This window comes from Brevundimonas sp. DS20, from assembly GCF_001310255.1.
Taxonomy (GTDB): domain Bacteria; phylum Pseudomonadota; class Alphaproteobacteria; order Caulobacterales; family Caulobacteraceae; genus Brevundimonas; species Brevundimonas aurantiaca.
In genome coordinates, this window is sequence record NZ_CP012897.1 from 3,223,394 (window position 1) to 3,278,871 (window position 55,478).

Here is a 55,478-nt window from a genome sequence, read left to right on the forward strand (position 1 = left end):
GGCGGTGGCGACCAGGGCCTCGACCTCTGCGGGCATGTAGCTGCGTTTGACCGGCTTCCAGGCGCTTGCGCGCACCACCGCGCCGTCGGCGTCGAACTCGGTGTCAAAGGCGAAGGGGGTGCTCATGTCAGTAGATCAACTCGTCGTCGGAGCCTTGGCCGGCCAGCATGATCTCGCCGCGCGCGGCCAGATCCTTGGCGACCTGGACCATGGCCATCTGGGCCCCATCCACGTCCTTCAGCCGCACCGGCCCCATGGACTCCATGTCTTCGCGCAGGATCTTGGCGGCGCGTTCGGACATGTTGGAGAAGAACATCTCCCGCAGCCCTTCGGAGGCCCCCTTCATCGCCAGGCCCAGCGAGTCCTTGTCCACGGCCCGCAGAAGGGTCTGAACCCCGCCCGGATCCAGCTTGGACAGGTCTTCGAAGACGAACATCAGGGCGCGGATGCGTTCGGCGGATTCGCGGTTGCGCTCTTCCAGGGCGCCGATGAAGCGCGCCTCGGTCTGTCGGTCGAAACTGTTGAAGATGTCGGCCATCATTTCGTGGCTGTCGCGCTTGGAGGTGCGCGCCAGGTTCGACATGAATTCGGTGCGAAGGGTCGCCTCGATCTTGTCCAGGATTTCGCGCTGGACAGGCTCCATCCGCAGCATCCGCTGGACGCATTCCAGGGCAAAATCCTCCGGCAGGGCCGTCAGCACCCGGGCGGCGTGGTCGGACTTCACCTTGGACAGGATGACGGCGACGGTCTGGGGATATTCGTTCTTCAGATAGTTGGCGAGAACCGCCTCGTTCACATTGCCCAGCTTGTCCCACATGGTCCGGCCGGCCGGACCGCGGATTTCCTCCATCAAGCCGTCGACGCGATCCTTGGGCAGGAAGGCGCTGAGCAGCTTCTGGGTCTGTTCGAAACTGCCCATGACGGCGCCCGTGCCCGACAGGCCGGACACGAACTCCAGCATCAGGGCCTCGACCGCCTCGGCCGTCACATTGCCCAGGGTCGCCATGGCCTGGGAGATCTCCTTGACCTCCTCGTCGTCCAGCCTCTCCCACAGGGCGGTGTGGTCTTCGCCCAGGGCCAGCAGGATGACGGCCGCCTTCTCGGGGCCGGTAAGCCGATTGGGGTCCTCGATGACCGGCTTTTTCGAAACCAGCTTGGCCATCAGCCTTCCGCCACCCAGTTGCGCAGGATGTTGGCGGCCTCGTCAGGATGGGCCTGGACGAAGTCGGCGACCTTCTTGACCGAAGACGCCTTCACCTGCCCTTCGATACGGGCAATGTCGATCTTCTGGTCCATTTCGTTCGGCGCAGGCAGTTGCACCAGCTGGGGCTGGCCGTCCGGGCCGATGACGGTCGTGGTCAAGGTGGCGACCGGCGTGCCGTCCGGGGCCGTCAGAGCCGGCGCTCCAGGACCGGCCGCCCCGCCCGAGCCGGCCGTCTTCAGCAAGGGCCGCAGGACGAAGAAGATCAGCAGCAGCGCCACTGCCGCCAGGATGCCCAGCTCGATCAGCCGCATGACGTCGGTCTTGGAGAAGTCCAGCAGCGAAGGCTTGTCGTCCAGCCCGCCGGGCAGGCCGGTGTCGCGGTTGAAGCGGACGTTGATGACCTCGATCTTGTCGCCGCGGGCCTCGTCTATGCCGGCCGCCGCCGCGACCAGGGACTTGATCTGAGCGATCTCCTCGGCCGAGCGCGGCGCATAGGTCGGCTCTCCCTTGCCGTCGGCGGCCGGGGTCCATTTGCCGTCCACGGCGACGGCGACGGCCAGCTTCTTGACCTCGCCCGGCTCCTTGGTGGTCGTGGTGGTGGTGTTGGAGATTTCGTAGTTTGTCGTCTCGGCGTTCTCGGCGGTGGTCGAGCCGGCCGGGGTGGTCGCGGGCGGGGCGCCGCCGGGGATGTTGTTCGCCGCCGTCACGCCGCCGTCGTTCTGGCCCGTAGTGTCGGACGACTGCGAGCCGTTGGCCGTGGTCGAGCGCACGACCTGGCCGTCGGGATCGAACTTCTGTTCCTGGGTGGTGGAGCGGCTTTGGTCGATGTCGGCCGTCACCTGGACCCGCGCCGAGCCGACGCCGACGACGCCCTCGACGATGTCCTTGATGCGCGCCTGAAGCTGGGCCTCGGTATTGCCCTTGGTTTCGGCCGCAGAGGCCGAGGTGAAGCCGCCGTCGTCGCCGGCCGCCAGCGTGCGGTTGTTCTGATCGGCCACCGTGACCCGGTCCGGCTTCAGATTGGGCACGGACGAGGCCACCAGATTGCGGATGGCCCGCACCTGATCCGCCGTCAGATCCCGCCCGCCCAGGCCGACCAGCACGGCGGCGGTGGGTTCGCCCGCAGCAGCGGTGAACATCTCGCGACGCGGCATGGTGATGTGGACGCGGGCGGCGGTGATGCCGCGCATCGACATGATGGTGCGGGCCAGTTCGCCTTGCAGGGCGCGCTGTTCGTTCAGCTGCTGCTGGAACTCGGTCTGCCCCAGGACCGACTGATTGTCGAAGATTTCGTAGCCGACCGAGCCGGAGGTCACGAGCCCCTTTTCGGCGATCAGCATCCGCGCCGTGCCCACGTCGTCGCGATTGACCATGACGGTCGAGCCGTCGCCCTTGGAGGCGTATTTGATGCCGGCCTGTTGCAGGGCGGCGGTGATTTCGCCGGCCTCGCGCAGATCGAGATTGGAATAGAGCAAGGCGTCCGGCGCCTGGCCCACGCGCAGCATGACGGCGACCAGGACGGCGGTCACGCCCGCGGCGACGCCGAGGACGGCGGCCAGACGACCGATCCCGAACTTCTGCAACGCCGCCGTAAAGCCGCCCACGCGCCCACGCCCCAAACTCACGGGAGACACCGACGCCCCGCTAGGCAGAAAATGCCGTGTCGATGGTAAATGGGCCGTTAAGAGACCTTTACGGGCGAACCGCCGCTTCCAGCTCAGGCAGGACCGGGGGCGCGCCGGACGGCAGGGCCGCCCTGGGATCCTTCAGCCAGGCGGCGATGTCGCGATAGACGATCTCGGCGTCCAGATCGCGGTCCAGCAGGTGCCAGCTGTCGGGATACCAGGCCGTCTTCAGGGCGCCGCCCTCGGCCACGGCCCTTTGCAGGGCCTTCTTCATCTGATCTCTTTTGACGATCTCATCGTGCGCCCCGTACATCAGAAGGGCGTCGCCGCGGATGCGGCCCAGGCTGCGCGACGCCGTCTCCATCAGATCGACCAGGCCGTAGATGGTGTCGAACCGGGTGGCCAGGATGCTTTGCGGGTCGCGGCCGTTGCGGACCAGCTCCAGCGTGTTGCTGGAGGCGTGGATGTCGCGCGTGATGAAACTGGGCGGCTCCAGGGCCACGCCGCCCGCCAGACGCGCGGCGATGTTCAGGACGGCGCTGTTCAACGGCCCCTGGGTCGACCAGCCCCAGACGCCGGGCGCCAGCAGCACCACCCGGTCGGCGTCGGGCGGATCGCCCGATCCGAAGGCGGCGGCGGCCACCGATCCCCCCATGCTCTCGCCGACCACGGCGATGACGGCATGGGGATGGCGCGCGCGGGCCAGGGCCGTCGCCTCGCGCAGGTCCTGGGTCATCTTGGCGGTCCCCGCCCAGACGCCCCGCCCCGGCGCCGCGCCGAAGCCGCGCTGGTCATAGGCCCAGGTCTCGATTCCCTGTTCGGCCCACCAGGGTCCGGCCAGTCGGAAGCTGGCGGCGTGGTCGTTCATGCCGTGCAGGGCGACGATGACCGCCCAGGGCTCGCGGTCGGTCGGGCCCCAGCGCATCAGAGGCAGACGCGCCCCGTCCGACATGACCAGGGCGCGATCCTCCACGTGCGGCCCGGCGAAGCCCGGCGGAGGCGTCATCGGCGGCTGGATATGGGGCGCGGCGCAACCGGTCAGGCCCAAGACCAATCCTACGGCCGCGATCAGTCCTCTGGAGGTCATGCGCGCATCCTCATCGGCTTTAAGATCGAGGCGACGCGCATCCGCAGATAGGGGATCACCTCGTCCTCGAACCACGGATTCCGCCTCAGCCAGGCCGTATTGCGCCAGGACGGGTGCGGAAGCACCAGATGGCTGGGGGCGTAGTTCCGCCAGGCCCGCACCGTCTCGGTCATATTACGTTGGGTTCGTGCGCCCAGGGCCCAGGCCTGGGCATAGCCGCCGACCAGCAGGGTCAATTCCATCTGCGGCAGGGCCTGCATCAGCGGCGGCCGCCACAGCTCGGCGCATCGGGCGGGCGGCGGATAGTCGCCCCCTTTCGGCGCCGTGCCGGGATAGCAGAAGGCCTGGGCCGCCACCCCGATGCGGCGGTCGGCGTAGAAGGTCTCATAGTCCACCCCCATCCAGTCGCGCAGCCGGTCGCCGGACGGATCGGTGAAGGGCAGGCCGCTTTCATGCACCCGCCGCCCCGGCGCCTGGCCGCAGATCAAGAGCCGTGTCTCGGGAAAGACCCGAACCACCGGGCGCGGCGTATGCGGCAGCACGCCCGCGCAGGCGCGACAGGCGCGGATGTCGCTCAGAAGGGCGTCGAGACTTCCCACGCCCCGCTCATCCCCGCGAAGGCGGGGACCCAGATCATTGGGGGCTTCCCTCTCGCCGATTTTCAGCGATGCCGATCCCAAAAGCCTTGCCTCAAGAAAAGGACTGGGTCCCCGCCTTCGCGGGGATGAGCGGAGTGGTCAATCTTCGACGTCGTCCTCGGCGACCGCCGGGCGGCGGCTGAGCGCCAGGGCCGTTTCCTCCTCGGTCGGCAGGCGCAGGCGCGTCACGCCGCGGAAATTGTCCGGATCGACCGGCTTGCCCTTTTTGGTGATGGTCAGCCTGCCCTGCCGCATCAGCCCCAGGGCCGTCGCCCGCACCTTGGGCAGCATGCGCTGCCACTGCTCCGGCTGCAGCGCCTTGGCCACCTCGGCCGGCTCGATGCTCTTGCCCGGCTCAAGCCCGGCGAGTTTATTCAAGATTGCGGTTTCGATCGGATCGCTCATTGCGCCTATATGCTGCACCGCGAGACCAGAAGTAAGGCCGAGTCGTCATGCCGAAGAAAATCACCGTCACCGAGGGCGAGTTCGCCGGTTGGCAGACCTATGACCTGCACGACACCTTCGACGTCGTGGTCGGCCCCTTCTACGGCAAGCTCGATCCCAACGGCCATATGCGGTGCGCCTTCCGCGCCGAACAGAAACACATGAACGCCGGCGGTCGGATGCACGGCGGCTGCCTGATGACCTTCGCCGACATCGCCATGTTCCAGATCGCCTATCAGGAGATGGAGGGCGCCTCGGGCGTGACGGTCCAGCTCGATTCCACCTTCATCGACGGCGCCTATGTCGGCGAACTGATCGAGGCGACCGGACAGGTGACCAAGGCGGGCAAGAGCCTGATCTTCGTGCGCGGCCAGATCAACACCGGCGAACGGCTGCTGATGACCTTCTCGGGCGTGATCCGCAAGTTCACGCCGCGCGGCTGAACCGCACGACCAGGGCCATAAGGACGGCGAAACCGGCGGCGGGCCACAGGGCCGCCAGCCCCAGACGGCCGAAGACCAGCGCGCCCAGAACCGCCCCCAGGATCAGGCCGGCCCAGAGCGTCAGATAACCCTTGTAGGCGGAACGGTCCCCGCCCCTGACCGCGCTCGCCAGGGCCTGGCCCAGTTTGACGAGCGTGCCGGTCATATAGGTCAGGCTGACCCCGACCTCGCCGTTCCTCAGAAAGACCGAATTCTCGGCGCCCATCGCCATGACCATCAGGCCGACGGCCGCAGGCGTCAGCCCCGCGCCCGCCAGGGCCGCCGCCGACGCCAGCAACAGGGCCTCGAACATCAGAACCCGGCTGCGCGATCGCGCATCCTCGCCGCCCGCGACCAGGGCGCCGAAAAAGGAGCCCAGAACGAACAGGGCCAGGATCCCCGCCAGCTGTCCGGCCGCCGGCCAACGCCCTTCGGCGAGGTTGGCGGCCAACCGCGTGGAGTTGCCGCTCATGAAGGAGACGAACACCCCGCCCAGGTGCAAAAAGCCCAGGCTATCGACATAACCCGCCAGTCCTGCGAGCAGCAGGGCCAGCCGACGGTCCGACGGCGCCAGCAGGCGCAAGGCGGCTCAGACCCCCGCCTTGGCGGCCGGGCGCTCGCGGCAGGCGTCGAACCAGCGGTGCAGGTTCTCGAACTCGGCGGGCGGGCGGTAGCGGACCAGCCGGGCGAAGTCCAAACCGACCACGGCGACGATGTCGGCGATGGTGAACCGTTCCAGGGCGATGAATTCCCGCTCCGCCAGATGCCGGTCCAGGGTCTTCATGAACCGCTCGGCCGAAACCCGATTGTACTCAGCCACCTGTGGGATCTGCACCGCCTCCAGCGCGGCCAGGGCCGGGTGGGAATGGCGCACGTTCAGCATCAGCGGATTGGACAGATAGAACTCGCACCGGCGCGTCCACATCTCGACCACCGCCTGTTCGCGGGCGTCGCGGCCGAACAGGTTCGGCTCTGGATACAGGGCCTCCAGATAGCGGCCGATAGCCACGGATTCGGAAATGGTCGTGCCGTCGTCCAGCTCCAGCGCCGGCAGATGCGGCACCCCGACCTTGTCGCGATAGTCCGGCTTGCGGTGCTCGCCGGTCATGATGTCGATTTCGACCAGTTCGACGTCCTCGACCCCCTTCTCCGCCAGGACCCATCGGACCCGGCGGGGATTGGGCGCGCGGTGTGAGGTGTAGAGCTTCATCGGAACGCCTCCGTTGTTTTGAGAAACGCTACTGCCCGAACACCGCCGCTGGCAAGGCGCCGACGATGGCGGCGCTCATCAGCGTGGCCATGAAGCCGGCGAACAGGGCCTTCCAGATCAGCCCCAGAACCTCATGACGACGCTCGGGCATCAGGACCGACAGGCCGGTCACCGTAATGCCCACCGAACCGATGTTGGCGAAGCCGCACAGCGCATAGGTCATCAGCATCCGCGTCCGCTCGCTCATCGCCTCGGCCGGTATCTTGCCCAGGTCGATGAAGGCGACGAATTCGGTCAGGGCCAGTTTGACGCCCAGCAGCCAGCCGCCCAGGCCCGCCTCGCGCGCATCCACCCCGATCAGCCAGGCCAGGGGGGTGAACAGGACGCCCAGAATCCGCTCGACCGTCAGCGGCTCGCCGAAGACGATCAAACCGCCCAGCATGATGTTGACCAGGGCGACCAGGGCGACGAACACAATCAGCACGGCCGAAATGTTCAGCACCACCATCAGCCCGTCCGAGGTGCCCTTGGAAATGGCGTCGATGGCGCTGTCGTACTTCAGGGCCGAGTCATAGCTGATGGCCTGAGCCGCCTGTTTGTCGGGCTCGGGCACGATGATCCGCGCCAGCAGCACCCCGGCCGGGGCCGAGACGATGGAGGCGACCAGCACGTGGCCGGCCGCGTTCGGCAGGGTCTGGGACAGGATGCTGGCGTAGGCCACCATGGTCGATCCCGCCACCGTCGCCAGACCGACGGTCATCATCAGGAAGATTTCGGACCGGCTCAGCTTGTCCAGATAGGCCTTGATGACGATCGGGCTTTCGATCGTGCCCAGGAAGATGTTGGCCGCCACCGCCAGGGCCGAGGCGCCGCCCAGCCCCATGGTGCGCTGAAACAGAAAGCCGAAGCCCCGGATCAGCCACTTCAGGATCTTCCAGTGCCACAACAGGGCCGACAGGGCGGAAATCACCATGATCAGCGGCAGGACGTTGAAGGCGAAGGTGAACAGGGCGCCTTCGTTCTGAACCGCATAGGGCTGATCGCCCCCGCCCAGATAGCCGAAGACGAATCGCGTGCCCTGCGCCGTCGCCACGGCCAGGCCGTCGATCGCCCCCGTGACGGCGGCCAGCACCGTTCGCGACCCCGGAATGGCGAACAGGGCCAGCACCAGCGCCGCCTGAACGGCGACGGCGCCGATCGCCAGCTTCCAGGGGAAGACCCGCTGGTTCTCCGAGATCGCCCAGCAGACGGCGATGATGACGACCAGGCCGAACAGGCTCTGGAGGTTCAGAAGGCTGAACATGAAACGGCGATCCCTGCCCGGCCCGCGCCGGCTTCATCCGCTTCAAGGACAAAGTGACGCGGCTGACAAGAGGCGTGCGCGTATCAGTCGATCTTCAGCACACGGTCCAGACTGACGGCGCCCGGTCCGCGCGCGATCAGATAGGCCAGCGGCCCGGCCCAAAGCAGATGGACGGGCCAACCACCCGGCTCGACGAAGACCTGGATCACCAGGGTCATGAACAGCAGGCCCGCCGCCGCCGACCGCGTGGCCAGACCCAGCACCAGCAGGATCGGCAGCAGATGTTCCGAATAGGTCGCCAGATTCGCCGCCAGGTCAGCGGGCAGCAGGGGCACGCGGTATTCCTCGGCGAACAGATAGCGCGTCGAGGGGGTGATCGTCAGCAGCCCCTCGACCTTGGTCCGTCCCGACAGGAAGAAGGGCGTGGCGATCCCGACGCGCAGCAGCAGGGCCAGGGCGGCCTCGGGCGCGGCGGCGGTGATGCGTCGATGAATGTCCGCGATACGGTTCATGGTTGGTCCTTCGGGATCGAGGGTGAGAGGAAGACGCCGAGCGAGATCAGGCCGGCGAACAGGGCGGACAGATCCAAGTGGGGCGCAGCGGCCTGGGCCGCCGCCGCAGCGACGCCGAACGGTCGATGAAGGCGACAGGCGTCCAGGAAGACCCATTCCGCGCGGCTCAACCGCCGCGCCTGCACCTCGGCGCCCGGCCGGTGCACCAGCAAGCCTTCCGCCTCGGCCCGCCACTCGAGAGACGCGTCCGGGGACGGATAACGATGCGCCAGCCAGAGCGAGGGCGCCGTCCACTCGAACCAGAACAACTGAACCGACGGGTGCAGATTGGCCGTTACGCCCGCCAAGGCGGGGCCGAGCGCGGCGGCCTCGCGCGGCTCGAACGGCGCTGCGTCCTTGGCCAGATGAGCTTGGGTCCAGGCCCGATCCAGCCGGGCGCAGGGCGCCAGATAGGCCATGTCCGTCGCCGGCTGGAAACGCGCCAGCCAATCGGGGAAGCCTTCGCCGTAATCGACCAGCACCGGGGTGTCGCCCGGCTGGTCGGCGACAAAGGCGGCGGCGGCCGCGCGAAACCAATCTTCGCCAACCATCTGCAACACGGTGGGATAGTTGGCTTCCAGGGCGTCGATACGGCCCTTGATCGTCGTGTTGCGATAGACGGCCAGCGCACCCAGCGTCCGGTCGCCCGGCTCCAGGTGAGGCCGCAGAGACTCCAGATCGCCGGTCAGCGCCCTGTCGAAAGCCGCGTGAAACCCGGTCACGCCACCGCCTCCGCAGCGGTCAGCGCCGCAGCGGCGCGCGCCTGCTCATCCAGCAGGACCGAAAATTCCGGAACATCGCCGTCGCGTTCGACCAGGGTCGGCCGGGAACCGATGCGCGCGATCAGACGGTCGTAGAGCGCCCAGACGGTCTCGGAAACCGGCGTGTCGTGGCTGTCGATCAGCAGGGCCTCGCCCCAGACGGGATCGGGGCTATGGCCCGCCAGATGCACCTCGCCCACCAGCCCGCCGGGCAGGGCGTCCAGCCAGGCCTGGGCCGAAAACCCCATGTTGGAGGCGCTGACATGGACGTTGTTGACGTCGATCAGCAGGCCGCAGCCGGTCCGCCGGGCCATCTCGACCAGGAAATCCACCTCGTCCCAGTCATGTCCGGCCAGGGCCAGATAGGCGGACGGATTTTCGATCAGCAGCCGCCGTCCCAGGGCCTGCTGCGCCTCGTCGACATGGTCGCACACCAGGTTCAGGATCTCGCGGCTGCGCGGGACAGGCAACAGATCGGGGTGATAGACCCCGCCGCGTCGCGACCAGGCCAGATGTTCGGACACCAAAAAGGGTTCGAACCGATCGATCAGGGCGCGAAAACGGGCCAGATGTTCGCGGTCCGGCCGCTCGTCACCGGCCAGGGACAGGCCGACCCCGTGCAGCGACAACGGTCGGGCGGCGCGGATCGTCTCCAGCCAGGACAGGCGCGGCCCGCCCGCGACCATATAGTTCTCGGGATGAACCTCGAACCACAGGCCGCGCTGGGCTCCGGCCGCCGGACAGGCCGCAGCCTCCGAATAGTGCTGGGGCTTCAGGCCCAGTCCAGCGGTCGGAACGGGGGACATCAGCGGTTCGGGATCGGGCTCAGCGAACCCTTGCCCCTGGGCGTCTCGATAGAGGTGCAGGTGCCCTTGGCGACCAGTTTCCAGGCATTGCCCTGATAGTCGCGCACCGAGGTGCCGGCGCAGGTGGTGCCGGGGCCGGCGGCGCAGTCGTTCTTGCCCGCCTTGGCCACGCCGTAGCACTTCTCCATGGCGGCTTCCTGCTGGGCGGTCGGGCGGTTCTGTGCAGCGGCGGCGTTGGCGCCCAGGGCCAGCAGGGCGCCGGCGCCGACCAGGATCTTGGCGGAGATAGTCATGGGATCATTTCCTGTGTGACAGCGGCCCGGAGCGGACCCGCTTGACAGGAAGGGTTTCGACGCCCGCACGGCGAAGGTTACCGGCGCCATCAGAAAAAGAATTCTCGCCGATTGTCGTCCGCCGTGTAACCTCCGCCCTGTCCGACGCGAATGGGTTGGGGCGTGGTCGACAAGGAAGCCGAGCTCAAACGTCTGATGTTGCGGGGTCTCGACGGCGACCCCGTGGCCTGGCGCGCCCTGCTGTCCGAAATGCGCGGCGCCCTGCCCCCCTTTTTCAAACGTCGCCTGACCGGCTGCGAGGCCGACGCGGAGGATCTCGTGCAGGACTGTCTGATCGCCATCCACGCCAAGCGGGCGACCTACGACCGGTCGCTGCCCTTCACGGCCTGGGCCTACGCGATCGCGCGCTACAAGCTGATCGACCATTTCCGCCGCCTGGGACGACGCGCCGACGTGCCGCTGGAGGAGGCGTCGGTCCTTTTGGCCGAACACACGGTCGAGGACGGCGTCGTGCGCCGCGATCTGAAGAAGGTCCTGTCCATTCTGCCGCCGCGTCAGCGCCGCCTCATCGAGGACGTTCGGATCGGCGGCTTCTCCTTGGCCGAAGCGGCCAAGCGCAACGGCTTTACCGAGGGCGCGGCCAAGGTCAGCGTCCACCGCAGCATGAAGACGCTGGTCGCCAGCGTATCGCCCGATGAAGACTGACGACCTGATCGACGCCCTCGCCGCCGGGCTGGAGCCGGCCAAGCCCGCCATGCCCAGCCCTGTCCTGCTGGCCGCCGCCGCCGTGGCGGCCGTGGCGGCGGTCGGCCTGTTCTTGGGCTTCCGGCCTGATCTGGGCCAGGCGCTTCAGGGGCCGATCCCCTGGCTGAAAGGGATTTACACCGCCGCCCTTGCGGGGACCGGGATCTGGCTGGCGATACGGCTGGGGCGCCCCGGCGTCGATCCGCGCCCGGCGGTCTTCGCCCTGCTCGCCGTTGTGGCGGCGGCGGGACTGTGGGGCCTGATTGAGATGAGCCTGACTTCGCCTGAGCAGCGCATGGACGACTGGCTGGGCGGAACCTGGACCATCTGCGGCCGTAACATCGTGCTGGTCTCGGCCTTCGCCGCGCCGTTTGTCTTTCTCTCGGCGCGGAAACTGGCCCCGACGCGGCCGGCGACGGCGGGTCTGGCGCTGGGCCTGGCGACCGGCGGCCTCGCCGCCACCGCCTACGGCCTGCTTCACTGCGGCGAGGCGACCGCCGCCTTCGTCGCCACCTGGTACACGCTGGGGATCGCGGCCGCCGGCCTGATCGGCGCCGCCGTCGGCCGCTTCGCCCTGCGTTGGTGAGCCGCCCTCAGAGCTGGCGGCGCACCAGCTTGCCGTAGGTCTCCATCAGGTCCAGCGACAGGGCGCCGGGGGTGAAGCGGTAGTCGCCCACCTCGGCCACCGGGGTCACCTCGACGGCGGTGCCGGTCAGGAAGCATTCGGAGAAGTCCGACAGCTCTTCGGGGCGGATGTCGCGCACCACGACCTCGATCCCCTTGGCCTTGGCGATCTCGATCACCGTCTGACGGGTAATGCCGTCCAGAATGTGCTCGACGCTGGGGGTGTGCAGCACGCCGTCCTTGACGAAGAAGACGTTGGCGCCGGTGGCCTCGGCCACATAGCCGCGCCAGTCCAGCATCAGGGCGTCGGCGAAACCGTTCCGCTCAGCCGTGTTCTTGGACATGGTGCAGATCATGTAGAGGCCGGCGGCCTTGGCCGTGGTCGGGGCCGTCGCCGGGTCGGGGCGGCGCCACTTGGCCCATTCCAGCTTCAGACCGCGCGCCTTGACCTCGGGATCGAAATAGCTGGGCCAATCCCAGACGGCGACCGCCAGATGGACCTTGTTGTTCAGGGCCGAGACGCTGGTCTGTTCCGGCCCCAGATAGGCGACCGGACGCACGTAACAGTCGGTCAGACCGTTCTTGGCGCAGGTTTCGTTACAGATGGCGTCGATTTCAGCGACGCTGTAGGGTATCTCGAAATCGAGCAGGTTCGCGGACCGCTTCAGGCGCTCCGAATGCGGCGTCAGCTTGAAGATTTCGCCGCCGTACATACGCTCACCCTCGAATACCGACGAGCCATAGTGGAGGGCATGGGTCAAAATATGCGTTTTCGTTTCCCGCCAGGGCACGAATTCGCCGTCAAACCAGATCCATCCATCACGATCGTCGAAAGGAACGAAGGCCATTGAAACACGTCTCCTACAGAAGTCTGCCTGTTAGAGCTCCCCGAATCGCTCAGGTCAACGGCTGGGATCGGGAGAATCGCGCATGAGCCTGGCCGAAACCCGCTCTTACGGCCGCTCGGGGCCGATCGCGGGACCGGGGGTGGGCCGCCATCTGCTGATCGTCGATGACGACGACCGCATCCGCGAACTGCTGAAGGAGTATCTGTCGCGCGAGGGCTACCGCGTCACCGGGGCGGCCCACGCGGCGGCGGCCAAGCGGATGATGGAGCTGATCGAGTTCGACCTGGTCGTGCTGGACGTGATGATGCCGGGCGAAAGCGGCCTGGACCTGACCTCCTGGGTTCGCGCCAAGGCCGAGACCTCGAAGACGCCGGTCCTGCTGCTGACGGCGCGGGGCGACCCTGAGGACCGGATCGAGGGTCTGTCGCGCGGCGCCGACGACTATATGTCCAAGCCGTTCGAACCGCGCGAACTGGTGCTGCGGATCGAGGCCATCCTGCGGCGCACGGGCGGCAAGCCCATCGGTCCCCGCGAGATCAAGCTGGGGACGGCGATCTTCGACATGGAGCGGCTGGAGCTGATCCGCGACGGCGCGCCCCAGCGCCTGACTGAGGCCGAGGCCCAACTTCTGAAGACCTTGGCCCTTCACGCCCATGCGCCGGTCGAGCGGATGAGCCTGTCGCCCGACACCGCCGACATCACCGGCCGCGCCGTCGATGTTCAGGTCACCCGCCTGCGCCGCAAGCTGGAGGCGGACCCCAAGAACCCCCGCTATCTTCAGACGGTGCGCGGCGTGGGCTATATGCTCGCCCCCGACTGAGGCCGAGACCCGCCCATGCGGCTGCTGCCCGCCCCTTTGTGGCCGCGCTTTCTGAAGCGGCGCCTGCCGACCTCCCTCTGGGGGCGGTCCCTGCTGATCATCGTCCTGCCCGTGCTGGTGATGCAGGTGGTGGTGACCTGGATCTTCTTCGACGCCCACTGGCAGACGGTCACGGCGCGCCTGTCGGAGGGGCTGGCGGGCGACATCGCCTGGGCCGTCGAAAGCTATGAGGACGACCCCAGCCCCCGCAATCTGGAGCGGCTGGCCAGCCGGGCCGAACGCTCCATGTCCCTGTCGATCGCCTTGCAGGAGGGGCGCACCCTGCCGACCGAAACGCGACGCGGGCCGATCGGGGTGGTGGACCGGGTGCTGGACCGGGCCCTCGACGCCCGCCTGGACCGTCCCTACTGGTTCGACACCACCCGCTACCCCGCCTATGTCGACATTCAGGTGCAGGAGCCGCAAGGGGTGCTGCGGATCATCGCCCCGCGTGAGCGCGCGGTGGCGACCCAAGCCCACATCTTCGTCCTGTGGCTGGCCGTCGCCACCATCCTGCTGATGGGGGTGGCGATCCTGTTCATCCGCAACCAGGTCCGCGCCATCGAACGTCTGGCCGACGCGGCCGAAGCCTTCGGTCGAGGCGAGACCGTGCCCCGGTTCAAGCCGCACGGCGCGCGCGAGGTGCGGGCCGCCGCGACCGCCTTCCTGTCCATGCGCGACCGCATCCAGCGTCACATCGACCAGCGCACCGCCCTGCTCGCCTCGGTCAGCCACGATCTGCGCACGCCCTTGACCCGGCTTCGACTAGAGTTGGCCCTGGCCCCGCCGTTCAAGCGTCAGTCCGCCATGCGCGGCGACCTGGACGAGATGGAGCATATGATCGACGAATATCTGGACTTCGCCCGCGGCGAAGCCGGCGAGCCGCCGAAGCCGGTGTCCATCCGCGATCTGCTGAAGACGGCCGGCGAGGACGCGAAACGCGCCGGCGCCGAAGTCGAGCTGGCGGCGCCGGAGGGGCTGACGGCCTCGCTGCGCCCCCTGGCCTTCAAGCGGGCCCTGGTCAATCTGGCGGGCAACGCCGCTTCGCACGGCGAAAGGGTGCGGCTGTCCGCCCGCGCCCTGGCCTCGGGCGGGCTGGAGATCGCGGTGGAGGACGACGGGCCCGGCATTCCCGAAGACATGTATGAGGAAGCCTTCCGACCCTTCTCGCGCCTGGACGAATCCCGCAATCAGAACCGCAAGGGTGTCGGCCTGGGCCTGGCCATCGCCAGGGACGTCGCGCGGGGACACGGCGGCGACGTCACCCTGGACCGCAGCGACATGGGCGGACTGAAGGCGATCATCCGCCTGCCCGGACAGGCCTCCATCGTCGCCCCCTCTAGCGAAACGGGGGGCCAGGGCGCATCTTCAGTTCGGACAGGGCATGGAGATGAACACGATGCGTAAACTCGCCTTTCTTGCGCCGCTTGCCGCGACCTTGGCCGTCGCCGCCATGGCTCAGGCGCAGAACCCGAACGTCAACGTCACGATCGGCCCCGACCTGCAGCGCCAGGTCGAAAAACTGGGCGATCGCGAAGTCAATGAACAGATCGCCGCCCTTCAGGCCGAGGTGGGCAAGGCGCTGGAGCAACGCTATCCCGGCGCCAAGGCCAATCTGGTCCTGAACGATCTGAAGCCGAACCGGCCGACCATGGAGCAGATCCGCCAGAACCCGAGCCTGGACCCCATCCGCAGCGTCTCGATCGGCGGCGCCGCGATCAAGGGCGAAATCGTCACCGCCGACGGCCAGTCGCGGCCGGTGGACTTCTCCTACTTCTCGCCGAACATCCGCGACGTCTGGGGCTACAGCGTCTGGCGCGATGCCGACCGAGCGTTCGAGCGGTTCGGCGACCAGATCGAACGCGGCCGCTTCTAAAGGGTCTCAGGCGCCCATTTCGCGGTTGCGGCGCACCGCCGCCGCTACCGTGTCGTTCAGCATCGCCGTCAGACGGCCGTCCCGCGCCATGGCCTCCAGCCCCGCGCGGGTCGAGCCGCCGGGCGAGGCGATGCGGCCGATCAAGGCGTCCAAGGGATCATCGCCCATCGACTCTGCGGCGGATCGCAGGGTGGCGCGGGCCAGAACGTCAGCCGTGCCCGCGTCCAGTCCCGCCGCCTCCCCGGCGCGCGCCAGGGCCTCTGTGAAGGCGTAAAAATAGGCCGCGCCCGATCCGGCCACGGCCGTCGCCGCGTCCATCAGGGCTTCGTCCGCCAGATCGACCGTCTCCGCCGTCCGTTGGAACAGGGCGCGGCCCAGGGCGCGCGCCCGATCATCGGCCGACCAGACCGAGGCGACCCCGCGTCCGCGCGAGACGCCGGTGGTCGGCATCACCCGCACGATGGGCCAGCCGCCGATCCCTTCGGCCAGGGTCGGCGCCGTGACGCCCGCCATGACCGACAGGATCACCGCCTGATCGCCCAGGAAGGGCAGAAGCGGCGTCATGACGTCGCGCCACAGGGCCGGCTTGACCGCCAGAACGATCACCTTGGCCTCGGCCAATACCTCGAGCGGCGGATTGACCCGCGCGCCTCGACCCCGGGCGGCTTCTGCGGCGGGCTTTTGCGAGGGCGTGAGGATGATCAGATCGGAGGCTGCGACCGTCTGGCTCAGCAGCCAGCCTTCCAGAATGGCCGAGCCCAGCCGGCCGCAACCGACCAGGACAAGGGGGCCTTCCACCGGCTGGCGATCAGGCATCAGGCGTTGCCGACCGTCTCGAACAGGCAGGCCTCTATGGCCTCCTGGGGCTTCTTGTTTCCGCGCACCATGAAGTCGAAGGCGGGGTAATAGCGGTCCGCCGCCTCGATCGCCGCATCAATCATCGAGGCCGCCTGGGCCAGGGTCGGCCGCTCGCCCATGGGCAGGGCCAGGGAATGGCGGAAGACGATCTCGCCGTCCTCGGCCCAGACCTCGAAATGGCCCATCCAGGTGCGCTGATTGATCAGGCCGACCAGTTCGTGAGCGGCCGTCTTGCGGCTCTTGGCCACCTTCAGATCAAGGGCGCAGCACAGTTGCAGGCAGTCGCCCTCCGGTCGCCAGGCGAACCAAAGCTCGTAATCCTTCCAGTCCCCTGCGAGCGCAAAGGCCAGATCACCGTCGTCGGTGCGGTCGAACGGCAGGTTCTCGGCCGTAAGAACATGCTCCACGACCTCCAGCGGGTCGAAGGGCACGTCCGTTTCCTCGGGCCGGGCGATGTCCATCAAGTCTCTCAGTTCGGGCTGCGGCCGCCAGAATCACGGCCGTTAACAGAGTGGTAAGCCTGTTCGCGGATTCGGCTCAACCGGCTGCGTCCCCGGGTTGAGTTCCATCTGTGGACGTTCCCGCAGCGGGCTTGGTCGAAGCCTTGGCGGCGGGCTTCTTCCCGGCCTTCAGCTCGGCGATCTCGGCCCGCAGGGCGGCGATCTCATCCTTCAGCACATCGAACTCGTCGCGACGGACCAGGTCCATCTCGGCGACGATCCGGTCGGTCTGGGCGCGCCAGGCGGTCTTGGCCTCTTCACCGGCCGCCTGGGCCAGGCCCATGGCGCCCGTCGTCAGCTTGGCGAACTCATCCAGAAGGGGATTGCGGGTCTGCATCGAAGGGCTCCGACTCGAACGTCGTTAACGGAGGGTCACCGACTATGGTGAACGAAACCTTTCTTTCTGCTGCTTCGGCGGCGCCATCAAGGCGTCGTGATGCGTCTTCACAGGCGACGTAGGCGGCGACGCTTGCTAAACCGCCCGTCGAGAGACTGGCCAGCATAGGAAATCCCCTTGCCCTTTCCCGAATTCGATCCGGTCCTGATCCATCTCGGGCCGCTTCCGATCCGCTGGTACGCCCTGGCCTATGTGGCGGGCATCGTCCTGGGCTGGTGGTACGCCGCCCGACTGATCAAGACCGAACGCCTCTGGACGCCGGGCAAGCCGCCGATCAGCACGACCCAGTTGGACGATCTGGTGCTGTGGATCGTGCTGGGCATCATCCTGGGCGGCCGGCTGGGCTACGCCCTCTTCTACAAGCCGGTCATGTACGCCCAACTGTTCACGGGCCAGACCCTGGGCGAACGGTTCGAGCTGTTCCAGCTCTGGACCGGCGGGATGAGCTTCCACGGGGGCTTCCTGGGCGTCTGCCTGGCCATCGTCCTCTATTCGCGCGGCCAGAAGATCGACATGCTGCGTCTGGGCGACGTCGTCGCGCCGGTGGTGCCGATCGGCCTGATGTTCGGCCGTCTGGCCAATTTCATCAACGGCGAGCTGTGGGGCCGCGAGACGACCGTTCCCTGGGCCATCCGCTTCTGCAACGCCCGTATCCAGCAGATGTACGGCTTCTGTCCCGCGGGCGACGCGCCGCGCCATCCCAGCCAGCTCTATGAGGCCGGTCTGGAGGGGATCGTCCTGCTGTCCATCCTGTCGCTGGGCATCTGGAAGTTCGATTTGCTGAAGAAGCCCGGCTATGTCACCGGCCTGTTCCTGGTCGGCTACGGCGTCTGCCGCGCCGCGCTCGAGAATGTGCGTGAACCCGACTACGGCATGCCCGACTTCCCCCTGGGCCTGACCATGGGGATGATGCTGTCCATCCCGATGATCCTGGTCGGCGCCTGGCTGGTCTGGCGCGCCTGGAACCGGCCGCCCGTCTCCGCATGACTTCGGCCGAAAGCCTGAAGACCCGTCTGGCGCGCGAGATCGCCCTGACAGGGCCGATGACGGTCGCCGACTATGTGACCCGCTGCCTGCATGATCCCAAGGGCGGCTACTACGCCTCGCGACCGGCCCACCAAACGATTCTGGGAGAGGGCGGCGACTTCATCACCGCCCCCCTGGTCAGCCAGATGTTCGGCGAACTGATCGGCCTGTGGGCGGTCGAGACCTGGAACCGGCTGGGCGCGCCCGAGCGGTTCCGTCTGGTCGAGGTCGGCCCCGGCGACGGGACATTGATCAGCGACGCCCTGAGGGCCGCGCGCCTGGTTCCCGGCTTTCTGGAAGCCTGCGACCTGATCCTGATCGAGCCCAGCGGCCCCTTGCGTGATCTGCAGGCCAAGGCCCTGGCCGGCGCCGACCTGTCGCCGCGCTGGGTGCGCGACCTGACCCAGATCGAGACCGACGTCCCTGTCGTCCTGATCGCCAATGAGGTGCTGGACTGTATGCCCGCCCGCCAGTTCGTCCGCACCGAGGACGGCTGGGCCGAGCGGCGGATCGGCGTCACCGACGACAACGACCTGATCTTCGGCCTGACCGCGATCACCGGCGGCTTCGAAAAGCCCGGCTTCGACATGACGCCGGGTCAGATTTTCGAGATTTCCGAACAGCAGGCGATCTTCGGCCGCGACCTGGCCCTGCTGATGAAGGCCGCCTCGGGCGCCGCCCTGCTGATCGACTACGGCCGCGCCCGGCCCGAGGCCGGCGATACGCTCCAGGCCCTGCGCCGCCACCAGAAGGTCGATCCGCTGGACAGCCCCGGCGAGGCCGACCTGACTCAGTGGGCCGACTTCCCGCGCGTGCTGGAGGCCGCCGTCCGCGCCGGCGCCGACGTCACCGGCTGCCTGGGACAGGGCGACTTCCTGCGCCGTCTCGGGATCGAAGCCCGCGCAGAACGGTTGAAAACGGGGCGCCCCGATGCGGCCCCCGTCATCGACCGCCAACTGCACCGCCTGACCGCCGAGGACCAGATGGGACGCCTGTTCAAGGCCGCCGCAATCTTCTCCCCCCGCTCGCTGATCGTGCCGGGATGGGATCAATGAGCGACCCGATGACCAGCCTGGCCCCCATCACCCATCCGCTGCTGACCGCCGCCGGCTTCGACCACGGCTTCTTCACCCGCGCGGGCGGCGTTTCGACCGGCATATACAAGGGCCTGAACACCGGCGTCGGCTCCAAGGACGACCCGGCCGCCGTGGCCGAGAACCGCCGCCGCGTGGCGGCCCATTTCGGGGCTGACGCCGATCATCTGAACGGCTGCTATCAGATCCATTCGGCCGTCGCCCGGGTCGCCGATGGCCCGTGGCGCGGCGACCGCCCCGAGGGCGATGCGGTCGTCTCGGCCGAACCCGGCCTGCTGTGTTCGGTCCTGACCGCCGACTGCGCCCCCGTTCTGATGGCGGACCCTGAGACCCGGATCGTCGCCGCCGTCCACGCCGGCTGGAAGGGCGCCCTGGGCGGGGTGGTCCAGTCCGCCGTCTCGGCCATGGAGGCCCTGGGCGCCGCGCCGCGCCGCATCCTGGCCGTCGTCGGCCCCTGCATCGCCCAGCCCAGCTATGAGGTCGGCGTCGATTTCCAGGAGCGGTTCGTCCACCACGACCCCGGCAGCGAACGCTTCTTCAAGCCCGGCGCGGCGGACGACAAGCGGCTGTTCGACCTGCCCGGCTTCGTCCTGTGGCGTCTGCAACAGGCCAGGGTCAGCCAGGCCGTCTGGACCGGCCACGACACCTGCGCCGACGCGGATCGCTTCTATTCCAACCGCAGGGCGTTCCAACGCGGAGAGCCGGATTTCGGGCGGTTGATCAGCGTCATCGGGGTCTGACTTAATCCGCCTACCCTCTCCCTCCCCGTCCGGGGAGGGCGAAAGCGTATCACCCCGCCTGGGCCAATTCCGGCACGCGCGTCACTTCCCGCCACGCATGCGGCGCAGCCAGCAGGGCGCGGACCAGCTTGTTGTTGACCGCGTGACCGGCCTTGTAGCCCTCGTATCGGCCCAGCAGGGGCGCGCCCAGGACGTAAAGGTCGCCGATGGCGTCCAGCGCCTTGTGCCGCACGAACTCGCGTTCCATGCGCAGGCCGCCGGGGTTCAGAATCTGGTCGCCGTCGATAACCACGGCGTTCTCCAGCGAACCGCCGCGGGCCAGACCCGCCTGACGCAGGGCCTCGACCTCATGGGCGAAGCCGAAGGTGCGGCAGGCCATGATCTCCTGGCGGAAGGTCGCCTCGTCCACGACGAAGTCGATCACCTGATTGCCGATGGCGGCCGAGGGGAAGTCGATTTCGAACCGCATCTCATAGCGGTCGCACGGCAGAAGCGCGGCGTGTTTGTCGCCCTCGACGACATGAACCGTCTCCAGGATCTCGATATAGCGCTGGGGCAGCGCCTGGGGCCGAAAGCCCGCCCGGTCCAGCAGCCGCACGAACTCCAGCGCCGAGCCGTCCAGGATCGGCAACTCCGGCCCGTCCACCTCGACCACGGCGTTCGATACGCCCAGCGCACAGAAGGCCGCCATCAGGTGCTCGATCGTCGACAGGCGCACGCCCGCCGCATTCTCGATCATGGTGTTCAGCCGCGCGTCCACGACCGCCTCGCCCGACACGGGGATGCGGTTGTCGCGGTCGGTGACGTCCGTGCGCACGAAGACGATCCCCGTCCCCGCAGGCGCAGGCCGCACCGCAAGCCGGACCCGGCGGCCCGTGTGCACGCCAACGCCGGCGATAATCGCCGGTGCGATGAGGGTGCGTTCCTGATGGTCGTTCCGGACCGGCAAAGGCAAACTCGCTTCGTTACCGCCGCAGCCCATGGGGACGGACTGCGGCACAGGCCCGGTCTAACGGTTGGCCGGCAACAGGAAAATGAAAGTCGGGTTTCGGATTGTTTCGTTCTGATACGGACGGAACGAAAAACGCCCCGAAGCCGGGCTTCGGGGCGTGGTGGTCAGTTTTTCCGGCGGTCAGTTGGCGAGACGGCGGAGAAAAGAGGGAATCTCCAGGTCATCGTCAGCCTGGCCCGCTTCCGGCTCCGGCGCCGATTGGGGCTGGGCCGACTGGCGCATTTGCGGCTGGGCGCGGCTGTAGGTCGGCTCGGGCTGCGGCTGGGCGCGCTTGCCCCGACCGAACAGGCTCCAGCCGCTGCGGCGATGGTCGCGGTCGTCATAGTCGTCGGCGGTCGGCTCGGGCGAACGCGCGGCGTAGAGATCGCCCTGGGGTTCGACCGGGGCGCGGCTCGGCTGGGCGGAGGCCGCCGGGGCGCGCGTCTCATACTCCTCGACCCACGGATCCACGATCGGCTCCAGGGTGCGCGGCGCCGGTTCAGCGACGCGGATCACCGGTTCGGGACGGGGTTCGGCCGCAGCCGGGGCCTGAAAGCTGGGGACGACGGGGGCGGCTTCGATACGGGGCTCGGGCCGGGCCTCGACGCGCGGCTCCGGGGCGCGTTCGGCGCGGACCGGCTCGCGATAGGTCTCGCGGGCGGGCTCCGGGGCGGCGCGCGACGTTTGGGTTCCGTACAGGCCGCCGGCCGAACGGCGGGCGCTGTGATCGGCCAAGGGGGCCGTCGGCGCCGAGGGCTCGGCGCGCTGCACCACGCCCTCGTCCATGCCGGTGGCGACGACCGAGACGCGGATCTTGCCGTCCAGCGCGGGGTCGAAGGCGGCGCCGAAGATGATGTTGGCGTCGCCGTCCACCTCGGCGGAAATGGCGTTGGCGGCCTCGTCCACTTCCAGCAGGGTCATGTCCAGACCGCCGGTGATGTTGACCAGCACGGCCTTGGCGCCCTTCAGGCTGGTCTCGTCCAGCAGCGGATTGGCGATGGCGTTCTGGGCGGCCATCAGCGCGCGATCATCGCCCGACGCCTCGCCGGTGCCCATCATCGCCTTGCCCATTTCGGACATGACGGCGCGCACGTCGGCGAAGTCCAGATTGATCAGGCCCGGCAGGATCATCAGGTCGGTGATCGAGCGCACGCCCGAGTGCAGAACCTGGTCGGCCATGCCGAAGGCGTCGGCGAAGGTGGTGCGTTCATTGGCGACGCGGAACAGGTTCTGGTTCGGAATGACGATCAGGGTGTCGACATAGCGTTGCAGCTCGGCGACGCCCGCATCGGCCAGGCGCATCCGGTGGCGGCCTTCGAAGGTGAAGGGCTTGGTCACCACGCCGACCGTCAGAATGCCGCGATCGCGCGCGCATTTGGCGATGACAGGCGCCGCGCCCGTGCCGGTGCCGCCGCCCATGCCGCAGGTGATGAACACCATATGGGCGCCTTCGAGGTGCTGATGGATCTCGTCGGCGGATTCCTCGGCGGCGTTCATGCCGACCTCGGGGTGGGCGCCGGCGCCCAGGCCTTGGGTGATGGTCTCGCCCAGCTGGATGCGGCGATCCGTCTTGGCGAAGCTGAGGTGCTGCGCGTCGGTGTTGGCCACGACGAACTCGACCCCTTCCAGGCCGGCGTCGATCATATTGTTCACGGCGTTGCCGCCGGCTCCGCCGACGCCGAACACGACGATGCGGGGCTTCAGTTCAGTGTGTTGCGGCTTGACCAATGAGAGCGACATTCTGTTTTCCGACCTTCCGACCCTGCCCCTCGTCCCAAGGCGAACACCCCGCCGAATCACCTTGGTTATGAGCGCGTTAAGGATTGCACCCACGAGGGTTAAGAGATGGTTACGGCGATAATGTGAGTCGGGATTGGATCAACGCCCCAATTGCGGCAACGCTCAAAACAAAAGGGGCCAGCCGAAGCTGACCCCTCGTGTCGAGGTTCCTGGCGTTAGATCAGAAGCGATAGATCAACTGCCCCAGGAAGGTGCGGCCGAGGCTCTGCGGCTGCCCGCCGATCTCGTACTGGGTGCCCGGATAGACGGTGTCGAACAGGTTATCGACCGTCAGCTGGACCCGCGCCTCCTTCGTCACGTCATAGGCGACCGTGGCGGAATGGATCCAGTAGGAACGATACTGCCGAACGGTCGCTTGGTCGATCGTCGGGAACAGCGTGCCGTTACCGGCATACACCTTGGTCGTATCTTGCCAGTTGCCGGTCCATGACATGCGCAGATCGCCCTTGGTGTAGTTGGCGCCCAGTTGCACCTCCCAATCCGGACGAGCGAGAGTGCCCTGAGAATAGGTCGTCGTGCCGTCGAACTCACCGTTCGGCGAGCTCTGATACTTGATCAGGTGATAGGCCGACGCACGAAGACCCATACGGCCGAAATCGGTCTGGCCGTTGCCGAGCAGATCACCGATCTCGAAGTTGTAGGCGGCGTTAAGGTTCAAAGATTGGACGCGAATACCACCCTGGTTCCAGAAGCCGGAGATGGAGCCGTTCGTGATCGTGAACTGCGAGTCACGAACGACATAGGGGCACAGATCCAGACCATTCACGTCAGGGCGCGTGTCCGGATAGGTGTTGCTGTCCATGCAGAACTGGTTGGCGGTCGTGGCGAACAGGTTGGAGATCAGGCCCTTGACGGTTATCTTCACATAGTCAGCCGAGAACACCAGGCCCGGGATGAAGCGTGGCTGAGCGACGAAGCCCCAGGTGTAGCTGTTGCCGATTTCCGGCTGCAGCCCCGGCTCGCCCGCGACGATCGTTTGGAACGACGGCACGCCCGACGCGAAGGTAGACAGGAAGTTCTTGACCCGCGCCGTATTGTCCGCGTCCGACAGGGTCGGATCGATCACGCCGTTCTGATAGACGTTCGAAACCGGGTTGAGCTGCCGAACCAGAGCTTCACAGTTCGCGCGGCGCTTTGCAGGGTTCGGGCCCGAGTCGATGTTCGTCGATCCGCAGACGTCGGTCGAGTTGTTCAGGAACGCCGGCTGGCTGCCGAGGAACAGGTCGACAATGCCCGGCTGACGCACGGAGCGGGAAATGTTGCCGCGGAACGTGATGTCTTGAATGGGCGCATAGCTGACGGCGATCGAATAGATGTCCTGAACGTCACCGTCATACTTCGGCGAATTCAACACGCCGTTGGCGTTACGGAACGCGGCGGCCGACCCCTCCTGCTTCACCCAGCGCCATGCGGGGTTCACATCCAGTCGGTGAATGAAGGGAATATTCATGTCCGGGCTGACGAAGGGCACGTTCAACTCGACGCCGTATTCGGTCGTCTTGATCTCGGCGTCCGTCAATGCGGTCGGCGCGGAACGTGACCGCCCAAGCTGGCCGAGCGTATCGCCGCTATAGACGAGGCTTTCATTGCGATGCTCGCCCGAGACTGCGAACGCCAAGGCGCCGGCGGGCAGTTGGATGATCTCACCACCGAAGGTGCCTTGGAAGTAATCCTGACGGGCTTCATTGGTGATGAAGGTATCCGCCAGAATGTAGTCGCGCGCAGCTTGCGAGGAGCGGCCGACGCCAAAGAGGTTCAGCGGCTGGCAAGCATCGACCTGGGCTTGGGTCACGACCGGCTGATAGTTCTGATCCTGGGGCACATCGCCCACGACCGGCACGGTCGGATTGGCGTTGACGGCGTAGGGGACGCGCACAACGTTGTTGGTCAGACCGGGAGGGCTGGTGCCGACGATGCCGGCGCCGAGAGCCGTTTGGCTGCGGCACCGCGTCACGCCCCCGACATCAACGGCGTCGATGGCGAGCAGGAACTCCACATCCTTGATGAACTTGGTTTCGTAACGGAAGTCCGATCCGCCGGTCGAATAGGCGAAGTCCCAGTTGAAGTTGCGGTTGAAGGCGCGGAAATCGCCCCGCAGGCCGTTGACCGAGCGCCAGGTCTTCGACTTGCCGCGCGCCTCGTTGTTTTCACCGAAGATGTCGTAGAAATCGGTGGAGAGAGCGAAAGTAGAGGTTATCCCACGCGCGGCCAGATCAGCGCGATTTTGCGCCGTCAGGAAGGGGTTGTTGACACTGACAATGATACCGCCGTTCTCAATACCCGCAGAGCCGACAGAATTGAAGGCGGACTGCTGGTTCACCGGGTTGATGCTGGTGATTTCCGAATACAGGTTTTCGGTGAAGAAGGTGATGTTGTCGGTGATGTCGTAACGTGCGTTGACGTTGAAGATCGAGCGCTGCTGCTTGAAGCGCTGAACGTTACGGTCGGATGCGTTGTAGAGATCAGGATTGCTGCCGGGGGCGCTGCCGAAGCTGCCCGGCGAGGTCGAGCTCAGGTCTCCAACTGCGAACTGCACCACATTGCCGTTGGCGTCGAAGCGCAGCGGCTGAGCGATGATCGGCAGCAGCGGGTTGCCGCTGGCTACGCCCGGATAACCTTGAATGAACGATCCGATGAAGAGATTCGGATCGAGGTTGGGATTCGCAAGGAAGTATTCCCGCGCCGTCGGCAGCCGCGATTGCAAAATGTCCAGCGCCAGTCGGTTCAAATCGGACTGGGTGGCGCCGGCGGGAGGCGTCACGCCATACGCCGCGAAAACCCGCGCCGCATTTGCATTCTGTTGCGCCGCCGTGGTCCCCGGCAGTGAGGCTGGAGCAAAGTTACAGATCCTGGCGTTCGAGGCCGCCGCCGCCTGGGCTTGGGCCGCCGAGAAGGCGCCGGCATTACAAAGGCTCGGGACCGAAGGGAAATAGCTCCCGGAATAATATCCGGCCGCATCCAACGAGCCCAGAGACGTGTTGCTGTTGAAGCCGCCGCCGGCGGAGGGATTTTCGTAGACTTGCGCCGTCGCTCCGGGCTGCAGCGTCCGCACGGGGTTCGCACGGAAAATCGTTCCGCCGGGCAGCGCCGTGTGCGAGCGGAAGCTGTCAATGAAGACGCTGGGGAAGAGCCCGTCCGCATTGGCCGGAAGGAAGACCCCTAGAGCCGTCGATGGCCTCACGCCCAGAGTATAGGCGGGGTTGCGCACGCCATAGGGCTGGGTGAACAGGCCCGAGTTTCTACCCAGGAAGTCGAAATCCTTTGAGTACAGCGCATCAGTCTCGGAGATGTCGGCCGCGACGGTGACGTTGAGCTTATTGTCCAAGAAGTTTCGGCCGGTGGTGACGCCGAAGGAGTAGGTTTCACCCTGCCCGCCTTCATAACCACGGATCGAAGTGCGGACGTCCAGACCTTCAAAGTCGTCACGCAGGATATAGTTGACCACGCCGGCGATGGCGTCCGAGCCATAGGCGGCAGCGCCGCCCACAGTCAGAACATCAACGCGGTCGATAAGGGCCGCAGGAATCGTCCCCGCATCCACCTGATTGCCAGGTTCGTTGCCCGCCACGAAGATGGTGCCGCCGTTGTTCGAAACCATTCGACGGCCGTTGACCAGCGTCAGGGTGCGCGAAGACCCGATATCCAGAAGGTCCACATACTGCGCGCCAAGGTTGGCCGGTTGAGCCGTGCCGGTCGACACCGCGGAAACGGGAGGGCCTACGAGCGGAATGTCGTTCAGAATCTGGATTGCGTTGGTGAAGCCGCGATCTTCGATCGCCTGACGATCGACCTGGGCGCCAGGGATGGTTCCCTCGTATTGGGGGCGGCGAATGCGGCTCCCGGTGACGACAATCTCTTCGACTTCGCTGGTCGCGCCGTCATCAGCGGGCGTCTGCGGAGCCGTTTGAGCCACCGCAGCCGAGGCTACGATTAGGACTCCAGCCAAAACCGAAGTGCTCAACAAGTATGGTTTGTGTCGCATAAATAGCCCCGAGGCAGCATGTCCGCCCCCCACGGGCGGCACTGTTTCGAGGACGTTTACGGAATTGTATCAGCGCGGCAATACGTCATGGCGGGATTGCAGCGAGAATGCGACAATATGGCCTCATTCCGCAGACCTACGATCTACAAATTATCCCGCAGCCACCCCGCCACACGGCCCACCACATTGCCGCGGTGCACCTTGGGCGCATCCGCAGCGGTGATCTGGCGCGCCATCAGCTTCCTGGCGGACACCGCCTCGCGGGGCCCATAGGCCGCCCGCAACAGCACCCCGGCGGTGGCGCAGAAGGCCGGTCCTGACGCCGCGTCGGCCAAATGTGGCGCCCGTTGGGGTTTTCCAAGGCGGACCGGGCGGTCGAAGACGCGCACGGCCAGTTCCCGCACGCCGTTCAGCTGGCTGGCGCCGCCGGTCAGGACCAGGCCGGCGCCGGGCTCAAGGCCGACCCCCGCCGCCTTCAGCCGGTCGCGCAGCAGTTCCAGCGTCTCTTCCACGCGCGGGGCGATCACCGTCTTCAGCATGGCGCGCGGCACGATCACCGGGCCGGCCGAGGCGTCTTCGCCGCGCGGCGGCGCCTCCAGCATTTCGCGGTCCTCATTGGCGCTGGCCATGGCCGAACCGTGCAGGGTCTTAAGCCGCTCGGCGCCCGCCTTGGACGTGGACAGACCCCGCGCGATGTCGGAGGTCACATGGTCTCCGCCGACGTTCAGGCTTTCGACATGCAACAGTGATCGCCCGCCCCAGACGGCGGCGCTGGTCGAGCCGCCGCCCATGTCGATACAGACGGCGCCCAGGTCCATCTCGTCCTCTTCCAAGGCGGCGAGCGACGAAACGACGGGGGCAGCGGCCACCCCCTGGAGATCCAGATGCGCCAGTTCCAGACAGTGGCTGAGAGTCGTGAACACATTCTCGGCCATGGAGACGACCAGCAGGTCCAGCCCTAGGGAGCCGCCGCGCATGGCGCGCGGATCATGAACGCCGCGCGCCCCGTCCACCGACCAGGCGATGGGCAGGACGTGGATCGGCCGGCGGTTAGGCAGACGGATCTGGGCCAGGGCCATGCCGATGGCGCGGGCCAGATCGGCGTCGCCGACGGGATTGGCGCCCAGGGACACCCGGGCCTGGACCCTGTGGCTGGCCATCTGGCCGATGGCGGTGGTGACGACCACGCCCGAGACCGGGCTCTGGGCCGCGCGCTCGGCCCGCTCGACGGCGTGGCCGATGGCCTGGGCCGCCTCATCCATATTGATGATGGCCCCGCCCCTGACGCCCTTGGACTGGACGTGGCTGGCGCCGGCGACACGGATGGTGCGGTCGGCATGGCGCACGCCGTCCGGCTTCATGATGAAGCACGAGACCTTGGACTGGCCGATGTCCAGGGCGGCGATCACCGGCGCGCGGCCGGCGCGGGGGTCCATCACCCGGCCCTGGTCGTTCGCCGATCCACGCTGCATTCCCGCCATACTCTCTACTGGTCCCTGTTAAGCGTCGGCGGCGGGGCGCACCGCAATCTCGTCCGGCGTTCTCAGATCGACCCGGGCGAAGCCCAGGTCGAGCAGGCGTTCGCGCTGATCCAGCGCATCCAGGCGGATCAGGGCCGCCTCCTGTTCCGTGGCGGGCAGCTGGATCAGGCTGCCGTCCTTCAGGCGCAGATCCCAGCGGCGTTCATCGACCCGCACCACCGCATCCACCCGGCTCATCAGACGCGGCCGTTGAGCCAGCAGAGGCAGGATTTCGGCGGCGGCCTGATCGGCGCCCTTGCCCACGACCAGCGGCAAGGTGGGATAGCGGCGGGCGTCGGCGCCCTTGATCACCTGGCCCCGGGTGTCGATGACCTTGATCTGACCGGCCTCTTGCCAGACGGCGAGGCGGTCATGCTCCTTGACCTCGATGATCAGGGTGTCGGGCAACAGGCGCACGACGCGCGCGGACTTGACCCAGCCCACGCCCTGCACCCGGTCGCGAATGGCGTCCAAATCCAGACTGGTGATCGGCTGGCCCGAATAAAGACCCAGGGCCTGCTGAATGGCCGGCTCGGCCTCGGCCGAGGCGCCGGTGATGTGAACGCGTTTCAGCGACAGTCCCATGCCGGCCGTCATCCCGTCGATCCCGTGGGAGACGGACTGGCCGATCCTTTCGGCCCGCGCGCCCGTCGCCAGAATGCCGACGACCAGAAGGGCGCCGGCGCCCAGGGCGATCATAACGGTGCGGGGGGAGACGTCGATCCGGCCGATGGCGGCCATCTTGCCGGGAATGGGGGACGCAGGCCGGGGCGCGCCGCCGCGCGAACGCCCTCCCTTCTTGGGGGCTGCGCCACGCGAGGAACCCGTACTCTGTCGCCGACCGCCGCGAACTACCGCGGGCATGAGGCGTCCTCCACCATCCACCGAACCAGATCTTCGTAGCTCATTCCGGCATAGGCGGCCTGCTCGGGGACGAGCGAGGTCGGCGTCATGCCCGGCTGAGTGTTGACCTCCAGCAGAACCAGATCGTCCTTAACATCGTCATAACGGAAGTCGCTTCTGGACACGCCTTTGCAACCCATGGCGACATGGGCCGCCTCCGCCTGGCGCAGGGCCGCCTCGAAAACGGCGGGCGGCAGGACGGCGGGCAGGACGTGAACCGAACCGCCCGGCGCATATTTGGCCTCGTAGTCATAGAAGCCCTTGGTCGGGGTGATGTCGGTCACGGTCAGGGCGCGCGGCCCGTCCGCATAGCCGATCACGGCGACGGCCAGCTCCTTGCCGGCGATATAGGGCTCGACCATCACCTGTTCACCATAGGCCCAGCCGGGCTCGCCCACCTCGGCGACCGGTCGATTGGCCCCCTCGCGCACCAGATAGACGCCGACGGACGAGCCCTCGGCGTTGGGCTTGACCACATAGGGGGGCTCGATCACATGACGCGCCGCCACCTCATGCCGGTTGTACAGGCCGCCGCCCGGAACCTTGATCCCCGCCGCCCTCAGCACGGCCTTGGACTTGTTCTTGTCCATCGCCAGGGCCGAGGCCAGGACGCCGGAATGGGTATAGGGAATCCGCAGGGTCTCCAGAACGCCCTGGACGCAGCCGTCCTCGCCCCAGGCGCCGTGCAGGCAGTTCAGCACCACGTCCGGCTTGATCAGGCCCGACAAGACGTTCGCCAGATCGCGCCCCGCATCCACGCGGCTGACGCGCACCCCCTGCCGCTCCAGCGCCTGGGCGCACTGTTCGCCGGAGGTCAGCGACACCTCCCGCTCGGCGGACAGGCCGCCCATCAGGACGGCGACATGAAGGTCTTCGAATGCGCGGGTCATGGGCTCTCCGATTGCGGCCGAGATGTTTAACAGGCCGTCAACCTTGTCGCCCGCGCGAGGTGAAATTTGTGCGTCAAACGCCGGTGATCAGAGGCGACGCCCGATCCGCTTGATCTCCCACTCCAGCTGAACGCCGGTCTTCTTCAGGACGTCCGCCCGCACCGCCTCGCCCAGGCCCTCGATGTCGGCCGCCGTCGCCTCGCCGGGGTTGATCATGAAGTTGGAGTGCAGCTCGCTGAACATGGCCCCTCCCCCGGTCTCCACGTGCAGCTTGCCGCGCCAGCCCGCCTCGTCCACCAGCTTCCAGGACGAGTGACCGGGCGGGTTCTTGAAGGTCGATCCCCCGGTCTTTTCGCGGATCGGCTGGGTGGTTTCGCGGCGGCTGGTGATCTCGTCGATCCGGGCCTGCACCGCCTCGGGCGCGTCCGGCGTTCCGCGATAGACGGCCTCGACCCAGAGGATCTCGGCCGGCGCCCGCGAATGGCGATAGGTGTAGCCGAAATCGGCCAGGGCGTAATCGACCCGCTCGCCCTTGCGGTTCAGCCCCCAGGCCGAGACCAGCACATCCTTGGTCTCCGAGCCATAGCAGCCGGCGTTCATGGTCAGGGCGCCGCCGACCGTACCCGGAATGCCGGCGTAGAATTCCAGCCCGGCGATCCCGGCCTTGGCGCCGGCCTTGGCCACCATGGAGTCCAGCGCCCCGGCGCCGGCCGTGATCGTGTCGCCGTCCGTCGTCACCTGGGCCCAGGGCCGGCCGGCCAGGCGGATCACCACCCCCTCGACCCCGCCGTCGCGGACGATGACGTTCGATCCGACGCCCAGCACGGTCACGGGCACGGACGGGTCCAGGGCTTTGAGGAAATCAGCCAGGTCTTCCGCGTCCGCCGGAATGAACAGGGCCTCGGCCGCGCCGCCGACGCGGAACCAGGTGTAGGGGCCGAGCGGCTCGTCCCGCAGCAGCTTGCCGCGAACGGGGGGAAGGGTGATCTCGGTCATGCGGCTTCGATGTCGGTCCGGGAAAAGTCGTCGCCCTTGTACAGCAGGGGCGACCGCGCGTGGCGGGCGCAGGCATAGGCGAAACAGTCGCCGAAGTTCAATGCCGCGGGGTGACGGCCCTTGCCGTACCGGACGTGAGCGCGGATCGCCTCGCGCCGCGCCTCGGCGGGAATGGCGACCACCTCGATCTTTGCGAGACGGAGGAAATCCTCGACCACGCCTTCGGCGTCTTCGATTTCCATCACTCTGCGGCGCGACACCGCCAACACCGTTTCCCAAACCGCCATGGGCGACGTCGATCTTGGGACCCTCGCGGCGAGGCGCACACGCAAGTCGCCTGCGTCTGGTTCATCGATCAGAATGGCCGTCAGCGCCGAGGCGTCGATGAACATCAATCGCGCTCATAAAGGCTGTCTATCCACGCCTTGTCGATCGGCTCGCCGCGTTCGCGCGGGGCCCGCGCCTGCAGATCGCTAACGAACGCCTCAATACGTTTCACCAGATCGCCGGGCTCTTCAACCTGCTCCAACTCGCGACGCAGGGCGCGGCGAACGACCTCGGTCTTGCTGATGCCTCCGATGCGGCTGAGGCGTTCGGCCATCCGATCGACTTCGGGGTCCTTCACATAAAGGGCCATGGCATCCTCCAAGGATATACCGTCACGCCGAAGTATATACTTTCCAGACCCCGCCGGACAAGCCGGGCGTCAGCCCAGCGCCTCCAGCTGCGCCGGCAGGCCATAGGCCCAGCTGGTGATGTCGCCGGCGCCCAGCAGCACGACCACATCGCCCGACCTGGCCTCTTCCTTGATCAGACGCGGCAGGACGGCGGCGTTCTCCAGCGCCTGGACATGGCGGTGGCCATAGCGGCGGATGCCGTCGGTCAGGGCGTGTTTGTCCACCCCCTCGATCGGCTGTTCCCCGGCCGGATAGACGTCGGCGACGATCACGCTGTCGGCGTCCGAGAAACTGGTCGAGAAGTCGTCCATCAGGTCGCGCAGACGGGTGTAGCGGTGCGGCTGGACCACGGCGATGACCCGGCCCTCGCTCACCTGACGGGCCGCCTTCAGCACGGCGGCGATTTCGACCGGGTGGTGGCCATAGTCGTCGACGATCCGCACCCCGTTCACCACGCCCGTCGTGGTGAAGCGACGCTTGACGCCGCCGAACCCGGCCAGGCCCTCGCGGATCGCCTCGTCGGATACGTCCAGCTCGCGCGCCACGGCGATGGCGGCCAGGGCGTTGGAGACATTGTGCCAGCCCGCCATCGGCAGATGCAGATTGTCGATCCGGTGCGTTTCGCCGTTCTGGATCACCACGTCGAACCGGGCGCCGTCCGGCCCCATCTGGCAACCCTCGGCCCGCACCATGGCCTGGGGATTGGTCCCATAGGTCACCAGCCGCCGGTTATCGATCGAGGCGACCAGTTTCTGCACCTCGGGATGATCCAGGCAGACGGCGGCGAAACCGTAGAAGGGGATGTTTTCGACGAAATCGACGAAGGCCTTCCGCACCGCGTCGAAGTCGCCGTAGTGGTCCAGGTGTTCCGGGTCGATATTGGTCACGATGGCGACCGTCGATTTCAGGCGCAGGAAGCTGCCGTCGCTCTCGTCCGCCTCGACCACGATCCAGTCGCCGTCGCCGACCTTGGCGTTGGTGCCGTAGGCGTTGATGATGCCGCCGTTGACCACCGTCGGGTCCAGACCGGCCGCGTCCAGCAGGGCCGCGACCATGGAGGTCGTCGTGGTCTTGCCGTGGGTGCCCCCGACCGCGATGGAGAACTGCAGCCGCATCAGCTCGGCCAGCATCTCGGCCCGGCGCACCAGGGGGATGCGACGCTCGCGCGCGGCCTTCATCTCGGGATTGTCGGCCTTGACCGCCGTCGAATAGACCACGGCCGAGACGCCCTCGCCGACATGGGCCGCGTCGTGACCGATGAAGATCCGGGCCCCCAGCTTCTCCAGCCGTTCAGTATTGGCGCTGGCCTTGGCGTCAGAGCCCTGAACCGAATAACCAATCTTCAGCATGATCTCGGCGATGCCGCTCATGCCTATGCCGCCGATGCCGACGAAATGGACGGGACCGAGGTCGAACGGGACGGGGCGAAGGCGAGCGATCATCCGATGCGCTTAGCAATAGATTTGGCGGATTGCACGGGGGGGCGTGTATCCAAGTTTCGAAGCCGCGCGAACGGATCGCGCGCCGGAACGCCGGGCCCCGTCTACGACTTTAGTCGATTGGCCTTCGGCGGGCCTATCGTGCAAACAGGACGCGAAATCGTCAGTCGTCCGGTCGAGTAGGAGTAGGTCGTGGGCAAACTTGGAACCCCTCTGATATTTGGGGTCATCGCGATCCTGGGGGCCGTCTCGTTGGGCGTCATCGCCCTGCACCAGGGCGAAAGCGTCAGCGCGGTCTGGATGGTGGTCGCCGCCGTCTGCACCTATGCGATCGCCTACCGCTTCTACAGTCGCTACCTGGCCAACAAGGTCATGCAGTTGCAGCCCTCGCGCCCGACCCCGGCGGTGCGGCGCGACGACGGCCTGGATTATGTGCCGACGCCCCGAAACGTCCTGTTCGGCCACCACTTCGCCGCCATCGCCGGCGCGGGGCCTTTGGTCGGGCCGGTGCTGGCCGCTCAGATGGGCTATCTGCCCGGCGTGCTGTGGATCCTGGTCGGGGCGGTGCTGGCGGGAGCAGTGCAGGACATGATGGTCCTGTTCATGTCCACCCGGCGCGACGGCAAGTCCCTGGGCGACATGATCCGCACCGAAATGGGCAATATCCCCGGCGTCATCGCCCAGGTGGGCGTGCTGATGATCATGGTCATCATCCTGGCCGTCCTGGCCCTGGTGGTGGTCAAGGCCCTGGCCGAGAGCCCGTGGGGAACCTTCACCGTCGCCGCCACCATCCCCATCGCCGTCTTCATGGGCCTTTACACCCGCTTCCTGCGCCCCGGCCGCGTGGGCGAGGTGTCGGTCATCGGCGTGGTCCTGCTGATCCTGGCCATCATCGGCGGCGGCCATGTGGCGGCTGACCCGTTCTGGGGCCCGGCCTTCACCCTGACGGGCCCGACCCTGGCCATACTGATGATGGTCTACGGCTTCATCGCCTCGGTCATCCCGGTCTGGCTGCTGCTGGCGCCGCGCGACTATCTGTCGACCTTTCTGAAGATCGGGGCCATCGTCGCCCTGGCCATCGGCATACTTATCGTGCGCCCGCATCTGCAGATGCCCGCGATTACCCCCTTCATCGACGGCACAGGCCCGGTCTTCGCCGGCGCCCTCTTCCCCTTCCTGTTCATCACCATCGCCTGTGGCGCGGTGTCGGGCTTCCACGCCCTGATCTCGTCGGGCACCACGCCCAAACTGCTGGAGAACGAAGCCCAGATTCCGATGATCGGCTACGGCGCCATGCTGTGCGAAAGCTTCGTCGCCGTCATGGCTCTGATCGCCGCCACGGTTCTGGACCCGGCCGTCTATTTCGCCATGAACAGCCCGGCCGCCGTCATCGGCAAGGATGCGGTCTCGGCCGCCGCCGCGGTGGCCCAGTGGGGCTTCCACATTACCCCCGGCGAGCTGGAGCAGCTGGCCCGCGACGTGGGCGAGCATTCGATCCTGTCGCGCGCGGGCGGCGCCCCCACCCTGGCCGTGGGCATGGCCCACATCCTGTCGGGCGTGATCGGCGGCAAGGCCATGATGGCCTTCTGGTATCACTTCGCCATCCTGTTCGAGGCCCTGTTCATCCTGACCACGGTCGATGCCGGCACCCGCGTCTGCCGCTTCATGATCCAGGACCTGCTGGGCGTCGCCATGCCCCAGATGCGCGAGACCAAGTCCTGGGGCGCCAATGTCGTCGCCACGGCCCTGACGGTCGGTCTGTGGGGCTATTTCCTCTATACGGGCGTCGTCGATCCGCTGGGCGGCATCAACAGCCTGTGGCCCCTGTTCGGCATCGCCAATCAGATGCTGGCCGCCGTCGCCCTGATCCTGGGCACGGTCGTCCTGTTCAAGATGAAGCGCGAGAAGTTCGCCTGGGTCATGGTCGTCCCGGCGACCTGGCTCCTGATCTGCACCCTGACGGCCGGCTTCCAGAAGCTGTTCCACCCGGACGTCCGCATCGGCTTTTTGGCCCACGCCCGGAAGTATCAGGAGGCCCTGGGCGCCGGCGAACTGCTGGCCCCGGCCAAGACCGCCGGCGACATGCACCGGATCATCGTCAACGACTACGTCAACTCCGCCCTGACGGCGGGCTTCCTGTTCGTGGTCGTCACCATGGTGATCTATGGCGTCCTGGCCTGCCGCAAGGCCTATCTGAACAGCCGGCCGACCGTGCGCGAATATCCCGAGGCGCACGATCTGACCCCGGCCGACGATGCGGCGGACGTCGCCCGTGCCTGACGTTCAGGACGATCTGCTCTGCCTGTGCCGCGACGCCGCCGTTCGGTGGGGTCGCGGCGTCCGGCGCACGGCCGGCGCCATGATCGGCCAGCCGGACTATGAGGCCTATGTCCGGCATGCGACCGCGACCCACCCCGACCAGCCGCCTCTGGACAAGATCGCCTTCTTCCGCCTGCACGAGCAGCGCCGTTTCGGCGGCGCCGGCGGCTTCAAATGCTGCTGAGCTGACGGCCCGGCCTTCGGCCGTCCTCATTCCGGAATCCGCACCCCGTCCCAGGCGAAGACCCCGCCGCTGTCCCCCGGCGTCAACCCCGCCGCCACCGCCAGCAGCCGTTCGGTCGAATGGTCCGGGCTGAACAGCCGTCCCTCCCCCACCCCCTTCTGAAACGGCGCGCTCAGCCCCGTGTCCACCGTGCCGGGATGAAGCCCGGCGACCACCGCCAGGGGGTGGGTCCGCGCCGTCTCGATCGCCAGATTGCGCAGGATCATGTTCAGCGCCGCCTTGGACGCCCGATAGGCGTGCCAGCCGCCCAGCCGATTGTCCCCGATCGAACCGACCCGCGCCGACAGGGCCGCGAACACCGCCCGCCGGTCGCGCGGCAGCAGGGGCAGGAGATGTTTGGCGACCAGGGCCGGCCCCACAGTATTGATCCGATAGTCCCTGAGCAGATGCTCGGCCTCAAGCTGACGCAGGGACCGCTCGGGCTGGAAACCGTCGTGCAGGACGCCGGTCGCGACCAGCACCAGGGTCGGCGCGGCGCCTTGCGCGATCCGCGCCGCCGCCTGGGCCAGACTGTCCTCGTCCTCCAGATCGGCCGCCAGGGCCTGGGCGCCGGGAACCGCCGCCGCCGAACGCGACACCGCCCAGACGGCCTCGAACCCGCCCTCGGCGACGAGACGCTGCGTCAGGGCCCGCCCGATCCCGCCCGAGGCGCCGATCACCACCGCCGATCCGCTCATCTTCATCTCCCATGCCGACGCGGCTCATGATAGGGGCGCGTCATGAGCATCACCACGGTCGGCCTCGATGCCGACGACACCCTCTGGCACAATGAGACGATCTTTCGTCTGACCCACGCCCGCTTCGTCGACCTGCTGGACGACCACGGCGACGCCGCCACGATCGAGGCGCGCCTGGCCGAGACCGAACAGCGCAACCTGCGCCTCTACGGCTACGGCGTGAAGGGCTTCACCCTGTCGATGATCGAGACGGCCATGGAGCTGTGCGACGGCGGCGCCCCGCCCGAGGTGGTGCGCGAGATCCTGGCCGCCGGCCGCGAAATGCTGGCCCATCCGGTCGAGACCCTGCCCGGCGTGGACGAGGTGGTCGCCGAACTGGCCGAAAACTACCGCCTGGTCCTGATCACCAAGGGCGACCTCTTGGACCAGGAACGCAAGCTGGCCGCCTCTGGCCTGGGCGACCGGTTCGCGGCGGTCGAGATCGTCTCGGAAAAGGACCGGGCCACCTATGAACGGGTCTTCACCCGCCACGGCACAGGCCCGGCCGAAGCCGTCATGGCCGGCAATTCGATGAAGTCCGACGTCCTGCCCGCCATCGCCGCCGGTGCCTTCGGCGTCCACATCCCCTACCATGTCACCTGGGCCCATGAGCTAGCCGACGCCCCGGTGAACGAGCCGCGCTACGTCTCCCTCTCGCGCATCGCCGAACTGCCCGACTGGATCGCGGCGATCGGCGACGCATAAGCTCTTGCCCCCCCGCCCCTCCCTCTCTAAACGGGCCGCTTAACCGACAACCCAACGCAAGCTCCGCATGGCGACGCCCTGCGGCGGCTACGCGCGCGCAAAGAACCAAGGATCCCCTCGCCCCGTGCACGCCTCGGACATCAGTCATGACGAACGCGACGCCATGGTGCGTGCGGCGCTGGCCGAACAGGGCGACAGCGGCGTGACGCCGCGCCATACGCTGTTCTTCTTCCTCGGCGACGAGGACGCCCACGGCGATCTGTGCGAGGTGGCGCGGCGCGCCGGCTTCATCGCGCGCGGCGAGGGCGACATGACGATTCTCGAAACCACCATGGCGGTCGATGCGGCGAGCTTTGCGCCCGTCTCGGCCATGATGCAGACCTGGGCCGCGGCCTTCCAGCTGGAGTACGACGGCTGGGAATGCGCGGTCGTGACCCACTAGAACAAAAAGAAGAGGCCCTCCCCATGCCCAAACGCACAGACATCCAGTCGATCCTCATCATCGGCGCCGGCCCCATCGTCATCGGTCAGGCGTGCGAGTTCGACTATTCGGGCGTCCAGGCGTGCAAGGCGCTGAAGGCCGAGGGGTACCGGGTCATCCTGGTCAACTCCAACCCCGCCACCATCATGACCGACCCGGAGGTGGCCGACGCCACCTATATCGAGCCGATCACCCCGCAGATGGTCGAGAAGATCATCGCCAAGGAACGCCCCGACGCCCTTCTGCCCACCATGGGCGGCCAGACCGCGCTGAACACCGCCCTGGCCCTGGACGCCTCGGGCGCGCTGAAGAAGTATGGGGTCGAGATGATCGGCGCGAAAGCCGAGGTCATCGACAAGGCCGAGGACCGCCAGAAGTTCCGCGACGCCATGGACAAGCTGGGGCTGGAGAGCCCCCGCTCCAAGGCCGCCCATTCGATGGAAGAGGCGCTGGAAGGGCTGGAGTACGTCGGCCTGCCCGCCGTCATTCGTCCCTCCTTCACCCTGGCCGGCACCGGCGGCGGCATCGCCTTCAACCGCGAAGAGTTCGAGGAGATCGTCCTGCGCGGCCTGGACCTGTCGCCGACCACCGAGGTGCTGATCGAGGAATCGGTGCTGGGCTGGAAGGAATACGAGATGGAGGTCGTCCGCGACACGGCGGACAACTGCATCATCATCTGCTCGATCGAGAACGTCGATCCGATGGGCGTCCATACGGGCGACAGCATCACCGTCGCCCCTGCGCTTACGCTGACCGACAAGGAATATCAGCGGATGCGGACCGGCTCGATCAACGTCCTGCGCGAGATCGGCGTCGAGACCGGCGGGTCGAACGTCCAGTGGGCGATCAACCCCAAGGACGGCCGCATGGTCGTGATCGAGATGAACCCGCGCGTGTCGCGCTCGTCCGCCCTGGCGTCCAAGGCCACCGGCTTCCCCATCGCCAAGGTCGCCGCGCGTCTGGCCGTCGGCTACACCCTGGACGAGCTGCAGAACGACATCACCCAGGTCACCCCGGCCAGCTTCGAGCCGTCGATCGACTATGTGGTCACCAAGATCCCCCGCTTCGCCTTCGAGAAATACCCCGGTTCGGAGCCCCTCTTGGGCACCTCGATGAAGTCGGTCGGCGAGGTCATGGCCATCGGCCGGACCTTCCAGGAATCGATGCAGAAGGCCCTGCGCGGGCTTGAGACCGGCCTGTCCGGCTTCGACGAGATCGAGATCGAAGGCGTCGCCGATGTCGAGGACGCCGGCGCCGCCCGCGCCGCCGTGGTCCGCGCCCTGGGCGTGCCCACCCCCGACCGGATCCGCGTCATCGCCCAGGCCTTCCGCCACGGCCTGACGGTGGAAGAGGTCCAAGCCGCCTGTTCCTACGAGCCCTGGTTCCTGCGCCAGATCGCCGACATCGTGCGCGAGGAAGGCCACGTCCGCATCAAGGGCCTGCCCACCGACCCGACCGAGTTCCGCCGCCTGAAGGCCAAGGGCTTCTCCGACGCCCGTCTGGCCGCCCTGACCGGCAAGACCGAGAAAGAGATCCGCGCCGCCCGTCGCGGCCTGAACGTCCGCCCCGTCTTCAAGCGGATCGACACCTGCGCGGCCGAGTTCGCCAGCGCCACCGCCTATATGTATTCGACCTATGAGACCGGCGCCCTGGGCCAGGTCCCCGAATGCGAGGCCGAGCCGTCGGACAGGAAGAAGGCCGTCATCCTGGGCGGCGGCCCGAACCGGATCGGCCAGGGGATCGAGTTCGACTACTGCTGCTGCCACGCGGCCTTCGCCTTCGACGACATCGGCGTCGAGTCGATCATGGTCAACTGCAACCCCGAGACCGTCTCGACCGACTACGACACCTCCGACCGCCTGTATTTCGAGCCCCTGACGGCCGAGGACGTGCTGGAGCTGATCGAGGTCGAGCGGTCCAAGGGCGATCTGATCGGCTGCGTCGTCCAGTTCGGCGGCCAGACCCCGCTGAAGCTGGCCCATGCGCTTCAGGAGGACGACATCCCCGTCCTGGGCACCAGCGTCGACTCCATCGACCTGGCCGAGGACCGCGAGCGCTTCCAGCAGATGCTGGAGGCCATCGGCCTGCGTCAGCCCCCCAACGCCCTGGCCCGCAGCGCCGAAGAGGCCGCGCAAAAGGCCGAGGACGTCGGCTATCCCGTCGTCCTGCGCCCCTCCTATGTGCTCGGCGGCCGCGGCATGATGATCGTCCACGACCGCGAGCAGCTGGACCGCTACGTCCACGAGGCCATGCGGGTCTCAGGCGACGATCCCGTCCTGATCGACCACTATCTGAACCGCGCCACCGAGGTGGACGTGGACGCCCTGTGCGACGACGAGACCGTCTTCGTCGCCGGGGTGCTGGAGCATATCGAGGAAGCCGGCGTCCACTCGGGCGACAGCGCCTGCTCCATGCCGCCCTGGTCGCTGCGCCCCGAGACGGTGGCCGAGCTGAAGCGCCAGACCACCGAAATGGCCAAGGCCCTGAAGGTGCGCGGCCTGATGAACGTCCAGTTCGCGATTGAAGAGCCGCACGGCGAGAACCCGCGCATCTTCGTGCTGGAGGTCAATCCGCGCGCCAGCCGCACGGCCCCCTTCGTGGCCAAGACCATCGGCCGGCCCATCGCCTCGATCGCCGCCAAGGTCATGGCGGGCGCGCCCCTGGCCTCCTTCGGCCTGACCGACGCCCCCTATGACCATATCGCGGTCAAGGAAGCCGTCTTCCCCTTCGCCCGCTTCGCCGGGGTAGACACCATCCTGGGCCCGGAAATGCGCTCGACCGGCGAGGTCATGGGCCTGGACTGGAAGCGCGAGGGCGAGGCCGACATGGCCCCCGCCTTCGCCCGCGCCTTCGCCAAGTCCCAGATCGGCGGCGGCACTCATCTGCCGACCTCCGGCTGCGCCTTCGTCTCGGTCAAGGAGGACGACAAGCCCTTCATCGTCGAGGCGGTGAAGACACTGCTGGCCCAGGGCTTCTCCATCATCGCCACCAGCGGCACCCGCGACTATCTGGCCGCCCAGGGGCTTGAGGTCGGCCTAGTCAGAAAGGTGCTGGAAGGCCGTCCCCACATCGTCGACGCCATGAAGAACGGCGAGGTCCAGCTGGTCTTCAACACCACCTCGGGCAAGCAGTCGCTGCAGGACAGCTTCTCCCTGCGCCGCACCGCCCTGATGATGAAGATCCCCTACTACACCACCACCGCCGGCGCCCTGGCCGCCGCCCAGGCCATCGGCGCCATCAAGGCCGGCGACCTGGACGTCAAGGCGATCCAGGAATACGCCTGAAGGGCGTCAGGACGCCGGGTCGGTCTCCGGCGCGGCGTCCTCCCCCGCCCCATCTTCGCCGGCCACGATCCGCGTCGCGGCCAGGTCGGCGGTAACGTTGCCGACGGTGCGGAAGATGTCGGGGATGACCTCGACCGCCAGAAGCAGGGGCAGAACGCCGAGCGGCAGGCCCATGGCCAGGCAGATAGGGCCGACGGCGGCGAAGAAGCTGACCTGGCCCGGCAGGCCGACCGAGGCGATCGAGACGGCGATGGCGGTCAGGCCGCCGGCGACCAGGGCGGACAGGCTCAGCTCCACCCCGTTCAACTGGGCCACATAGAGGCAGACCGCCAGATTGGCGACCGGGCTGGTGATGCGGAACACCGCCACCGCCAGGGGCAGGACCAGGCCCGCCGAGGTCTGGGGCACGCCCAGCCAGTCGCGCGCCCGCTCGATCATCACCGGCAGGCTGGCCAGCGAAGACTGGGTCGAGACGGCCACCACCTGGGCCGGGGCCACGGCGCGGGCGAACCGGCCCAAGGACATCCGCCCCCATAAAGTCGCCACGACATAGAGGATCAGGATCAGGCCGATCTGGCTCAGGCAGACGACGGCGACATAGTGGGCCAGGGTGCCCGCCACCCCCAGCCCGGCCCGCAAGCCCACGCCGAGCGCCAGGGCGAAGACCCCGAAAGGCGCGGCCAGCAGCACCCAGTGCACGATCACCACCAGGGTCTCGGCCACCGCCTCGAAGAAGCCGGCCAGGGGGCGGCGCAGCTCGGGCTTTATCCGGGTCGCGGCGAAGCCGAAGGCCACGGCGAAGACCACGACCGCCAGAACGCCGTCGTCGGCCGCCGCCTTGATCAGATTGGCCGGCGCCAGACTGGCCAGGAAGGCGCGGAACCCGTCGGTCCGGGCCGCCTCGCCCACCGTCTGGGCCACATCGGACGACACGCCGGCCAGGAGGGCGCGGCCCGCCTCTGGGTCAATGGGCCACAGGGCCAGCAGCCCCAGGCCCGCCAGGATGGCGTAGACCGTCGCCCCGACCAGCAGGACGCCGAACACCATGAGGGCCCGCGCCGCGATCCGCCCCGTCGCCGCCGCATCGGCGATGGAGACGATCCCCGTCACCAGAAGGCTGAAGACCAGGGGGATGACGGTCATTCGAAGGGCGTTCAGCCAGACCTGGCCCAGGCTCTCGATCACGCCCAGCGCCCCCGTCAGGACGGGGGTGTCAACCCCTTGAGCCAAGGCGCCCACGACCACCCCCGCGACGAGGGCGGCGATCACGGCGAAGCTGAGCGAGGTGAAGAAGGCGGCGAGTCGGGAAGAGCGCATACGCCACGGCTAGCACCGGTTTCGTCCGCGCGCGCGTCAAACCTTCTGTCGCCCGTCATCAGCCCATGTCGTCGCAGGTGGAAACGCCCCCGCCGCCGCGGCGTTGAGCCGGAAACAAAGGAGGCTTGCATGCCGCGTCTGAACTCCATCGTCCCCCTGGTCGGCAGCCTGCTGCTGTCGCGCGGCGGCCGTCGTCTGGCCGGGCGCCACGCCGGCAAACTGGCCCTGGCCACACTGGCGCTGGAGGTCTGGCGCAACCGCCGTCAGAAGGCGGGTCAGACCCAGCATCAGACGGCGTCCAAGGCCCGTCCGCAGCCCCGTTCAAGATGGAGCGGCCGGTCCCCGCGATAGGTCTGGACTTCCCGGACGGCGAGGCGGAATAGTCCGTTCCACCGCATGAGGAACCGTCCGATGATCAAGGTCCACCATCTGAACGACAGCCGGTCCCAGCGCGTCCTGTGGCTGCTGGAGGAGTTGGGGCTGGACTATGAGGTCGTGCGCTATGAACGCGACGCCAAGACCCGGCTGGCGCCGCCCGAACTGATCGCCGTCCATCCGCTGGGCAAGTCGCCCGTCATCGAGGACGGGGCGATCAAGGTCGCCGAGACCGGCGCCGTCGTCGAATATCTGCTGGACGCCCACGGCCAGGGGCGGCTGCGGCCCCCGCCCGGCACGGAAGAGGCGCGGCGCTTCACCTATTGGCTGCACTATGCGGAAGGGTCGGCCATGCCGCCCCTGCTGCTGAAACTGGTGTTCGGCCTGCTGCCCCGCCGCGCGCCCGCCCTGCTCAAGCCCCTCGTCAACGGGATCGCCGCCAAGGCCCAGAGCGGCTTCGTCGATCCCCAGCTTCGCACCCATATCGGCTTTTGGGAGGATGAACTGGGCCGGTCCGAATGGTTCGCCGGGGATCAGTTCACCGCCGCCGACATCATGATGAGTTTCCCAGTCGAGGCCGGGGCGGACCGGGCCTTCGACATCGCGACCAAGCCGCGCCTGGCCGCTTTCCTGCAACGCATCCACGCCCGTCCCGCCTATCAGCGGGCGCTGGAACGGGGCGGCCCCTACACCTATGCGTGACGGCGTCGCGGGGATGCGCCGCGCAACCCGACGGGGATGAAGGCGTTAAGATCTCATGCGCCTTCAAACCATTCAGATCGTGGCCGGACTCGTCGCGGCCGTCGCCTTCATCCTGGCCTTCATGGCCGCCGGCGCCGCCGTGGCGTCGGGCCTGTTCATGCTAATGGGCCTGGCCGCCGTCGGCTGGCTGGCCTACAGCCTCATCAAGAGCGTCACCCATCGCAGCGGCAAGACCAAACCCCCCGCCCGCGCCTGATCTCGATCGGGCGTGGAGGCGCGCCCTTGAATTGCGGCGCGATAAGCCCTAGTGTCTATGCCCGGCCGCGCCCGCCCCGCGGCCTTTTGTCTGCCTATTTCGCGTCTTTCCAGTCTCCGGGCGAACCAGAAAAATCACGACACCAATGGGAAAAGTGCCGATGACGGGCGAGGGCTACCGTGTCCTCGACGATCAACTGAAGCAATTGAAGTCGGTCGAGCGGCCGGCCGTCATCGCGGCCATATCCGAGGCCCGCGAGCACGGCGACCTGTCCGAAAACGCCGAATACCACGCCGCCAAGGAGCGTCAGGGCTGGATCGAGGGCCAGATCGCCGAGATCGAGGACAAGATCAGCCGCGCCCAGGTCATCGACGTGTCGAAACTGTCGGGCAATCAGGTCAAGTTCGGCGCCACCGTCACCGTGGTCGACGAGGACACGGAAGAAGAGGCCCGCTATCAGATCGTCGGCGAACACGAGGCCGATGTGAAGAAGGGCAAGATCTCCATCGCCTCGCCGATCGCCCGCGCGATGATCTCCAAGGAGGTCGGCGACGTGGTCGAGGTCAACACCCCCGGCGGGGTCAAGGCCTACGAGATCCTCAAGGTCGAGTGGAAATAACCACAGATCGAATAACCGTCTCCCTCCCCGTTCCGGGGAGGGTCGTCGCGCAGCGACGGGGTGGGGGCGGCCCGGCGGGCCGCTCTTGCTCGATCGGCCCCTTGTCTGTGGGGCGTCGCCGTGCCCGCCCCACCCGGCCTCGCTTCGCTCGCTCCCCCTCCCCGAAACGGGGAGGCAAAACAGATGTCTGACCCCCTCTCCATCTGGGTTGTCTCGGACGGACGTGCGGGTATCGAGAACCAGGCCCTGGGCCTCGCCGAGGCCGTCCAGCGCCTGACCCCGGCCGAGATCACGGTCAAACACATCCGATGGCGGCCCCTGTTCGACCGCCTGCCGTCGGCGCTGAAGACCCCGGCCATGCTGGCGTCCGCCCCGCTCGCGGCGCCCTGGCCCGATCTCTGGATCGCCGCCGGCCGGGCGACCCTGCCCCTCTCGACCCGCATCAAGCGCTGGAGCGGCGGCAAGACCTTCGTGGTTCAGACCCAGGATCCGCGCTGGGCGAACGACCGCTACGACCTGATCGTCGCCCCGGCCCATGACGACCTGTCGGGCGACAATGTCTTTGAAATCACCGGCTCCCCTCATCGCGTCACGCCGGAGCGGATCGCCCAGGCCGCCCCGGCCTTCGCCGACCGGATCGCCCCCCTGCCCCATCCCCGCGTCGCCGTCCTGATCGGCGGCCGGTCCAAGGCTTTCGACCTGACCCAGGCCCATGCGGCGGACCTGGCCGACCGGATCGCCGCCGCCGTCCGGGCCTCAGGCGGTTCGCTGATGCTGACCTTCTCGCGCCGAACGCCAGAAGCGGCCAAGGCGGTGATGACCGAACGCCTGTCGGGCCTGCCCGGCTGGATCTGGGACGGGACCGGCGACAACCCCCTGTTCGGCTTCCTGCATTTCGCCGACCATGTGCTGGTCACGCAGGACAGCGCCAACATGGCCGCCGAGGCCGCCTCGACCGGCAAGCCGGTTCACATCCTGCCCATGGTCGCGCTGAAGCCCGCCGGCAAGTTCGCCCGCCTGCACGAGGATCTTCAATCCCAAGGCGCGACCCGTCCCTTCGACGGGGCGCTGGACCGCTGGACCTACGCCCCCCTGGCGGAAACCGACCGGGCGGCCCATGCCGTGCTGGAGGCGATGCGAGCGCGGTAAGCCGATCACGCCGCTCATCCCGGCTTTCGCCGACATGAGCGCAACAGGGAGGATAATCTTCTGCGTCCGATTCTGACGCAGCCGTGGTGCAAGCCACCCGCTGGCGTCAGGAGGCAACCTAAGAACCACTCGCAAAAATCTGCACGAAAGTGCACTAAAAAAAAAATCGGAGTGGCCTTTAGTCGCCGCCCCCTCCGCCGCCACTGTCACAGCCGCCGTCCGCGCTGGAGTCGGCGCAGCCTGACGTGTCCGACGTCGGCGGGACGGCGCCGCCGTCCGAACCGTCGCCCTTCTTGGCCTTGGCGTTCGCCGCGCCCATGAAGGCCACGCCGAGGCCCGATCCGATGGCCGTGCCCAGGGCGAGCCCCAGGCCGACGTTGTCCATCGCCACGCCCAAGGCCACCCCGATCGACAGACCCATGCCGATCCCGATCGGCAGGAAGGCCGCCTTCTTGTTGCTCATCCCCGTCTCCTCCTCATCTGCGGCGAGACTAACATCGCGCAAACGGGAATCAGCCCCTAAATAGGCGCATGACCCAAGCTCGTACCGTCCGCGTCGCCATCATCGGCTCCGGCCCCGCCGGCTGGACCGCCGCCATCTACGCCGCCCGCGCCTCGCTGAACCCCGTCGTCATCGCCGGTCTCCAGCCCGGCGGCCAGCTGACCATCACCACCGACGTCGAGAACTATCCCGGCTTCGCCGAGACCATTCAGGGCCCTTGGCTGATGGAGCAGATGCAGGCCCAGGCCCTGCACGTCGGCACGGAAGTCATCCACGACATCGTCGTCTCCGCCGATCTGTCGCAGCGCCCGTTCCGGCTGAAGCTGGACGGCGGCGAGGAAATCCTGGCCGAGACGGTCATCATCTCCACGGGCGCCCAGGCCAAGTGGCTGGGTCTGGAGTCCGAGGCGGCCTATCAGGGCTTCGGCGTCTCCGCCTGCGCCACCTGCGACGGCTTCTTCTATCGCGGCAAGAACGTGGTCGTGGTCGGCGGCGGCAACACGGCCGTCGAGGAAGCGCTGTTCCTCACCAACTTCGCCGCCAAGGTCACGGTGGTCCACCGTCGCGACGAGTTCCGCGCCGAGAAGATCCTGCAAGACCGCCTGTTCGCCCACCCCAAGGTCGAGGTGATCTGGAACGTGGCGGTGGAAGAGATTCTGGGCGTGGTGGACGGCGTCGCCCGCAACGTCACCAGCGTTCGCTTGAAGAACGTTCAGGACGGTTCGACCCAGGAGATCCCCGCCGACGGCGTCTTCATCGCCATCGGCCACGCCCCGTCGTCGGACCTGTTCAAGGGTCAGCTCGAGACCAATTCGGGCGGCTATATCCGCGTCAAACCCGGCACGGCCCAGACCGCAATCGAGGGCGTGTGGGCGGCCGGCGACGTGACCGACGACGTCTATCGCCAGGCTGTGACTGCGGCGGGCATGGGCTGTATGGCCGCGCTCGAAGCCAGCCGTTTCCTGGCCGAGGAAGACCACGCCAAGGCCAACCATCCCATCAGCCATAAGGAAGCCGAGAAGATCGGCGTCTGGTGAACGTCCGGACGGGCGGAGTCAGGCGAACAGCTGCAGACCCGGCGGCGCATATTGGACCGGCTGGCCTGTGCGGCGGCGCAGGGCGTAATCGACCGCCGTCTGCACCGCCTGTTCATCGGTCGGCTTGGACAGGACGCCAATGGCGCCCGCGACGCCGTCGCGCACCATGCCCGGATTGGCGGTCATGAACAGGACGGTCACGCCCATCTCCTGGCCCAGCTCGCGCCCCAGGCTTATGCCCGTGGGGCCGTCGGACAGGTGGATGTCGACCAGGGCCAGATCGACCTCATTTTCACGCGCCAGATTCTGGGCCGACTTCGACGTCGACGCCACCCCCACGACCTTATGGCCCAGGTCTTCCAGGACGAAACGCAGCTCCATAGCGACGAGCGCTTCGTCTTCAATGATCAGGATGCGGGCGGTCATGGGCGGCGGTTTTATGTTCTGTGGCGGACACAACGCGGGGGCAGGCGATCGGTTTCCGTCAGAGTGGCTGAAGGCGGTCCTTTTCCGCCGCCCTGCGGCGCGAGAGCGCCGTAGCGGGCAAATCCACAACAATCCTTAAACCGTCGGCCGCCCATTCGCGGTGCAGCCGCCCGCCGAGTTGGCCCTCCACCGACAGACTGGCCAGAGAGGAGCCGAACCCCTGGCGCTCGGGCGGCCCTTCGATCGCCGGGCCGCCGATCTCGGTCCAGGTCAGGATGAACCGGTCGTCGTCGCGGCGCGTGGCCAGCTCCACCCGACCCGCCGTCGCCGCCAGGGCGCCGTACTTGGCCGCATTGGTGGCCAGTTCGTGGAACAGCAGGGCGACGGAGGTCGCCGCCTGGTCGTCGAACACGGCGTCGTCGCCGCTGATGTGAACGCGCGGAGCGCCCGTGTCATCGCTGTACGCCCTGAACAGATCCGCCAGGAAGGTGTGCAGGGTGGTGGCCCCAACCGTCGGCTGAGACGCCTCCGTGTGCGGTCGGACGAACTCATGGGCGCGGGCCAGGGCGGCGATACGGGTCCGCAGAGACGAAGCAAAGGCCCGGGCCTCAGGATACTGACGGGCCGACAGGGCCACCAGCGCCGTGACCACGGCGAAGATGTTCTTGATCCGGTGGCTCAGCTCCTGGCTGACCAGTTCGCGACCCTGCTCCAGCCGTTTCAGCTCGTCGATGTCGGTGCAGGTGCCGAACCAGCGGGTGATCTCGCCATCCTCGTTGCGGATCGCCACCGCCCGCCCCAAGGTCCAGCGATAGACCCCCGAATGGTGCTTCAGCCGATATTCGATCTCATAGGGTTCGCCCGTCTCCAGCGACCGGCTCCAGCGGGCCCAGGCCCGCTGCTGATCGTCAGGATGGAACATGTCGTTCCAGCCTTCCCCGTCCGTCGATCCGGCTGGCACGCCGGTGAACTCGTACCAGCGTGCATTGTAGTAGTCGTGGAAGCCGTCGGGGCGCGTCGACCAGACCATCTGGGGCATGGCGTCGGCCAACACCCGGAATTGGGCCTCGCTGGCCCTCAGCCGGGCGGCGACGTCGTCGGACGCCTCCAAGGCCCGTTCAAGCGCGTCCCGGCCCTCGTCCCTCTGACGCAGGGCGCGGCGCAGTTCCATCTGCGACATCACCTGACCGGCCAGGGTCTTGAGCGCCGTTTCCTGAAGCTCAGTCAGACCTTCCGGCCGGGGCTGGGTGTCCAGAACGCACAGGGTGCCCAAGGGCAGGCCGCTGGGCGTCTTCAGCAACCGCCCCGCATAGAAGCGCAGCCCCGGCTCCTGATGAACCAGAGGATTGCCGGCGAACCGGGCGTCCTTTGTCGCATCCGGCACCACCAGCCCGTCCTCATTCAACAGGGCGTGGGCGCAGAAGGAGGTCGCCAGCGGCGTCTCGCGCACGCCCAGCCCGACCTCGGCCTTGAACCACTGCCGTCCGGAGTCGATCAGATTGACGACCGCGATCGGGGTCTCGCAGATGCGGGCGATCAAGGCCACCACGTCGTCAAAGGCGGCCTCGCGCGCCGTATCCAGAATGCCGTAGTCTCTCAGGGCCGCCAGACGCTCGGACTCATCCCACCGTGCAGGTTCAGCAATGGGGTCGGTCAAACAGGCGTCCTTTCGAGGCCGTAAGCGGGATCAGCAGCTTCAATGCTCGACCCGCGCAAGCGTTGCATTAGAACGCCCATCGCTTCACTTGGCGGGGCGTCCGACCTCTTCCACCGCCATCACGGCGACGCCTGCCGGAGCGGGCTCCGGCTCCGGCTTGGCCTCCAGGGCCTGAAGCCGCGCATTGATGGCGGCGACCTCTTCCTGGGTAGGCAGACGACGTCCGCCCAGGCTGACCACGCCCACCACCCTTTGACGTCCGTCGACCTCGACGGTCTTAAGCGGGGCCGCCTGCCCTGCCTCGGCGGGGACCGCGTCCGGGTCCGGGCCTCCGGTCCCCTGGCCAGGCTGAACGCCGGGTCGGGGGCGGGCGAACCGCGCTTCATCGATCAGGGGCTCGCGTCCCTTGTAAACGGCGCGGAAGGCGGCCGTCTCCCCGTAAAGACCCTTCCAGCGATAGAAGACGTGCGTCCCGATCTTGTTGACGCGCGAGACGGTCGGCGCCCACCAGGGGTCCACATAGTCGGCGTGATAGTGGGTGGCGGTCCCCACCGTCTGGGCCACATAGCCGTTCAAGGCCTTTTCGGCCGCCTTGCGCGCCCGCTCCCACGCCCAGGGAACCGGCGCCTGGGACAGGGCGCCGTCGCAGGTGAAGCTGAACTGGCACCCGGTCGTCCGCTCGGCGCCTTCAAACACAACGCCGCACACCGTGTCGGCGTAGTTGGGATCGCGCACGCGGTTCAGCACCACCTGAGCCACCGCCGCCTGGCCCTCGTCGGACTCCAGCGCCGCCTCGTAATAGACCGCCTGGGTCAGGCACCGCAGGGCGCGACGGCGATCCTCGGCCCCGCCCTTGAAGACGAAGGGCCGCGCCGGACGCAGGGCTCCGGCCGTCGCCAGGGTCGCACCTGGGGTGAAGGCCGCCGGGGTCAGGGCTGGATCGTGCCGCTGCGCCAGGGCCAGCTGCGAGGCGCTCAGCCGCCCCTCAAGAGCGGCCAGGCCGTGGGGCCCCAGATCGCCCTGGGTGATCCGCGCCACGGCCTCCGCCGTCCGATCCGCGTCCGGCCGCACGGCCGAGCCGGCCGACAGGGCGACGCCCAGCACGGCGGCGGCGGCGGGCAAGGCCGCAGCCGAGCGCCTGACCGCCGCCCAAATCCGGTTCCAATGGGTAAGGACCATTCTGTTCCACAGCAGGCGCGACCAGGTCATGGACGCAGGAGGCCCGGACCGTGCCCGCATTTCGGGGCCGTTTTCAGGCGGACCGCCGATCCGCCTTATCGACCGCCCAGGCTGGCCCGCAACATCCAGGCGAACTTCTCGTGCGCCGCCAGACGCTGGGTCAGCAGATCCACGGTCACGTCGTCGCCGTCCCCGTCCGCCACGTCCAGGGCGGAGCGCATGGTGGCGATCAAGGTCTCATGATCGCGCATCAGCTCGCGCAGCATGTCGGGCGCGTCCTTTTCCGGCTCGCCGTCGCGAATACTGGTCAGGTTGGCGAAGGCGCCGTAGCCCTGCGGCGCCAACTCGCCCAGGGCGCGGATACGTTCGGCGATGTCGTCCAGGGCCGCCCACTGGTCGCGATACTGCTGCTCCAGCATATTGTGCAGCGAGAAGAATTCAGGCCCCCGCACGTTCCAATGATAGCCGTGGGTCTTCAGATAGACGGCGTAGGCGTCCGCCAGAACCCGGGTCAGTTGCTCAACCACGTCGCCGCGCTCGCTCTGGGACAGTCCGGTGTCAATGGTTGCGGTCATAATACGCTCCGTGGGTGTGAGTTCGTCGCCGGCAATCTAGACGGAATCCGGCAGGCAGGAACGCAAAACCGCAACAAGCGTTGCATCACATAACGTCGCATCGAACGACGTGAGGGGATGGGCACAATATGACGCCAGGCGCGGTCTTTCGCCGATTTCTGAACGCCGAAGCCGGTCTCCTCGTTCTCGCCCGTCTGAAGTCCGGTCCCGCCTGGCGGAGAATTCTAGTCGGACTGGCCGGCGCCGGCGCAGGACTGGCGGTGCGGGCGGCCACCGCCGGTTTTTACGGCGGGATCACCGGCTTCATGATCCTACTGCCGGGCGTCATTCTGGCGGCCTTGGCCGGCGGACGTCTGGCGGGTCTGACGGCGGTTGCGGGGTCTCTGCTGGGCGGCTGGGCGCTGGTCGCCTTGAACCCCGGCCCGACGACCCCGCATCTGGGCGTGGTCGCCACCTCCAACTTCGTCTTGGTGGGCCTGTTCTGCACCTGGCTGGGCGCCTCCTTGCGCCAGACCCTGATCCGGCTGGATTCCGTCGTCTCGGCCCTGTCCCTGTCCAACGCGCGGTTTGACGAGACCGGCGCCTTTCTGGGCTATGCCGGGATCAACCTGAACGTGGACGGGGCGCGCGAACCGCTGGAGAAGGCCGCCCGCGCCGAGCGCCGCCAGCATTTCCTTCTGAACCTCAGCGACCGCCTGCGCGACCTGTCCGACCCGGAGCGGATGATGGCCGAGGTCGAGGCGTCCCTGGGCGGCCTGCTGAGCGCGAACCGCGTCGGCTACGGCGAGGTGGACGAGACGGGCGAAGTCGTCTCCTTGAGCCGCGACTGGATTCAGGGCGTCGCCAGCGTTCACGGGCGCGCGCCGAGCGTCTTCAATCCCACCCTCGTCGCCGACCTGTTCGACGGTCGGACCATCCGCATCGACGACGTCCGCGACGACCCCCGTTCGGCCGACATCGCCGCCGCCTTCGCCGAAATCCAGACCCGCGCCCTGATCCGCGCGCCGCTGATCCGCAACGGCCGATTGCGCGCCTTCCTCTATGTCCACGCCGCCGCCCCCCGCCGCTGGACCGACGCGGAGGTCCAGCTGGTCGAGGAGGTCGCCGCCCGCACCTGGGCCGAGATCGAACGCGCCCGAGCCGAGACCGAGACCCGCGAGAGCGAACAGCGCTTCCGCGCCATCGCCGACACCGCGCCGGTCCTGATCTGGGTCACGCGCCAGGATCGCCGCCGCGCCTTCATCAACCAGGCCTATGCGGACTTCTTCGGCGCGGACTATGAGACGGCCCTTGCGGCGGACTGGCGCGCCCGACTGCACCCGGACGACCAGGACCGCATCCTTCGAGAGTCCCTGGCCGGAGAGGCGACGAGAGAACCGTTTTCTCTAGAGGCACGATATCGGCGTCATGACGGCGAGTGGCGCTGGCTGAAATCCTTCTCTCGTCCGCGCATGGCCGGAAGCGAGTTGATCGGCTTCGTCGGCGTCGCCTTCGACGTCACCGACATGCGCGAAGCCCAAGCCCGCCTGACCGAATCCGAAAGCCGCTTCCGCACCGTCGCGGACAGCGCTCCGGCCATGATCTGGATGACGGATGCGACGCCCCGGATCGTCTTCGCCAACAAGCGCTATCGTCTGTTCTGCGACATCCGCTCGCAGCGCCAACTGCTGGACGGCTGGCGCAGGCTGATGCATCCGGACGATGAGACGGTGTTCGACGCCGCCTTCCTGCGGGCCTTCCAGGCGCGGGATCGGTTCGAGGCGCTCAGCCGGGCCAATCATCCGACCCTGGGGCTGCGCTGGCTCCGGACCGAGGGCGTGCCCCGCTTCGATGCGGCCGGCGCCTTCCAGGGTTATGTGGGCGCCACCATCGACGTCACCGACGCCAAACGCGCCGAGGACGACCTGAAGCACATCAATGAGCTGCTGGAGGAACGGGTCGCGGAGGCCCTGACCGAAAAGGCCGCCGCAGAGGCCCATCTGATGCACGCCCAGCGGATGGAGGCGGTCGGCCGTCTCACCGGCGGTGTCGCCCACGATTTCAACAATCTGCTGACGGTGGTGATCGGGGCGCTGGACATCATCCTGCGCTCCGACGACGCCGCAAAACGCAAGAAGCTGGGCGAGGCCGCCCTGGCCGCCGCCCGTCGGGGAGAGAGCCTGACCCACCAGCTTCTGGCCTTCTCGCGCCGTCAGGCCCTGCGTCCCGAGGCGGTCGATCTGAACGGCCTGATCCGCGAGGGCGAGCCCTTGCTGCGCCGGGCCGTCGGCGAGGCCGTGGACTTCAAGATCCGGCTGAAGCGCGGCGGCGTTCGCGTCAACGTCGATCCCGCTCAGTTCGAGGCCGCCCTGCTGAACCTGGTCGTCAACGCCCGCGACGCCCTGGGCGACGTGACCGGGCGCGACGCCGCATCAGCCGATGCGGCCAGCAAGGCCGACGGCCCGCCTCGATCGGGTCGAGACGGCCCCGTCCGCGCCGGCGCCCGCATCACGATCCAAACCCAGGCCTGTTCCGTCTCGGCGGGGCAGATCCCGGAACTGGCGGCGGGCGACTATGTCTGCGTCGCCGTGTCCGACAACGGATCGGGCATGTCGGCCGATGTCATCGACCGCGTCTTCGAACCCTTCTTCACCACCAAGCCGATCGGCAAGGGAACGGGCCTGGGCCTCAGCCAGGTCTATGGCTTCGCGCGACAGTCGGGCGGCGGGGTCCACATCGCTTCCAGCCCCGGCCGCGGCTCGGAGATTCGCCTCTATCTGCCGCCGCTGATCGCGGACAAGGCCGCCCCGTCGCCCGAACCGGCCGACGTCGACGCCGCCCTGCCGAACGGCCACCGCCTGCTGCTGGTGGAGGACGACGCGGATGTCGCAGCCATCGCCCTGGATCAGTTGGAAAGCTTCGGCCTGGACGTCGAATGGGTCGAGAACGGCCCCGAGGCGCTGAAGGCCCTGGAACGGGCGCGCTTCGACGTCATGTTGACCGATGTGGTCATGCCGGGCGGCATGAGCGGCGTGGACCTGGCGCGTCAGGCGGCGCGGGACCGGCCCCAGATGCGGATCGTCCTGACCTCGGGCTATGTGGGCGACGATGTGGATCAGGTTCTGGCCGACACGCCCTGGCCCTTCCTGCGCAAACCCTATTCGCCCGAGCAATTGCGCGCCGTTCTTTCGACGGCGGGGCCGCGGCCGATCCACTAGGTCCAAGAAAAACGCGCCGCAGTGACTGCGGCGCGTTTTTCTTCGTCAGTTCCAAGGCCGCCTCAGCGGCGCGCCTTGCGGGCGGCGTAGCGCGCGTCGCGCCTGGCCTTCTGCTCTTCCTTGGTCAGTTGCTTGCGCGCCTTCCGGTCGGCCCGCTTCTCGGCCTCGATCGCTTCCTGAGCGGCCATTTCGGCGGCCAGACGCGCAGCCTCCTTCTCGGCCTTCTCGCGGCGCTGTTCCGCCTTGGCCAGTTCGTGCTGCTGGCGCAGGGCTTCCTTTTCGGCGGCGCGCTTTTCAGCCAGGCGCTCGAACTCGGGATCGGGGGCGGCGGGCTTGGGCTTGAACTTGGCGAGCAGAGCCTTCTTGGCTTCCTGCTGGGCGGTCAGGCGGTCGGTAAATCCGGTCTTCAAATCTTTCATGCGAAAGCGTCAGGGTTCCTTGTGATCGGCCAGCGGCCATCGGGGGTCGGGCGGCGGAGAACGCGCGCGTCCCGAAGCGGGGCGCACAAAGCCTATGCAGGGACCAAAAGCAAGGTTCGCCGCCACGAAATCGGCCGCGCGCACGAAATGGCGCGCTTAAGGCGCCCTTACCTGCTCCAGTGATGCAGATAGGTCGCGCCCGCCCCGTTACAAGAGCAGGCGCAACGGCGGGTTCGTCAGTTGGGCTTCTGCGCCTGGCCGACGGCGGTTCCGGCCGCTCCACCGACGGCGGCGCCCACGGGTCCGCCCACCACAGCCCCCGCCACCGCGCCGCTGGCGGCCTTTTGCTCGATTGTGGTCCCGCAAGCCGTCAGCGCCAGGGCGCCGGCGGCGATGCAGGTCGTGATGATCATGCGCGACATGGCGTCTCTCCAAAAAGGTCACGCTTGAACGCCGCGCCGCGCTTGAGGTTCCCAGCGCGATCCAGAACTGGCGAATACGGAAAACGGACCAACGTACAACACAATCCGCGCGCCATTCAGCAGATACGGGGAAATGTGACAATCTACAGCCGAGACGCCGTGCAACCCAATACAGTATTCGCTCTATCCACTGTCGCAATCCGGCCCATATTGTCATGCCGCCGGGGCAATATCGTAAAAATACCTAATCCTTTCGTCGCCTTAACCAGCCGCTTGCGAATCAGCCACATTCAGGTCACAAACTTCGCTATATAGGCCCGTCCTCGACGTCCGGGCTGTATGTGCCGCGCGCCGAATGCCGGCCGGACAGGCGACCGTTTCGGGTCGCCCCGCCGGCGATACGACCCGGGGGCAGCGTTTCTCGCCCTGCTGAACAGGATGAACTCGTTGTCGCATTCCTCGCAGACGCGCGGCCCCGCCCGCACCGATCATGTGGCGAAGATCAAGCCCGTGACGGCGGCCGCGGCCTTCGGCTGTCTGGTGGGACTGGCGATCGGCGGCGCCTATCTGGGCGGGACCATGGCGCGCAATGCGACGCTGCGGGCCCAGGCCGAACGGATCCAGGGCGCCACCGCCGCCGGCTTCACCGAAGAAGCCCTGTCCGCCGCCGCCGGCGGTCTGGACGCCAGCGCCCTGTCGATCGCTCGTCGGCACGATCCCTACACCAGC

58 protein-coding genes (2 of these 58 running past the window's edge) are annotated in these 55,478 nt (G+C 67.6%); 22 read left to right on the forward strand and 36 right to left on the reverse strand.

All coding sequences use genetic code 11. The annotated features are described in order from the left end of the window. The 6 genes from JL11_RS15805 to JL11_RS15830 form a co-directional block, all read right to left on the reverse strand. On the reverse strand, positions 1-126 hold the 5' end (the start) of the coding sequence (locus tag JL11_RS15805; RefSeq protein ID WP_054766497.1) for a flagellar assembly protein FlbE. The gene continues 522 nt to the left of window position 1, outside the view; only the first 126 of its 648 coding nucleotides appear in the window; its start codon is at positions 124-126; the stop codon falls past the left edge of the window. Between the two features lies 1 nt (position 127). After that, positions 128-1,162: a flagellar motor switch protein FliG gene (gene fliG, locus JL11_RS15810; protein WP_054766498.1), complete on the reverse strand. Its 1,035-nt coding sequence runs from the start codon at positions 1,160-1,162 to the stop codon at positions 128-130. Further along, the gene (gene fliF, locus JL11_RS15815; protein WP_054766499.1) at positions 1,162-2,808 is read right to left on the reverse strand and encodes a flagellar basal-body MS-ring/collar protein FliF; all 1,647 of its coding nucleotides are present in this window, start codon (positions 2,806-2,808) and stop codon (positions 1,162-1,164) included. The genes fliG and fliF overlap by 1 nt, the downstream gene beginning before the upstream one ends. An 88-nt stretch (positions 2,809-2,896) precedes the next feature. After that, the gene (locus tag JL11_RS15820) at positions 2,897-3,916 is read right to left on the reverse strand and encodes an alpha/beta fold hydrolase (protein ID WP_054766500.1); all 1,020 of its coding nucleotides are present in this window, start codon (positions 3,914-3,916) and stop codon (positions 2,897-2,899) included. Beyond that, positions 3,913-4,515 (reverse strand): uracil-DNA glycosylase family protein, encoded by a 603-nt coding sequence (locus tag JL11_RS15825; RefSeq protein ID WP_054767035.1) that lies wholly within the window; start codon positions 4,513-4,515, stop codon positions 3,913-3,915. Before JL11_RS15825 ends, JL11_RS15820 begins: the two co-directional genes overlap by 4 nt. A 138-nt stretch (positions 4,516-4,653) precedes the next feature. Then, positions 4,654-4,959 carry a DUF3253 domain-containing protein gene (locus tag JL11_RS15830; protein ID WP_054766501.1) on the reverse strand — a complete coding sequence of 102 codons (306 nt, stop codon included), beginning with the start codon at positions 4,957-4,959 and terminating at the stop codon, positions 4,654-4,656. Between the two features lie 47 nt (positions 4,960-5,006). Between JL11_RS15830 and JL11_RS15835 the strand changes: the two genes are divergently transcribed. Beyond that, complete coding sequence (locus JL11_RS15835) at positions 5,007-5,441, forward strand: PaaI family thioesterase (protein WP_054766502.1); 435 nt, start codon at positions 5,007-5,009, stop codon at positions 5,439-5,441. Here the strand turns inward: JL11_RS15835 and JL11_RS15840 are convergent. From JL11_RS15840 to JL11_RS15870, 7 genes are all read right to left on the reverse strand, one after another. Then, entirely contained in the window at positions 5,425-6,063 is a 639-nt protein-coding gene (locus JL11_RS15840) for a YoaK family protein (RefSeq protein ID WP_054766503.1), read from the reverse strand. The genes JL11_RS15835 and JL11_RS15840 overlap by 17 nt on opposite strands. A gap of 6 nt (positions 6,064-6,069) precedes the next feature. Further along, a complete protein-coding gene (locus tag JL11_RS15845) occupies positions 6,070-6,690 on the reverse strand; it encodes a glutathione S-transferase family protein (protein ID WP_054766504.1) in 621 nt (206 codons plus the stop codon). A 28-nt stretch (positions 6,691-6,718) separates the two neighbouring features. Continuing rightward, entirely contained in the window at positions 6,719-7,993 is a 1,275-nt protein-coding gene (locus JL11_RS15850; RefSeq protein WP_054766505.1) for a NupC/NupG family nucleoside CNT transporter, read from the reverse strand. A gap of 83 nt (positions 7,994-8,076) precedes the next feature. Further along, positions 8,077-8,505, reverse strand: a complete 429-nt coding sequence (locus JL11_RS15855; protein WP_054766506.1) for a DoxX family protein — start codon at positions 8,503-8,505, stop codon at positions 8,077-8,079. Continuing rightward, positions 8,502-9,266, reverse strand: coding sequence for an HvfC/BufC N-terminal domain-containing protein (locus JL11_RS15860; RefSeq protein ID WP_054766507.1), 765 nt, complete (start codon positions 9,264-9,266; stop codon positions 8,502-8,504). Before JL11_RS15860 ends, JL11_RS15855 begins: the two co-directional genes overlap by 4 nt. Then, positions 9,263-10,111 (reverse strand): MNIO family bufferin maturase, encoded by an 849-nt coding sequence (gene bufB / locus JL11_RS15865; protein WP_054766508.1) that lies wholly within the window; start codon positions 10,109-10,111, stop codon positions 9,263-9,265. Before bufB ends, JL11_RS15860 begins: the two co-directional genes overlap by 4 nt. After that, positions 10,111-10,404 carry a BufA1 family periplasmic bufferin-type metallophore gene (locus JL11_RS15870; protein WP_054766509.1) on the reverse strand — a complete coding sequence of 98 codons (294 nt, stop codon included), beginning with the start codon at positions 10,402-10,404 and terminating at the stop codon, positions 10,111-10,113. The genes bufB and JL11_RS15870 overlap by 1 nt, the downstream gene beginning before the upstream one ends. Before the next feature lie 162 nt (positions 10,405-10,566). Here JL11_RS15870 and JL11_RS15875 point away from each other — a divergent pair, with 162 nt between their 5' ends. Both JL11_RS15875 and JL11_RS15880 read left to right on the forward strand, forming a co-directional pair. Next, a complete protein-coding gene (locus JL11_RS15875; protein ID WP_054767036.1) occupies positions 10,567-11,109 on the forward strand; it encodes a sigma-70 family RNA polymerase sigma factor in 543 nt (180 codons plus the stop codon). Next, entirely contained in the window at positions 11,099-11,734 is a 636-nt protein-coding gene (locus tag JL11_RS15880) for an NrsF family protein (protein ID WP_054766510.1), read from the forward strand. The genes JL11_RS15875 and JL11_RS15880 overlap by 11 nt, the downstream gene beginning before the upstream one ends. Before the next feature lie 7 nt (positions 11,735-11,741). Here JL11_RS15880 and JL11_RS15885 read toward each other — a convergent pair whose 3' ends face one another. Further along, entirely contained in the window at positions 11,742-12,620 is an 879-nt protein-coding gene (locus tag JL11_RS15885) for a branched-chain amino acid aminotransferase (protein WP_054766511.1), read from the reverse strand. 82 nt (positions 12,621-12,702) lie between these two features. On the opposite strand from JL11_RS15885, the gene JL11_RS15890 reads away from it, so the two are divergent. From JL11_RS15890 to JL11_RS15900, 3 genes are read left to right on the forward strand one after another with little or no spacing between them, the layout of a single operon-like run. Next, positions 12,703-13,440, forward strand: coding sequence for a response regulator (locus JL11_RS15890; protein ID WP_054766512.1), 738 nt, complete (start codon positions 12,703-12,705; stop codon positions 13,438-13,440). Between the two features lie 15 nt (positions 13,441-13,455). Then, positions 13,456-14,886, forward strand: a complete 1,431-nt coding sequence (locus tag JL11_RS15895) for an ATP-binding protein (RefSeq protein WP_227975984.1) — start codon at positions 13,456-13,458, stop codon at positions 14,884-14,886. Beyond that, on the forward strand, positions 14,879-15,355 hold the full coding sequence (locus tag JL11_RS15900) for a hypothetical protein (RefSeq protein ID WP_054767037.1): 477 nt from the start codon (positions 14,879-14,881) through the stop codon (positions 15,353-15,355). Before JL11_RS15895 ends, JL11_RS15900 begins: the two co-directional genes overlap by 8 nt. A gap of 6 nt (positions 15,356-15,361) precedes the next feature. Here JL11_RS15900 and JL11_RS15905 read toward each other — a convergent pair whose 3' ends face one another. From JL11_RS15905 to JL11_RS15915, 3 genes are all read right to left on the reverse strand, one after another. Further along, positions 15,362-16,171, reverse strand: coding sequence for a pyrroline-5-carboxylate reductase family protein (locus tag JL11_RS15905; RefSeq protein ID WP_054766513.1), 810 nt, complete (start codon positions 16,169-16,171; stop codon positions 15,362-15,364). Beyond that, on the reverse strand, positions 16,171-16,674 hold the full coding sequence (locus tag JL11_RS15910; RefSeq protein ID WP_054766514.1) for a YbjN domain-containing protein: 504 nt from the start codon (positions 16,672-16,674) through the stop codon (positions 16,171-16,173). The genes JL11_RS15905 and JL11_RS15910 overlap by 1 nt, the downstream gene beginning before the upstream one ends. A gap of 76 nt (positions 16,675-16,750) precedes the next feature. Beyond that, entirely contained in the window at positions 16,751-17,050 is a 300-nt protein-coding gene (locus JL11_RS15915) for an accessory factor UbiK family protein (protein WP_054766515.1), read from the reverse strand. Positions 17,051-17,227: 177 nt separating this feature from the next. On the opposite strand from JL11_RS15915, the gene lgt reads away from it, so the two are divergent. From lgt to pgeF, 3 genes are read left to right on the forward strand one after another with little or no spacing between them, the layout of a single operon-like run. After that, the gene (lgt, locus tag JL11_RS15920; RefSeq protein ID WP_054766516.1) at positions 17,228-18,097 is read left to right on the forward strand and encodes a prolipoprotein diacylglyceryl transferase; all 870 of its coding nucleotides are present in this window, start codon (positions 17,228-17,230) and stop codon (positions 18,095-18,097) included. Continuing rightward, positions 18,094-19,191, forward strand: a complete 1,098-nt coding sequence (locus JL11_RS15925) for a class I SAM-dependent methyltransferase (RefSeq protein WP_054766517.1) — start codon at positions 18,094-18,096, stop codon at positions 19,189-19,191. The genes lgt and JL11_RS15925 overlap by 4 nt, the downstream gene beginning before the upstream one ends. An 8-nt stretch (positions 19,192-19,199) precedes the next feature. Then, a complete protein-coding gene (gene pgeF, locus JL11_RS15930) occupies positions 19,200-19,970 on the forward strand; it encodes a peptidoglycan editing factor PgeF (RefSeq protein ID WP_054767038.1) in 771 nt (256 codons plus the stop codon). Between the two features lie 49 nt (positions 19,971-20,019). On the opposite strand, the gene lpxC is transcribed toward pgeF, so the two are convergent. The 10 genes from lpxC to murC form a co-directional block, all read right to left on the reverse strand. Further along, complete coding sequence (lpxC, locus tag JL11_RS15935) at positions 20,020-20,919, reverse strand: UDP-3-O-acyl-N-acetylglucosamine deacetylase (RefSeq protein WP_082382736.1); 900 nt, start codon at positions 20,917-20,919, stop codon at positions 20,020-20,022. 183 nt (positions 20,920-21,102) lie between these two features. Then, positions 21,103-22,701 carry a cell division protein FtsZ gene (gene ftsZ / locus JL11_RS15940; protein ID WP_054766519.1) on the reverse strand — a complete coding sequence of 533 codons (1,599 nt, stop codon included), beginning with the start codon at positions 22,699-22,701 and terminating at the stop codon, positions 21,103-21,105. A gap of 220 nt (positions 22,702-22,921) precedes the next feature. Further along, positions 22,922-26,722 (reverse strand): TonB-dependent receptor domain-containing protein, encoded by a 3,801-nt coding sequence (locus JL11_RS15945; protein WP_194166977.1) that lies wholly within the window; start codon positions 26,720-26,722, stop codon positions 22,922-22,924. Positions 26,723-26,886: 164 nt separating this feature from the next. Then, positions 26,887-28,215, reverse strand: coding sequence for a cell division protein FtsA (gene ftsA / locus JL11_RS15950; protein WP_054766521.1), 1,329 nt, complete (start codon positions 28,213-28,215; stop codon positions 26,887-26,889). Between the two features lie 27 nt (positions 28,216-28,242). Continuing rightward, the gene (locus JL11_RS15955; protein ID WP_054766522.1) at positions 28,243-29,127 is read right to left on the reverse strand and encodes a cell division protein FtsQ/DivIB; all 885 of its coding nucleotides are present in this window, start codon (positions 29,125-29,127) and stop codon (positions 28,243-28,245) included. Next, on the reverse strand, positions 29,115-30,056 hold the full coding sequence (locus JL11_RS15960) for a D-alanine--D-alanine ligase (protein ID WP_054766523.1): 942 nt from the start codon (positions 30,054-30,056) through the stop codon (positions 29,115-29,117). The genes JL11_RS15955 and JL11_RS15960 overlap by 13 nt, the downstream gene beginning before the upstream one ends. 87 nt (positions 30,057-30,143) lie before the next feature. Beyond that, positions 30,144-31,052 carry a UDP-N-acetylmuramate dehydrogenase gene (gene murB / locus JL11_RS15965; RefSeq protein WP_054766524.1) on the reverse strand — a complete coding sequence of 303 codons (909 nt, stop codon included), beginning with the start codon at positions 31,050-31,052 and terminating at the stop codon, positions 30,144-30,146. Then, positions 31,049-31,444 (reverse strand): type II toxin-antitoxin system VapC family toxin, encoded by a 396-nt coding sequence (locus JL11_RS15970; RefSeq protein ID WP_054766525.1) that lies wholly within the window; start codon positions 31,442-31,444, stop codon positions 31,049-31,051. The genes murB and JL11_RS15970 overlap by 4 nt, the downstream gene beginning before the upstream one ends. Then, positions 31,444-31,689 carry a type II toxin-antitoxin system VapB family antitoxin gene (locus tag JL11_RS15975; RefSeq protein ID WP_054766526.1) on the reverse strand — a complete coding sequence of 82 codons (246 nt, stop codon included), beginning with the start codon at positions 31,687-31,689 and terminating at the stop codon, positions 31,444-31,446. Before JL11_RS15975 ends, JL11_RS15970 begins: the two co-directional genes overlap by 1 nt. Positions 31,690-31,758: 69 nt before the next feature. Further along, entirely contained in the window at positions 31,759-33,171 is a 1,413-nt protein-coding gene (murC, locus tag JL11_RS15980) for a UDP-N-acetylmuramate--L-alanine ligase (RefSeq protein WP_054766527.1), read from the reverse strand. Between the two features lie 189 nt (positions 33,172-33,360). On the opposite strand from murC, the gene JL11_RS15985 reads away from it, so the two are divergent. After that, positions 33,361-35,448: a carbon starvation CstA family protein gene (locus JL11_RS15985; protein ID WP_054766528.1), complete on the forward strand. Its 2,088-nt coding sequence runs from the start codon at positions 33,361-33,363 to the stop codon at positions 35,446-35,448. Further along, positions 35,441-35,671, forward strand: a complete 231-nt coding sequence (locus JL11_RS15990) for a YbdD/YjiX family protein (protein ID WP_224762067.1) — start codon at positions 35,441-35,443, stop codon at positions 35,669-35,671. The genes JL11_RS15985 and JL11_RS15990 overlap by 8 nt, the downstream gene beginning before the upstream one ends. Positions 35,672-35,697: 26 nt before the next feature. On the opposite strand, the gene JL11_RS15995 is transcribed toward JL11_RS15990, so the two are convergent. Further along, the gene (locus JL11_RS15995; RefSeq protein ID WP_054767039.1) at positions 35,698-36,408 is read right to left on the reverse strand and encodes an SDR family NAD(P)-dependent oxidoreductase; all 711 of its coding nucleotides are present in this window, start codon (positions 36,406-36,408) and stop codon (positions 35,698-35,700) included. Between the two features lie 42 nt (positions 36,409-36,450). Between JL11_RS15995 and JL11_RS16000 the strand changes: the two genes are divergently transcribed. The 3 genes from JL11_RS16000 to carB all read left to right on the forward strand — a co-directional run bounded on the left by JL11_RS16000 (position 36,451) and on the right by carB (position 40,917). Continuing rightward, a complete protein-coding gene (locus JL11_RS16000; protein ID WP_054766530.1) occupies positions 36,451-37,152 on the forward strand; it encodes an HAD family hydrolase in 702 nt (233 codons plus the stop codon). A gap of 124 nt (positions 37,153-37,276) precedes the next feature. Next, positions 37,277-37,594: a ribonuclease E inhibitor RraB gene (locus tag JL11_RS16005; protein WP_224761038.1), complete on the forward strand. Its 318-nt coding sequence runs from the start codon at positions 37,277-37,279 to the stop codon at positions 37,592-37,594. 23 nt (positions 37,595-37,617) lie between these two features. After that, the gene (gene carB, locus JL11_RS16010) at positions 37,618-40,917 is read left to right on the forward strand and encodes a carbamoyl-phosphate synthase large subunit (RefSeq protein ID WP_054766531.1); all 3,300 of its coding nucleotides are present in this window, start codon (positions 37,618-37,620) and stop codon (positions 40,915-40,917) included. A 6-nt stretch (positions 40,918-40,923) separates the two neighbouring features. On the opposite strand, the gene JL11_RS16015 is transcribed toward carB, so the two are convergent. Further along, positions 40,924-42,234 (reverse strand): dicarboxylate/amino acid:cation symporter, encoded by a 1,311-nt coding sequence (locus JL11_RS16015; RefSeq protein ID WP_054766532.1) that lies wholly within the window; start codon positions 42,232-42,234, stop codon positions 40,924-40,926. A 129-nt stretch (positions 42,235-42,363) separates the two neighbouring features. Here JL11_RS16015 and JL11_RS16020 point away from each other — a divergent pair, with 129 nt between their 5' ends. The 5 genes from JL11_RS16020 to JL11_RS16040 all read left to right on the forward strand — a co-directional run bounded on the left by JL11_RS16020 (position 42,364) and on the right by JL11_RS16040 (position 45,335). Beyond that, complete coding sequence (locus JL11_RS16020; protein WP_054766533.1) at positions 42,364-42,585, forward strand: hypothetical protein; 222 nt, start codon at positions 42,364-42,366, stop codon at positions 42,583-42,585. Positions 42,586-42,645: 60 nt separating this feature from the next. Next, positions 42,646-43,311, forward strand: coding sequence for a glutathione S-transferase family protein (locus JL11_RS16025; protein ID WP_054766534.1), 666 nt, complete (start codon positions 42,646-42,648; stop codon positions 43,309-43,311). A gap of 55 nt (positions 43,312-43,366) precedes the next feature. Then, positions 43,367-43,567 carry a hypothetical protein gene (locus tag JL11_RS16030; RefSeq protein WP_054766535.1) on the forward strand — a complete coding sequence of 67 codons (201 nt, stop codon included), beginning with the start codon at positions 43,367-43,369 and terminating at the stop codon, positions 43,565-43,567. A gap of 145 nt (positions 43,568-43,712) precedes the next feature. Further along, a complete protein-coding gene (gene greA / locus JL11_RS16035; protein WP_054766536.1) occupies positions 43,713-44,186 on the forward strand; it encodes a transcription elongation factor GreA in 474 nt (157 codons plus the stop codon). A gap of 183 nt (positions 44,187-44,369) precedes the next feature. After that, entirely contained in the window at positions 44,370-45,335 is a 966-nt protein-coding gene (locus JL11_RS16040; protein WP_054766537.1) for a mitochondrial fission ELM1 family protein, read from the forward strand. 178 nt (positions 45,336-45,513) lie between these two features. Here the strand turns inward: JL11_RS16040 and JL11_RS16045 are convergent, their stop codons facing one another. Further along, complete coding sequence (locus JL11_RS16045; protein ID WP_054766538.1) at positions 45,514-45,798, reverse strand: hypothetical protein; 285 nt, start codon at positions 45,796-45,798, stop codon at positions 45,514-45,516. A 68-nt stretch (positions 45,799-45,866) separates the two neighbouring features. Between JL11_RS16045 and trxB the strand changes: the two genes are divergently transcribed. After that, positions 45,867-46,874 (forward strand): thioredoxin-disulfide reductase, encoded by a 1,008-nt coding sequence (gene trxB / locus JL11_RS16050; protein WP_054766539.1) that lies wholly within the window; start codon positions 45,867-45,869, stop codon positions 46,872-46,874. A gap of 18 nt (positions 46,875-46,892) precedes the next feature. Here trxB and JL11_RS16055 read toward each other — a convergent pair whose 3' ends face one another. The 4 genes from JL11_RS16055 to JL11_RS16070 all read right to left on the reverse strand — a co-directional run bounded on the left by JL11_RS16055 (position 46,893) and on the right by JL11_RS16070 (position 50,711). Beyond that, positions 46,893-47,300 (reverse strand): response regulator, encoded by a 408-nt coding sequence (locus JL11_RS16055; protein WP_054766540.1) that lies wholly within the window; start codon positions 47,298-47,300, stop codon positions 46,893-46,895. Between the two features lie 58 nt (positions 47,301-47,358). Next, positions 47,359-48,957 carry a sensor histidine kinase gene (locus JL11_RS16060; RefSeq protein ID WP_231681338.1) on the reverse strand — a complete coding sequence of 533 codons (1,599 nt, stop codon included), beginning with the start codon at positions 48,955-48,957 and terminating at the stop codon, positions 47,359-47,361. Positions 48,958-49,041: 84 nt separating this feature from the next. Next, the gene (locus tag JL11_RS16065; RefSeq protein ID WP_054767042.1) at positions 49,042-50,136 is read right to left on the reverse strand and encodes a cell wall hydrolase; all 1,095 of its coding nucleotides are present in this window, start codon (positions 50,134-50,136) and stop codon (positions 49,042-49,044) included. A 95-nt stretch (positions 50,137-50,231) separates the two neighbouring features. Further along, positions 50,232-50,711: a Dps family protein gene (locus JL11_RS16070; RefSeq protein WP_054766541.1), complete on the reverse strand. Its 480-nt coding sequence runs from the start codon at positions 50,709-50,711 to the stop codon at positions 50,232-50,234. 128 nt (positions 50,712-50,839) lie between these two features. Here JL11_RS16070 and JL11_RS16075 point away from each other — a divergent pair, with 128 nt between their 5' ends. Then, complete coding sequence (locus tag JL11_RS16075; protein WP_054766542.1) at positions 50,840-53,908, forward strand: PAS domain S-box protein; 3,069 nt, start codon at positions 50,840-50,842, stop codon at positions 53,906-53,908. Positions 53,909-53,970: 62 nt separating this feature from the next. Here JL11_RS16075 and JL11_RS16080 read toward each other — a convergent pair whose 3' ends face one another. Beyond that, on the reverse strand, positions 53,971-54,327 hold the full coding sequence (locus tag JL11_RS16080; RefSeq protein WP_054766543.1) for a DUF6481 family protein: 357 nt from the start codon (positions 54,325-54,327) through the stop codon (positions 53,971-53,973). 236 nt (positions 54,328-54,563) lie between these two features. Then, on the reverse strand, positions 54,564-54,749 hold the full coding sequence (locus tag JL11_RS16085; RefSeq protein WP_007442649.1) for a hypothetical protein: 186 nt from the start codon (positions 54,747-54,749) through the stop codon (positions 54,564-54,566). A gap of 447 nt (positions 54,750-55,196) precedes the next feature. On the opposite strand from JL11_RS16085, the gene JL11_RS16090 reads away from it, so the two are divergent. Beyond that, positions 55,197-55,478: the start of a cell wall hydrolase gene (locus JL11_RS16090; protein ID WP_224762064.1), read on the forward strand. Its footprint extends 888 nt past the window's final position; the window shows 282 of its 1,170 coding nt (coding positions 1-282); the start codon lies at positions 55,197-55,199; the stop codon falls past the right edge of the window.

Coding starts and splice junctions, on each gene's coding strand:
- greA (WP_054766536.1), top strand. CDS start 43,713: ATGGGAAAAGTGCCGATGACGGGCGAGGGCTACCGTGTCCTCGACGAT.
- JL11_RS16000 (WP_054766530.1), top strand. CDS start 36,451: ATGAGCATCACCACGGTCGGCCTCGATGCCGACGACACCCTCTGGCAC.
- JL11_RS16020 (WP_054766533.1), top strand. CDS start 42,364: ATGCCGCGTCTGAACTCCATCGTCCCCCTGGTCGGCAGCCTGCTGCTG.
- JL11_RS15905 (WP_054766513.1), bottom strand. CDS start 16,171: ATGCCTGATCGCCAGCCGGTGGAAGGCCCCCTTGTCCTGGTCGGTTGC.
- ftsA (WP_054766521.1), bottom strand. CDS start 28,215: ATGCAGCGTGGATCGGCGAACGACCAGGGCCGGGTGATGGACCCCCGC.
- JL11_RS16045 (WP_054766538.1), bottom strand. CDS start 45,798: ATGAGCAACAAGAAGGCGGCCTTCCTGCCGATCGGGATCGGCATGGGT.
- JL11_RS15955 (WP_054766522.1), bottom strand. CDS start 29,127: ATGCCCGCGGTAGTTCGCGGCGGTCGGCGACAGAGTACGGGTTCCTCG.
- JL11_RS15975 (WP_054766526.1), bottom strand. CDS start 31,689: ATGGCCCTTTATGTGAAGGACCCCGAAGTCGATCGGATGGCCGAACGC.
- carB (WP_054766531.1), top strand. CDS start 37,618: ATGCCCAAACGCACAGACATCCAGTCGATCCTCATCATCGGCGCCGGC.
- JL11_RS15830 (WP_054766501.1), bottom strand. CDS start 4,959: ATGAGCGATCCGATCGAAACCGCAATCTTGAATAAACTCGCCGGGCTT.
- JL11_RS15880 (WP_054766510.1), top strand. CDS start 11,099: ATGAAGACTGACGACCTGATCGACGCCCTCGCCGCCGGGCTGGAGCCG.
- JL11_RS15835 (WP_054766502.1), top strand. CDS start 5,007: ATGCCGAAGAAAATCACCGTCACCGAGGGCGAGTTCGCCGGTTGGCAG.
- ftsZ (WP_054766519.1), bottom strand. CDS start 22,701: ATGTCGCTCTCATTGGTCAAGCCGCAACACACTGAACTGAAGCCCCGC.
- murC (WP_054766527.1), bottom strand. CDS start 33,171: ATGATCGCTCGCCTTCGCCCCGTCCCGTTCGACCTCGGTCCCGTCCAT.
- JL11_RS15915 (WP_054766515.1), bottom strand. CDS start 17,050: ATGCAGACCCGCAATCCCCTTCTGGATGAGTTCGCCAAGCTGACGACG.
- trxB (WP_054766539.1), top strand. CDS start 45,867: ATGACCCAAGCTCGTACCGTCCGCGTCGCCATCATCGGCTCCGGCCCC.
- JL11_RS15960 (WP_054766523.1), bottom strand. CDS start 30,056: ATGACCCGCGCATTCGAAGACCTTCATGTCGCCGTCCTGATGGGCGGC.
- JL11_RS16055 (WP_054766540.1), bottom strand. CDS start 47,300: ATGACCGCCCGCATCCTGATCATTGAAGACGAAGCGCTCGTCGCTATG.
- JL11_RS16025 (WP_054766534.1), top strand. CDS start 42,646: ATGATCAAGGTCCACCATCTGAACGACAGCCGGTCCCAGCGCGTCCTG.
- fliG (WP_054766498.1), bottom strand. CDS start 1,162: ATGGCCAAGCTGGTTTCGAAAAAGCCGGTCATCGAGGACCCCAATCGG.
- JL11_RS16070 (WP_054766541.1), bottom strand. CDS start 50,711: ATGACCGCAACCATTGACACCGGACTGTCCCAGAGCGAGCGCGGCGAC.
- murB (WP_054766524.1), bottom strand. CDS start 31,052: ATGACCGAGATCACCCTTCCCCCCGTTCGCGGCAAGCTGCTGCGGGAC.
- JL11_RS15995 (WP_054767039.1), bottom strand. CDS start 36,408: ATGAGCGGATCGGCGGTGGTGATCGGCGCCTCGGGCGGGATCGGGCGG.
- bufB (WP_054766508.1), bottom strand. CDS start 10,111: ATGTCCCCCGTTCCGACCGCTGGACTGGGCCTGAAGCCCCAGCACTAT.
- JL11_RS15845 (WP_054766504.1), bottom strand. CDS start 6,690: ATGAAGCTCTACACCTCACACCGCGCGCCCAATCCCCGCCGGGTCCGA.
- JL11_RS15925 (WP_054766517.1), top strand. CDS start 18,094: ATGACTTCGGCCGAAAGCCTGAAGACCCGTCTGGCGCGCGAGATCGCC.
- JL11_RS16030 (WP_054766535.1), top strand. CDS start 43,367: ATGCGCCTTCAAACCATTCAGATCGTGGCCGGACTCGTCGCGGCCGTC.
- JL11_RS15890 (WP_054766512.1), top strand. CDS start 12,703: ATGAGCCTGGCCGAAACCCGCTCTTACGGCCGCTCGGGGCCGATCGCG.
- JL11_RS16080 (WP_054766543.1), bottom strand. CDS start 54,327: ATGAAAGATTTGAAGACCGGATTTACCGACCGCCTGACCGCCCAGCAG.
- JL11_RS15895 (WP_227975984.1), top strand. CDS start 13,456: ATGCGGCTGCTGCCCGCCCCTTTGTGGCCGCGCTTTCTGAAGCGGCGC.
- JL11_RS16015 (WP_054766532.1), bottom strand. CDS start 42,234: ATGCGCTCTTCCCGACTCGCCGCCTTCTTCACCTCGCTCAGCTTCGCC.
- JL11_RS16075 (WP_054766542.1), top strand. CDS start 50,840: ATGACGCCAGGCGCGGTCTTTCGCCGATTTCTGAACGCCGAAGCCGGT.
- JL11_RS15820 (WP_054766500.1), bottom strand. CDS start 3,916: ATGACCTCCAGAGGACTGATCGCGGCCGTAGGATTGGTCTTGGGCCTG.
- JL11_RS15850 (WP_054766505.1), bottom strand. CDS start 7,993: ATGTTCAGCCTTCTGAACCTCCAGAGCCTGTTCGGCCTGGTCGTCATC.
- JL11_RS15855 (WP_054766506.1), bottom strand. CDS start 8,505: ATGAACCGTATCGCGGACATTCATCGACGCATCACCGCCGCCGCGCCC.
- JL11_RS15870 (WP_054766509.1), bottom strand. CDS start 10,404: ATGACTATCTCCGCCAAGATCCTGGTCGGCGCCGGCGCCCTGCTGGCC.
- JL11_RS15885 (WP_054766511.1), bottom strand. CDS start 12,620: ATGGCCTTCGTTCCTTTCGACGATCGTGATGGATGGATCTGGTTTGAC.
- JL11_RS15900 (WP_054767037.1), top strand. CDS start 14,879: ATGCGTAAACTCGCCTTTCTTGCGCCGCTTGCCGCGACCTTGGCCGTC.
- JL11_RS16085 (WP_007442649.1), bottom strand. CDS start 54,749: ATGTCGCGCATGATCATCACGACCTGCATCGCCGCCGGCGCCCTGGCG.
- JL11_RS15970 (WP_054766525.1), bottom strand. CDS start 31,444: ATGTTCATCGACGCCTCGGCGCTGACGGCCATTCTGATCGATGAACCA.
- JL11_RS16040 (WP_054766537.1), top strand. CDS start 44,370: ATGTCTGACCCCCTCTCCATCTGGGTTGTCTCGGACGGACGTGCGGGT.
- JL11_RS15910 (WP_054766514.1), bottom strand. CDS start 16,674: ATGGACATCGCCCGGCCCGAGGAAACGGACGTGCCCTTCGACCCGCTG.
- JL11_RS16065 (WP_054767042.1), bottom strand. CDS start 50,136: ATGGTCCTTACCCATTGGAACCGGATTTGGGCGGCGGTCAGGCGCTCG.
- pgeF (WP_054767038.1), top strand. CDS start 19,200: ATGACCAGCCTGGCCCCCATCACCCATCCGCTGCTGACCGCCGCCGGC.